This is a genomic window from Tenacibaculum sp. DPLXC6, from assembly GCF_056815515.1.
This window is the reverse complement of sequence record NZ_CP141806.1, coordinates 1,880,001-1,937,671: the sequence shown is the minus strand read 5'-3', so window position 1 is coordinate 1,937,671 and position 57,671 is coordinate 1,880,001. Positions and strand designations below refer to the sequence as shown.

At 33.3% G+C, this 57,671-nt stretch carries 51 protein-coding genes, 2 tRNA genes and 2 rRNA genes (2 of these 55 cut by a window edge); 34 read left to right on the top strand and 21 right to left on the bottom strand.

The window, feature by feature from the left end; all coding sequences use genetic code 11:
* Together VCM48_RS08710 and VCM48_RS08705 are read right to left on the bottom strand one after the other, a co-directional pair.
* Positions 1 to 1,102, bottom strand: partial view of a pyridoxal phosphate-dependent aminotransferase gene (locus VCM48_RS08710; RefSeq protein ID WP_028891394.1) — the 5' portion only. 86 nt of this gene lie to the left of the window's left edge; 1,102 of the gene's 1,188 nt are visible here — the first part of the coding sequence; the start codon lies at positions 1,100 to 1,102; its stop codon lies beyond the left edge, outside the window.
* A gap of 24 nt (positions 1,103 to 1,126) precedes the next feature.
* Complete coding sequence (locus tag VCM48_RS08705) at positions 1,127 to 2,218, bottom strand: fatty acid desaturase family protein (protein ID WP_482270257.1); 1,092 nt, start codon at positions 2,216 to 2,218, stop codon at positions 1,127 to 1,129.
* Positions 2,219 to 2,363: 145 nt separating this feature from the next.
* Here VCM48_RS08705 and rsmG point away from each other — a divergent pair, with 145 nt between their 5' ends.
* Positions 2,364 to 2,993 carry a 16S rRNA (guanine(527)-N(7))-methyltransferase RsmG gene (gene rsmG, locus VCM48_RS08700; RefSeq protein ID WP_482270256.1) on the top strand — a complete coding sequence of 210 codons (630 nt, stop codon included), beginning with the start codon at positions 2,364 to 2,366 and terminating at the stop codon, positions 2,991 to 2,993.
* Here the strand turns inward: rsmG and VCM48_RS08695 are convergent.
* The 5 genes from VCM48_RS08695 to chrA all read right to left on the bottom strand — a co-directional run bounded on the left by VCM48_RS08695 (position 2,990) and on the right by chrA (position 6,941).
* Entirely contained in the window at positions 2,990 to 3,613 is a 624-nt protein-coding gene (locus VCM48_RS08695) for an arsenate-mycothiol transferase ArsC (RefSeq protein WP_482272219.1), read from the bottom strand. The genes rsmG and VCM48_RS08695 overlap by 4 nt on opposite strands.
* 1 nt (position 3,614) lies before the next feature.
* Positions 3,615 to 4,082: a DUF6428 family protein gene (locus tag VCM48_RS08690; RefSeq protein ID WP_482270255.1), complete on the bottom strand. Its 468-nt coding sequence runs from the start codon at positions 4,080 to 4,082 to the stop codon at positions 3,615 to 3,617.
* 48 nt (positions 4,083 to 4,130) lie between these two features.
* Positions 4,131 to 4,460: an ArsR/SmtB family transcription factor gene (locus VCM48_RS08685; RefSeq protein WP_028891389.1), complete on the bottom strand. Its 330-nt coding sequence runs from the start codon at positions 4,458 to 4,460 to the stop codon at positions 4,131 to 4,133.
* A 78-nt stretch (positions 4,461 to 4,538) separates the two neighbouring features.
* Complete coding sequence (locus VCM48_RS08680) at positions 4,539 to 5,771, bottom strand: DEAD/DEAH box helicase (protein ID WP_482270254.1); 1,233 nt, start codon at positions 5,769 to 5,771, stop codon at positions 4,539 to 4,541.
* A 48-nt stretch (positions 5,772 to 5,819) separates the two neighbouring features.
* Positions 5,820 to 6,941: a chromate efflux transporter gene (gene chrA, locus VCM48_RS08675; protein ID WP_482270253.1), complete on the bottom strand. Its 1,122-nt coding sequence runs from the start codon at positions 6,939 to 6,941 to the stop codon at positions 5,820 to 5,822.
* Positions 6,942 to 7,096: 155 nt separating this feature from the next.
* Here chrA and VCM48_RS08670 point away from each other — a divergent pair, with 155 nt between their 5' ends.
* A complete protein-coding gene (locus tag VCM48_RS08670) occupies positions 7,097 to 7,732 on the top strand; it encodes a YceI family protein (RefSeq protein WP_482270252.1) in 636 nt (211 codons plus the stop codon).
* Between the two features lie 21 nt (positions 7,733 to 7,753).
* On the opposite strand, the gene VCM48_RS08665 is transcribed toward VCM48_RS08670, so the two are convergent.
* A complete protein-coding gene (locus tag VCM48_RS08665) occupies positions 7,754 to 8,323 on the bottom strand; it encodes a hypothetical protein (RefSeq protein ID WP_482270251.1) in 570 nt (189 codons plus the stop codon).
* A 58-nt stretch (positions 8,324 to 8,381) separates the two neighbouring features.
* Positions 8,382 to 9,293, bottom strand: a complete 912-nt coding sequence (locus tag VCM48_RS08660; protein ID WP_482270250.1) for a glutaminase — start codon at positions 9,291 to 9,293, stop codon at positions 8,382 to 8,384.
* A gap of 326 nt (positions 9,294 to 9,619) precedes the next feature.
* Between VCM48_RS08660 and VCM48_RS08655 the strand changes: the two genes are divergently transcribed.
* Positions 9,620 to 10,006: a hypothetical protein gene (locus VCM48_RS08655; protein WP_274638618.1), complete on the top strand. Its 387-nt coding sequence runs from the start codon at positions 9,620 to 9,622 to the stop codon at positions 10,004 to 10,006.
* A 91-nt stretch (positions 10,007 to 10,097) separates the two neighbouring features.
* On the opposite strand, the gene pruA is transcribed toward VCM48_RS08655, so the two are convergent.
* Positions 10,098 to 11,723: an L-glutamate gamma-semialdehyde dehydrogenase gene (gene pruA, locus VCM48_RS08650; RefSeq protein ID WP_099215180.1), complete on the bottom strand. Its 1,626-nt coding sequence runs from the start codon at positions 11,721 to 11,723 to the stop codon at positions 10,098 to 10,100.
* Between the two features lie 141 nt (positions 11,724 to 11,864).
* On the opposite strand from pruA, the gene VCM48_RS08645 reads away from it, so the two are divergent.
* The 4 genes from VCM48_RS08645 to VCM48_RS08630 are packed head-to-tail and all read left to right on the top strand — an operon-like array spanning position 11,865 to position 16,414.
* On the top strand, positions 11,865 to 12,581 hold the full coding sequence (locus VCM48_RS08645) for an NRDE family protein (protein ID WP_482270249.1): 717 nt from the start codon (positions 11,865 to 11,867) through the stop codon (positions 12,579 to 12,581).
* 35 nt (positions 12,582 to 12,616) lie between these two features.
* Positions 12,617 to 13,288 carry a hypothetical protein gene (locus tag VCM48_RS08640; RefSeq protein WP_274638615.1) on the top strand — a complete coding sequence of 224 codons (672 nt, stop codon included), beginning with the start codon at positions 12,617 to 12,619 and terminating at the stop codon, positions 13,286 to 13,288.
* Positions 13,289 to 13,295: 7 nt separating this feature from the next.
* Positions 13,296 to 15,077 (top strand): hypothetical protein, encoded by a 1,782-nt coding sequence (locus VCM48_RS08635; RefSeq protein ID WP_482270248.1) that lies wholly within the window; start codon positions 13,296 to 13,298, stop codon positions 15,075 to 15,077.
* A 5-nt stretch (positions 15,078 to 15,082) separates the two neighbouring features.
* On the top strand, positions 15,083 to 16,414 hold the full coding sequence (locus tag VCM48_RS08630) for a hypothetical protein (protein ID WP_482270247.1): 1,332 nt from the start codon (positions 15,083 to 15,085) through the stop codon (positions 16,412 to 16,414).
* Here VCM48_RS08630 and VCM48_RS08625 read toward each other — a convergent pair.
* Genes VCM48_RS08625 through VCM48_RS08615 form a run of 3 tightly spaced genes read right to left on the bottom strand, consistent with a single transcriptional unit; the run spans position 16,411 to position 19,193 of the window.
* Positions 16,411 to 17,523: a DUF3667 domain-containing protein gene (locus tag VCM48_RS08625; protein WP_482270246.1), complete on the bottom strand. Its 1,113-nt coding sequence runs from the start codon at positions 17,521 to 17,523 to the stop codon at positions 16,411 to 16,413. The genes VCM48_RS08630 and VCM48_RS08625 overlap by 4 nt on opposite strands.
* Positions 17,523 to 17,909 (bottom strand): Co2+/Mg2+ efflux protein ApaG, encoded by a 387-nt coding sequence (gene apaG / locus VCM48_RS08620; protein WP_274638611.1) that lies wholly within the window; start codon positions 17,907 to 17,909, stop codon positions 17,523 to 17,525. Before apaG ends, VCM48_RS08625 begins: the two co-directional genes overlap by 1 nt.
* A gap of 51 nt (positions 17,910 to 17,960) precedes the next feature.
* Complete coding sequence (locus VCM48_RS08615; protein ID WP_482270245.1) at positions 17,961 to 19,193, bottom strand: type IX secretion system plug protein; 1,233 nt, start codon at positions 19,191 to 19,193, stop codon at positions 17,961 to 17,963.
* A 162-nt stretch (positions 19,194 to 19,355) separates the two neighbouring features.
* Here VCM48_RS08615 and VCM48_RS08610 point away from each other — a divergent pair, with 162 nt between their 5' ends.
* From VCM48_RS08610 to nqrF, 6 genes are read left to right on the top strand one after another with little or no spacing between them, the layout of a single operon-like run.
* Entirely contained in the window at positions 19,356 to 20,708 is a 1,353-nt protein-coding gene (locus VCM48_RS08610) for a Na(+)-translocating NADH-quinone reductase subunit A (protein ID WP_482270244.1), read from the top strand.
* Positions 20,709 to 20,711: 3 nt separating this feature from the next.
* Positions 20,712 to 21,917, top strand: coding sequence for an NADH:ubiquinone reductase (Na(+)-transporting) subunit B (locus VCM48_RS08605; RefSeq protein ID WP_274638608.1), 1,206 nt, complete (start codon positions 20,712 to 20,714; stop codon positions 21,915 to 21,917).
* Positions 21,918 to 21,919: 2 nt separating this feature from the next.
* Positions 21,920 to 22,660, top strand: coding sequence for a Na(+)-translocating NADH-quinone reductase subunit C (locus VCM48_RS08600; RefSeq protein ID WP_440120117.1), 741 nt, complete (start codon positions 21,920 to 21,922; stop codon positions 22,658 to 22,660).
* Between the two features lie 2 nt (positions 22,661 to 22,662).
* The gene (locus VCM48_RS08595) at positions 22,663 to 23,307 is read left to right on the top strand and encodes an NADH:ubiquinone reductase (Na(+)-transporting) subunit D (RefSeq protein WP_099215191.1); all 645 of its coding nucleotides are present in this window, start codon (positions 22,663 to 22,665) and stop codon (positions 23,305 to 23,307) included.
* Positions 23,308 to 23,338: 31 nt separating this feature from the next.
* The gene (gene nqrE, locus VCM48_RS08590) at positions 23,339 to 24,097 is read left to right on the top strand and encodes an NADH:ubiquinone reductase (Na(+)-transporting) subunit E (RefSeq protein ID WP_099215192.1); all 759 of its coding nucleotides are present in this window, start codon (positions 23,339 to 23,341) and stop codon (positions 24,095 to 24,097) included.
* Complete coding sequence (nqrF, locus tag VCM48_RS08585) at positions 24,097 to 25,413, top strand: NADH:ubiquinone reductase (Na(+)-transporting) subunit F (RefSeq protein WP_274638606.1); 1,317 nt, start codon at positions 24,097 to 24,099, stop codon at positions 25,411 to 25,413. Before nqrE ends, nqrF begins: the two co-directional genes overlap by 1 nt.
* 122 nt (positions 25,414 to 25,535) lie before the next feature.
* On the opposite strand, the gene VCM48_RS08580 is transcribed toward nqrF, so the two are convergent.
* Positions 25,536 to 25,997 (bottom strand): Na(+)-translocating NADH-quinone reductase subunit F, encoded by a 462-nt coding sequence (locus VCM48_RS08580; protein WP_482270243.1) that lies wholly within the window; start codon positions 25,995 to 25,997, stop codon positions 25,536 to 25,538.
* 68 nt (positions 25,998 to 26,065) lie between these two features.
* Between VCM48_RS08580 and VCM48_RS08575 the strand changes: the two genes are divergently transcribed.
* The 7 genes from VCM48_RS08575 to VCM48_RS08545 all read left to right on the top strand — a co-directional run bounded on the left by VCM48_RS08575 (position 26,066) and on the right by VCM48_RS08545 (position 34,646).
* On the top strand, positions 26,066 to 27,424 hold the full coding sequence (locus tag VCM48_RS08575; protein WP_482270242.1) for a DEAD/DEAH box helicase: 1,359 nt from the start codon (positions 26,066 to 26,068) through the stop codon (positions 27,422 to 27,424).
* The gene (locus tag VCM48_RS08570) at positions 27,424 to 27,786 is read left to right on the top strand and encodes a Na(+)-translocating NADH-quinone reductase subunit F (protein ID WP_274638603.1); all 363 of its coding nucleotides are present in this window, start codon (positions 27,424 to 27,426) and stop codon (positions 27,784 to 27,786) included. The genes VCM48_RS08575 and VCM48_RS08570 overlap by 1 nt, the downstream gene beginning before the upstream one ends.
* A 346-nt stretch (positions 27,787 to 28,132) precedes the next feature.
* Positions 28,133 to 28,696 (top strand): uracil-DNA glycosylase family protein, encoded by a 564-nt coding sequence (locus tag VCM48_RS08565; protein ID WP_482270241.1) that lies wholly within the window; start codon positions 28,133 to 28,135, stop codon positions 28,694 to 28,696.
* Positions 28,697 to 28,757: 61 nt separating this feature from the next.
* Positions 28,758 to 29,957 carry a GTPase HflX gene (hflX, locus tag VCM48_RS08560; protein ID WP_482270240.1) on the top strand — a complete coding sequence of 400 codons (1,200 nt, stop codon included), beginning with the start codon at positions 28,758 to 28,760 and terminating at the stop codon, positions 29,955 to 29,957.
* A gap of 364 nt (positions 29,958 to 30,321) precedes the next feature.
* Complete coding sequence (locus tag VCM48_RS08555) at positions 30,322 to 31,029, top strand: energy transducer TonB (RefSeq protein WP_482270239.1); 708 nt, start codon at positions 30,322 to 30,324, stop codon at positions 31,027 to 31,029.
* Between the two features lie 111 nt (positions 31,030 to 31,140).
* Entirely contained in the window at positions 31,141 to 31,875 is a 735-nt protein-coding gene (locus VCM48_RS08550) for an energy transducer TonB (protein WP_440120111.1), read from the top strand.
* Positions 31,876 to 31,919: 44 nt separating this feature from the next.
* Entirely contained in the window at positions 31,920 to 34,646 is a 2,727-nt protein-coding gene (locus VCM48_RS08545) for a TonB-dependent receptor (RefSeq protein ID WP_482270238.1), read from the top strand.
* A 73-nt stretch (positions 34,647 to 34,719) separates the two neighbouring features.
* Here VCM48_RS08545 and VCM48_RS08540 read toward each other — a convergent pair whose 3' ends face one another.
* The 6 genes from VCM48_RS08540 to VCM48_RS08515 all read right to left on the bottom strand — a co-directional run bounded on the left by VCM48_RS08540 (position 34,720) and on the right by VCM48_RS08515 (position 39,112).
* Positions 34,720 to 35,793 (bottom strand): CNNM domain-containing protein, encoded by a 1,074-nt coding sequence (locus VCM48_RS08540; RefSeq protein WP_482270237.1) that lies wholly within the window; start codon positions 35,791 to 35,793, stop codon positions 34,720 to 34,722.
* An 84-nt stretch (positions 35,794 to 35,877) separates the two neighbouring features.
* Positions 35,878 to 36,717, bottom strand: coding sequence for a DUF3078 domain-containing protein (locus VCM48_RS08535; protein WP_482270236.1), 840 nt, complete (start codon positions 36,715 to 36,717; stop codon positions 35,878 to 35,880).
* Positions 36,718 to 36,796: 79 nt separating this feature from the next.
* Entirely contained in the window at positions 36,797 to 37,747 is a 951-nt protein-coding gene (locus VCM48_RS08530) for a DUF3078 domain-containing protein (protein WP_482270235.1), read from the bottom strand.
* 33 nt (positions 37,748 to 37,780) lie between these two features.
* Complete coding sequence (locus tag VCM48_RS08525; protein ID WP_482270234.1) at positions 37,781 to 38,290, bottom strand: DUF2480 family protein; 510 nt, start codon at positions 38,288 to 38,290, stop codon at positions 37,781 to 37,783.
* A gap of 60 nt (positions 38,291 to 38,350) precedes the next feature.
* The gene (locus tag VCM48_RS08520) at positions 38,351 to 38,671 is read right to left on the bottom strand and encodes a DUF59 domain-containing protein (protein ID WP_115899355.1); all 321 of its coding nucleotides are present in this window, start codon (positions 38,669 to 38,671) and stop codon (positions 38,351 to 38,353) included.
* A gap of 15 nt (positions 38,672 to 38,686) precedes the next feature.
* Complete coding sequence (locus tag VCM48_RS08515) at positions 38,687 to 39,112, bottom strand: SufE family protein (protein WP_274638593.1); 426 nt, start codon at positions 39,110 to 39,112, stop codon at positions 38,687 to 38,689.
* Between the two features lie 192 nt (positions 39,113 to 39,304).
* Between VCM48_RS08515 and VCM48_RS08510 the strand changes: the two genes are divergently transcribed.
* Both VCM48_RS08510 and VCM48_RS08505 read left to right on the top strand, forming a co-directional pair.
* A complete protein-coding gene (locus VCM48_RS08510) occupies positions 39,305 to 40,231 on the top strand; it encodes a PfkB family carbohydrate kinase (RefSeq protein WP_482270233.1) in 927 nt (308 codons plus the stop codon).
* A gap of 79 nt (positions 40,232 to 40,310) precedes the next feature.
* Positions 40,311 to 42,209 carry an amidophosphoribosyltransferase gene (locus VCM48_RS08505; protein WP_274638591.1) on the top strand — a complete coding sequence of 633 codons (1,899 nt, stop codon included), beginning with the start codon at positions 40,311 to 40,313 and terminating at the stop codon, positions 42,207 to 42,209.
* Between the two features lie 75 nt (positions 42,210 to 42,284).
* On the opposite strand, the gene VCM48_RS08500 is transcribed toward VCM48_RS08505, so the two are convergent.
* Complete coding sequence (locus VCM48_RS08500) at positions 42,285 to 42,647, bottom strand: SPOR domain-containing protein (protein WP_274638590.1); 363 nt, start codon at positions 42,645 to 42,647, stop codon at positions 42,285 to 42,287.
* A 214-nt stretch (positions 42,648 to 42,861) separates the two neighbouring features.
* Between VCM48_RS08500 and VCM48_RS08495 the strand changes: the two genes are divergently transcribed.
* From VCM48_RS08495 to VCM48_RS08440, 12 genes are all read left to right on the top strand, one after another.
* Positions 42,862 to 44,154: a c-type cytochrome gene (locus VCM48_RS08495; RefSeq protein ID WP_482270232.1), complete on the top strand. Its 1,293-nt coding sequence runs from the start codon at positions 42,862 to 42,864 to the stop codon at positions 44,152 to 44,154.
* 32 nt (positions 44,155 to 44,186) lie between these two features.
* Positions 44,187 to 47,333 (top strand): TAT-variant-translocated molybdopterin oxidoreductase, encoded by a 3,147-nt coding sequence (locus VCM48_RS08490; protein ID WP_482270231.1) that lies wholly within the window; start codon positions 44,187 to 44,189, stop codon positions 47,331 to 47,333.
* Between the two features lie 27 nt (positions 47,334 to 47,360).
* Positions 47,361 to 48,761 (top strand): NrfD/PsrC family molybdoenzyme membrane anchor subunit, encoded by a 1,401-nt coding sequence (nrfD, locus tag VCM48_RS08485; protein WP_028891351.1) that lies wholly within the window; start codon positions 47,361 to 47,363, stop codon positions 48,759 to 48,761.
* Positions 48,751 to 49,278 (top strand): DUF3341 domain-containing protein, encoded by a 528-nt coding sequence (locus VCM48_RS08480; RefSeq protein ID WP_274638587.1) that lies wholly within the window; start codon positions 48,751 to 48,753, stop codon positions 49,276 to 49,278. The genes nrfD and VCM48_RS08480 overlap by 11 nt, the downstream gene beginning before the upstream one ends.
* A 9-nt stretch (positions 49,279 to 49,287) precedes the next feature.
* Positions 49,288 to 49,836 carry a c-type cytochrome gene (locus tag VCM48_RS08475; protein ID WP_274638586.1) on the top strand — a complete coding sequence of 183 codons (549 nt, stop codon included), beginning with the start codon at positions 49,288 to 49,290 and terminating at the stop codon, positions 49,834 to 49,836.
* A 22-nt stretch (positions 49,837 to 49,858) separates the two neighbouring features.
* A complete protein-coding gene (locus tag VCM48_RS08470; RefSeq protein WP_274638585.1) occupies positions 49,859 to 51,487 on the top strand; it encodes a quinol:cytochrome C oxidoreductase in 1,629 nt (542 codons plus the stop codon).
* Positions 51,488 to 51,521: 34 nt separating this feature from the next.
* The gene (locus VCM48_RS08465; protein ID WP_274638584.1) at positions 51,522 to 52,529 is read left to right on the top strand and encodes a cytochrome c oxidase subunit II; all 1,008 of its coding nucleotides are present in this window, start codon (positions 51,522 to 51,524) and stop codon (positions 52,527 to 52,529) included.
* Positions 52,530 to 52,562: 33 nt separating this feature from the next.
* Positions 52,563 to 54,332, top strand: a complete 1,770-nt coding sequence (locus VCM48_RS08460) for a cytochrome c oxidase subunit I (RefSeq protein ID WP_099215214.1) — start codon at positions 52,563 to 52,565, stop codon at positions 54,330 to 54,332.
* A 1,156-nt stretch (positions 54,333 to 55,488) separates the two neighbouring features.
* Positions 55,489 to 57,012: ribosomal RNA gene (locus VCM48_RS08455) — 16S ribosomal RNA — on the top strand.
* Positions 57,013 to 57,093: 81 nt separating this feature from the next.
* A tRNA-Ile gene (locus VCM48_RS08450) sits at positions 57,094 to 57,167 on the top strand.
* A gap of 111 nt (positions 57,168 to 57,278) precedes the next feature.
* Positions 57,279 to 57,352: transfer RNA gene (locus VCM48_RS08445), tRNA-Ala, on the top strand.
* A gap of 190 nt (positions 57,353 to 57,542) precedes the next feature.
* Positions 57,543 to 57,671 (top strand): 23S ribosomal RNA (locus VCM48_RS08440); it runs 2,744 nt beyond the window's last position.
* The 16S and 23S rRNA genes sit together here with 2 tRNA genes alongside, the layout of an rRNA operon.

Below are 57,671 nucleotides of genomic sequence, written 5' to 3'. Positions count from 1 at the left end.
CACCAAAAGCTTCACCAGTTACTGTAGCTACGTTGGCTTCTTCTAATAAAAGCATAGAAAAGTCGTTGGCATCTTTAATTTCTTTTCCTTGGATTGTTTTTCCGAAGAAATCAGAAATATCTGGGAATACATAAAAAGCCCCTTCTGGTACGTTTAGTTTAAACCCATCGATTTCTCCTAATAACTGTAAAACTAAATCTCTACGTTTTTTAAACTCATCTACCATGTATTGTACTTTTTCTGGCGATGCTTTTACAGCTGTAATTGCAGCGCGTTGAGCAATACAGTTAGTTCCTGAAGTAATTTGACCCTGCATTTTAGTACAAGCCTTAGCAATCCATTCAGGAGCTCCAATATAACCAATTCTCCATCCTGTCATGGCAAAAGCTTTAGCCAATCCGTTTACAGTTATGGTACGGTCGTACATGCTTTCAATAGCAGCAAAACTAAATGGTTTTGTTCCGTAGTTAATGTGCTCATATATTTCGTCAGATAAAATATAAATATCTGGATGCTTTTCTAATACTTTAGCTAATGCTCTGTATTCTTCCTCGCTATAAATTGTTCCACTTGGGTTATTTGGCGAGTTAAAGAAAATCATTTTTGTTTTTGGCGAAATAGCAGCTTCTAATTGTTCTGGAGTGATTTTAAAATCATTTTCAATAGAAGAAGGAATTTCGGTAAATTTAGCTTCACACAAAGTTGCAATTGCAGAATAGCTTACCCAATAAGGAGCTGGCAATAACACTTCATCACCAGGGTTTAATAATACCTGAGCTACGTTAGCAATAGATTGTTTTGCTCCTGTAGAAACAACTACTTGGTTTGGAGCATATGTTAAGTTATTATCACGCTTAAACTTCTCGCAAATAGCTTCTTTTAATTCTACATATCCATCAACTGGAGTGTATGAGTTATAATCTTGATTAATAGCTTCAATTGCAGCATCTTTAATAAAATCAGGAGTGTTAAAATCTGGTTCTCCTAAACTTAAACTAATGATGTCTTTACCTTCAGCTTTTAATTCTCTTGCTTTAGCAGCCATTGCTAAAGTTTGCGATACTGGTAAACTGTTAATTCTGTTTGATAATGCGTTTGACATTGTGTTGTTATGTTGTATGTTGATTTATGCTAATTGCGGTTTTTTTCCTAATTCAGCTAAGTGTCTAAAGTGCTCAATAACTGCTCTACGTGTAGTATTGTATTCGTTATAAGGAAGGTTAAATTCCTTAGCAGTTTCTTTTACAATTTGAGCTAACTTCTTATAGTGAATATGAGAAATGTTAGGAAAAATATGGTGTTCTACTTGGTGATTTAATCCACCTGTGTAAAAGTTGATAAACCAATTTCTAGGAGCAAAATTTGCTGTAGTGTATAATTGGTGAATAGCCCATGTGTTTTTCATATTACCATCTTCATCTGGTAATGGGGTTTCTGTTTTAGGAACAATGTGTGCTAATTGGAAAACCACACTTAAAATGATTCCTGCAGTATAGTGCATCACAAAAAATCCGATTAATACTTTCCACCAAGCAACATTCATCACAGCAATTGGTAATACAATCCAAAGAGAATAATAAATAACTTTAGAAACTACTAATTTAGTCCACTCTTTAGCTGGATTTGGAAACTCACCATACGATAACTTACGCTTTAAATAGCTATGCATTTGTTTAAAATCGGTAGTAATAGCCCAGTTAATAGTTAACAATCCGTATAAAAAGATTGAATAATATTTTTGGAATTTATGAATCCATAACCATTGTGTGTGTTTTGAAAAACGAATAATCCTACCAGCATCCATATCTTCATCATGGTCTTGAATGTTTGTGTATGTATGGTGTAATACATTGTGTTGTACTTTCCAGTTATACACATTACCTGCTAAAATATAAATACTGCTTCCAAAAAGCTTATTTACCCATTTTTTACTAGAAAAAGATTCGTGGTTGGCATCGTGCATCACATTCATTCCAACTCCAGCCATTCCAATACCCATTACAATAGCAAGTGCTAATTTTATCCATTGCGACATATCAACAGTTAAAATTAATATGAACGGAACGATAAACATAGCTAACATAATAATAGCTTTTGAATATAGTTTCCAGTTACCTGTACGCTTAATATTGTTTTCTTTAAAGTAAGTGTTAACTCTTTTATTTAGAGTTCTAAAAAACTTAGCTTTGTCTATTCTTGAGAAGTTTACTGTCTTCATTTGTTGTTTGTTTGTACCGCAAAAATAAACGTTTTTGGTTCACGGTTATTGCTAAAGGTTAACTTTTTAACTAGATTAATATCTTTTACATAAAAATTAACAATACCAATTAGTTTTTTATTTTTGCAGCGGAAAAAATCACTTCATGGAACTTATAAAAAAATACTTTGACAATTTATCAGAAAAGCAATTAGAACAATTTTCTAAGTTGCAAGAACTGTATCAAGATTGGAACTTAAAAATTAATGTTGTTTCTCGAAAAGATATTGATGAATTGTATTTACGCCACGTATTACATTCGTTAGGAATAGCGAAGGTTATGGAGTTTAAAGCAGGAGCCAAAGTAATGGATGTAGGTACTGGTGGAGGTTTTCCAGGAATTCCGTTAGCTATTTTATTCCCAGAAACACAATTTCATTTGGTAGATTCTATTGGAAAAAAGATAAAAGTAGTGAATGAAGTTGCTGAAGGATTAGGTTTACAGAATGTGAAAACGACACATGGACGTGTTGAAGAAGTAGACGACACCTACGATTTTATTGTAAGTAGAGCTGTGGCACAAATGGAAACATTTCACCGTTGGGTGAAAAATAAAGTGCACAAAAAGCAAAATCACGCACTTAAAAACGGAATTTTATATTTAAAAGGTGGTGACCTTACGGAAGAACTTGCGAACTTCCCTAAAGCCACCATTTATGATTTACCAGATTTTTTTGAAGAGGATTTCTTCGAAACTAAAAAAGTGGTGCATTTACCTATGAAATATAAGGGTTAAGATTTTACAGTAGAAAACACATAGTGCATTTCAGCTGCAATTTGTAAACTACGCTCTAAGTATTTCTCTTTTTCAGAAGATGTACCGTCGTATAATTTAGGATCTTCATAAGTAATAGGAATCCTTTTATCAGCACCTGCTATAAAAGGACACCCTTCGTCGGCTTGTGAGCAGGTCATGATAGCACAAAATGCTGAAGTAGGGTTAAACGTATCATCATATTTTTTAGAAAAACCTATTATAGAAGGCGTGTTTTCTGCGTACTTTATTGCATAAATAGGGTTTGTACCTTCAGATAATTGCTGAATCTTAAATCCGTTACCTACTAAAGTATCTACAACTGTTGCATTCATAGCAGTAGCTTCTGTTCCTCCTGAATAAGAAAGGACATTCGGAATTTGATAATAAAAAGCCATTGTTTGTGCCCATACTTGCGACAAATGACTTCTTCTTGAGTTATGAGTACAAATAAAATTCAGATTTATGACTTCTTTATTGTTCAGTTTTTCCTGAATGTAACTTACAAGAGGTTGTAAAACTTGTTTTCGCTCTTCTGAAACAGTTAAACTTGAAAGAGTTTGTTGTATTTCAGTAAATAGAGATGAGGTTTGTGTATTCATATTAGCAGCACCCTGAATTTGGTTCACAAGCAGTTTGTTTTTGTAAATCTGATAGTTTCACTCTTGGTTTTTCTGTTGGAATTCCGCAGTTATCTTTAGCTAAACAATCCGTTTGTTTTGTAGTAAGTAAGAAATTGGTTCCGTCAAAATCCAATCCATACTTTCCAATCGTACTTCCTTGGTATTCTACCTCGATTTCTAAATCAGGAATATTTAATACTTTTTCTGATAACTCAATAATATGAATTAATTTTTCTGGGTGTAATCTGTGATCATAATCATTTGCATTCCATAATTGGAAGTTAACTACTTCTTCATTTCTAACTGTTCCACCACAGTCGATAAAGTTTTTAGTAACTTTTCCTACTTCAGTTACGTGAAAATGATTAGGAACTAGACTACCGTCAGGTAATTGAAAAGCAATTGTTTTTAATGCGCTTAAGTGTTGTTTAATTTCTGAGAGTTTCATGGTTATAGTATTTATTGTAATATTACGATTAATAATTCCAAATTTTTTTTAGCAACAATTTTTATTGTTTGTATCAAGGTCTAAAAAAGAAGAAAGTAAGGTTTTTATTTCTTTCCATGTTGATGGATTAATACAATAGCAAACGCTAGTTCCTTCTATAGTTCCTTTAATAATACCAACTTTTTTTAACTCTTTTAAATGTTGCGAAATGGTGGGTTGTGCCAAACCGATTTCATTTACCAAATCACCACACACACAAGAATTCAATTTGAATAAGTGTTGTATAATAGCAATACGAGCTGGGTGCCCTAACACTTTCGCAATCGTAGCTAATTGATTTTGCTCTTCAGTAAATATTTCTGATTTGGTTAATCCCATTGATTAATTATTATATTGCAATATTACGATTAATAAATAAAACATCAACTATTTTTAGTGTTATTTTTTATAAAAAGTTTAATACCAGCGCTTTTTCTTCTTTTTAGAAGCTTCTGATTTTCTTCCTTTTTTGTGTTTACTAACAGTGTTGGGTTGCTTTTTCTTCTTCGGTTTTGCTAGAGGAAATGGATGATCTTCTACAATTTTTATAGTTCTATCCATAAACTCTTGAATAGCTTTGATGTAAGAAGTTTCATCGGCACTACATAATGAAAAGGCGATTCCAGATTTACCAGCTCTACCTGTTCTACCAATTCGGTGTACGTACGTTTCAGGAATGTTAGGTAAGTCAACATTAATTACCGCATCTACTTTGCTAACGTCAATTCCACGAGCAGCAACATCGGTAGCAATTAAAATATTGGCTTTGTTGTTTTTAAAGTCTTCAATAGCTTGGTTTCGTAAGTTTTGCGACTTATCACCATGGACACTAGTAGCCTTATATCCATTTTTTTGAAGTGTTTTTTCTAACTTATCAACTCCAAATTTGGTACGACGAAATATAATGATGCGTCCTTTTATGGTGTTTCGTAGTAAGTGTAAACACAAGTCGACTTTGTGTTTTTTAGGGGTGTAGTATAGTAACTGACCAATGTTTTTAGAAGTAGTTTCTGTAGGAGAAATATCTACCTTTTCAGGATTGCGCAACATCGATTTTGCTAAATCATTTACCTTATCAGGCATCGTAGCAGAAAACAATAAGGTTTGTTTTTTACGCGGACATAACTCTTCTATTTTCTGTACATCGTCAATAAAGCCCATGTCTAGCATTAAATCGGCTTCGTCTAACACCAATGTTTTTAGTTGTCTAACATCAATACTACCTTGTTTGTGTAAATCGATAAAACGACCCGGTGTAGCAATTAAAATATCAACTCCTTTTGCTAATACATCTTTTTGAGGTTGCGTAGACATACCACCGTATATAACAGTGCTTCTTAAATTAGTATACTTACTATACGCTTTAAAGTTTTCTTCAATTTGAATTGCCAGTTCTCTGGTAGGACTTACAATTAGTGCTTTTATCTTCTTAGCTCTTTTTTCAACATCTTCTTCTTTAGAAAGCTCTTGAATAATAGGCAACGCAAAAGCAGCTGTTTTACCTGTACCTGTTTGTGCAGCTACAATCACATCTTTTTTGTTAAGTACTAACGGAATTACTTCTTGTTGTACTAGCGTTGGTTTGTGGTGTCTTTCTTCGGTAAGTGCTTTTAAGATAGACTTGGTAAGTTGTAGGTCTGAAAACTGCATCAAATATTTTTTTGCAAAGGTAGGCTAAAAGGAATGATATTATGAGGTTTACCAATAAGTTAAAATATATCCTAACATAGCGCCTCCTAAAACAATAAAAGCGCTGTTTACTTTTTTTAAATAAAAAACAGCAAGCAGACTTATGATGGCAATAACAATAGTGCGCCAATCTGTAATAGTATCTTTAGCCATTGTTATACAAACAGCAATAATTAACGCAACAGCAGCTACATTTACAGCATCTAAAATGGCACCAATAAGCTTCGATTTCCTCATTTTAGGAATCAACGGATTTAAAACTAAAACAAAAAAGAAGGATGGTAAAAATATTCCAATAGTTGCTACCAGTGCACCCGTTATTCCATTCATTTGCCAACCAATAAAAGTAGCAGTAGATAAAACAGGACCAGGGGTTATTTGTCCTACAGCAACTGCATCTATTAGTACCTGTCTAGAAAGCCATCCGTTAGCAACCAGTTCTGCATCTAAAAAAGCAAATAATACATAACCACTTCCATATAAAATTGCACCAACTTTTAAAAAGGTCAATAAAATTTTCAGGTTGTTGGCTTGAAGCGTTTCACTTGCTTGAAATAGAAAAAAAGGAAGTATGCTAGTTAAATTATTACGGTTTTGGTTGAAAAAATAGAGTAACGCACCGAGTAAACCACAGCCAAACAAAGCAGCTATTTCATTAATACCTAAAAGGCAAGCAACTAAAGTGATTAATCCTAAAATAGCTAAAGATGTATTTTTTACGGCTTTTTTACCTAATCGATAAGCAGCCATAACAATAATGGCAATTACTGCGGGTTTTATTCCGTAAATGAAGGGTTCAACTTTAGGAAGCTGACCATATTCTTGGTATAACCACGCAACTATTGATGTAATTACTACGGCAGGAAAAATAAAACAAAAGCCAGCTACAATTAACCCTTTCCAACCAGCTCTTTCATGCCCGCAGTGCATGGTCATTTCAGTAGAGTTAGGTCCTGGTATTAAATTAGTAGCTCCCATTAAATCTAGAAAATGTTGCTGAGTCATCCATTTTCTTTTTTTAACAACTTCATCTTCCATCATGGCAATATGCGCAGCAGGTCCGCCAAAAGCAATACAACCTAGTTTAAAAAATAGTTTGGCGACTTCTTTAAGTTGAGTTTTTTGTGACATTTTAAAGTGTTAGAAAAATAGACTTTAGTGGTTTTTGGAGGTAAATTTAAATAAAAGTACACTGGTTAAAGCTTTTTTACACTTTTTTGACAATTGATTTACACTTTTAACGTAAGGTTGCGATAGTTTTGATGAAAACTTTAAAAACGAATAGTATGAAAACCATTAAAAATAGAATTTTGTTAGTTGGGGCATTGTTAGTTATAGTACTTGTAAGCGGATTTGCTAAAAGTACTTCAACAGTTACACCAAAAGAAATAAAAGAGGTAAGAGAAACTGTGAAAAATCAAACAATTAATATGTTTGTAACACACGGACATTGTAGTACACCATTTGGAGGTATTGTAAACGATTTAAAAGTGGATATTCCTGTACGAATGGATGCTGGAAACCCGTTAGAAAACATGCGTATTTCGTTTGAGGTTAATCCAAGCTCATTTAGAGTATGCAGAGGCGATGAGGCTGATTTAACTGCAAGAATTAAAACCAAAGGAGTGTTTATTAATGATAAGAACGACAACATAACATTTAGAACTACGAATGTTTTTGTGATGGGGGTAGATTGGTATCAAATTAACGGAATGATGTCTATTAAAGGAGTTGAAAGAGAAGTGAAATTTTTTGCAACTGGAATTAGAAATTCATACGAAAGCATGTCTAGCGAACTGGTATTGCAAGGTCAAGTAAATTTATTAGACTGGGGGATTGATTATGATAAATTAGTAAACGGGCAATCATCAAACGTTCCAACAAAATGGATGTACTTAAATATGAAAATTGAGTTGAGTTAGTTTTTTAATTTATGTTTTAGGTTAAAGAGTTGCGTTCAAATTGTTGGTTGTAGCTCTTTCTCTTTTTAACTCTTCTATTTTCATATTGTTAACTAATTCTTCTATTTTTTCTTGTGTTAGACCCATTTTTTTCGTGTATTTTGAGTAATAAAAGTTTAATTCAGAGTCGATTTTTTGTGCTTCGTCTATGAAGTTTCCAAAATATTCTAACATTTCTTTTCTTCCTAAATCAGAATAACACTTTTGAATCTCTAATTTAAAATATTTGTGAACTAAGTAATTTCGTTTCTCAAGAATTGATTTTAAGTCTCTAGTTATATCTTCAGTTAAAGTATAAGTTTGTTTAACTTCATTTATGAAAACCCCCATAGTTTTTCTTGAGTTTTCAATGGTGTCTATAATATCATTTACTTCTTTGTTGGTTTTAGCTTTATCTTTGAAAATTCTATTAGTCCACAACATTATAGAAAATGTTTCTTCTAAAACTTGACTGAAATAAATAGCAAGTCCGAAATAAGTATAAATCAAACGATATTTTCCGTCATTATCTTCATTTCTGTACTCTTCTAAAGCGTCTTGATATGTACTCATTTAAGTTTATTTATATTTAATGGTAACCAAATTAGTTTAAATCGGATAAAAATCAAAACTAAAAAATAGACTGCTCAGAAAGGGTGGTAAACTCTTCTAAAAAGCGCATACCTCTGTAGGAATTTCCTTTTTTGTTCAATTTAGGGCTCCATACAGCAATTGCGTATTGATTGGGGTGTATGGCAATAATACCACCACCAACGCCACTTTTGCCTGCCAATCCAACTTTAAAAGCAAACTCACCAGATTCGTCATAAAAACCACAGGTTTGCATCAAGGCATTGATTCTTTTCGATTGACTTTTGGTTAATATTTGCTCACCTTGTCGTGTTTGTCCGTTATTGGCTAAGAAGAAAAACAATTCAGAAAGCTGTTCGCAAGTCAGTTCCAACGAACATAAATCGAAATAGAAGTCTAGCACAACTTCAGGGTCGTTGTATATGTTTCCATAGGATTTAATAAAATTACATAAGGCAACATTTCGATATCCTACCGATTTTTCAGAAGCTGCAATTTTTGCGGAGTAGTTAATGTCTTTATTTTTGGAAAGACTCTTGATAAAATTTAATAAATCTTCCTTTGGGTTTACCAAACTACTAATTAAAATATCAGCAATTACAATAGCACCTGCGTTGATAAACGGATTTCTAGGAATACCATTATCCGTTTCCAGTTGTATCAATGAATTAAAACTATTTCCAGATGGCTCAACACCTAATCTGTCCCAAATAGATTCACCAAGATGTTTATATGCCAAACAAAGTGATAATACTTTAGCAATACTTTGAATAGAGAATTTTTCTTGAAAGTTTCCCAAACCAAAGTTAGTATTAGCAACAGTTGAAATATGCACCCCAAATTTTTCAGAATCAATCGTAGCTAATTCAGGAATATAGGTAGCTAACTCCCCAATATTTTCAATAGGAGCTATTTTTTGATATACAGTTTCAAGTATTTCTTTGTAATTCATTGTTTTTAAACACTAAATATGTGTTAAACGAAATTAGTTGAATTCTATTTGAAAACAAAAAGGAAAGTAACTACTTCATTTATACTGTTTTAAAATGTATTCATGATTGATTATCAGTGTTTTATGGTGTTTTTTGTATGTCGAGTTTATTTATTTTTGAACTTAGCATTGTCGAAATGAAGTGCTATTAAAGCAAGAAATCTATGTATAGTGATTATAGAGGTATAAAATGAAAAAGGTTTGGTAGTACTATGAATTTTAAAAGGTGGAATCCGAAAAACCTATTATAAATAGAGTAGGAAATTAACTAACCAAATTTTTATATTATGTCAAGTATAGCATTAGAAGCTCTAGGAGCAGAGGTAGGTAAATTCCTTAGTCATGCAAATGATAAGGTGTGGCTTCAAAACGGAGTGCAAGGAAAAGGAGAAGTTTTTGAACTTAAAAAATTAAAAGATAATCGTGTAGCCTTAGCATGTAAAGGAGCTGAAAAAGGAAAGTATCTTAGCCATGCATTTGGTAAATTATGGTTACAAGATGGTGTGCAAGGAGAAGGAGAAGAATGGATAATGAAAGATCATGGAAAAGGAAATGTATCTTTTGATTGTTTAGGAGCAGAGACTGGAAAAACACTTAGTCATGCTTTTGATAAGATGTGGCTACAAGATGGCTATCAAGGAGAAGGTGAATTGTGGGCTAAAAAACACGAATAAAAACTTTTCTTTTTGAAAGATAATAAAAAAGCAACCTCAAATGAGGTTGCTTTTAATATATAGTAAGACTCCTTGTTAGGAAGTTCTTTTCTTATCCTAAGAAAGGGTAACGGTAATCTACAGGAGAAACAAATGTTTCTTTGATTAAACGAGGAGATACCCAACGTAATAAGTTTTGAGCAGATCCTGCTTTATCGTTTGTTCCTGAAGCTCTAGCTCCACCAAATGGTTGTTGTCCTACAACAGCACCTGTTGGTTTATCGTTTACATAGAAGTTACCAGCACAGTTTTCTAAAGCTTTAGTAGCTTCTGCAACTGCGTAACGATCTGTAGAGAATACAGCACCAGTTAAAGCGTATTCAGAAGTTCCGTCAACTAACTTTAAAGTATCAGCCCAATCTGCATCTTCGTATACATAAATAGTTACTACAGGACCGAATAATTCAGTTTCCATAGTAGTATATTTAGGGTTTGTAGTTAAGATAACAGTTGGCTCAATAAAGTATCCTTTTGATTTATCGTAGTTACCACCAGCAAAAATCTCAGCATCAGCATCCGCTTTAGCTTGGTCAATATATTTTGCTAACTTATCAAAAGAACCTTCGTGAATTACCGCAGTAATAAAGTTGCTCATATCTTCTGGAGAACCCATTTTAAAAGAAGCGATATCTTCTTTTACGTAGTTCAATGTTTCTTCAGCTAACGATTTTGGTAAGTATACTCTTGAAGCTGCAGAACATTTTTGACCTTGGAATTCAAAAGCACCACGAGAAATACCTGTAGCTACTTGTTTTGGATTAGCAGAAGGGTGTGCAATGATAAAGTCTTTACCACCAGTTTCTCCTACAATTCTTGGGTATGTTTTGTATGTATGAATGTTTTCTCCAATCTTTTTCCATAACTCCTTAAATACATAAGTAGAACCTGTAAAGTGGATTCCAGCAAAATCAGGTGAAGATAAAACTACATCAGTAATTTCAACAGGATCACCATAAATTACGTTGATAACACCGTCTGGTACACCAGCTTCTTTAAATACATCTACAATTACTTTTGCAGAGAAAATTTGGCTATCAGATGGTTTCCAAACTACAACGTTCCCCATCATTGCAGCTGATGCAGGTAAGTTTGCAGCAATTGCAGTAAAGTTAAATGGAGTAATTGCGTATACAAATCCTTCTAACGGACGGTACTCAACGCGGTTCCAAATTCCGTCGTCAGAGTTTGGTTGCTCGTTGTAAATTTCAGACATGTACTCTACGTTAAAACGTAAAAAGTCGATTAACTCACATGCAGCGTCAATCTCAGCTTGGTGAACTGTTTTAGATTGAGCAATCATAGTTGCAGCGTTAATCTTTGCACGGTAAGGTCCAGCAATTAACTCAGCAGCACGTAAAAAGATAGCAGCTCTTTGTTCCCATGGCATTTGTGCCCATTCAGTACGAGCTTCTAAAGCATTAGCAATCGCTTTTTCAGCATGAGATCTATCTCCAATATGATATTGTCCTACCACGTGTTGGTGATCGTGAGGAGGAGTCATATTACGAGTATTTCCAGTTCTAACTTCTTCGTTACCGATGTACATAGGTACATCAACAGATCCGTTAAAATATTCTTTGTATTGTTTTGAAACGGCTTCACGCTCTGAAGATCCAGGAGCGTATCCTTTTACCGGTTCGTTAATGGCAGTTGGTACGTGAAAAAATCCTTTTCCCATTTGTATGTTGTTTGTTGAATTAAATTTCTTTCTTTGTTATTGAAAAAGTCCAATAATGAACTTTCTTAAATGACAAAGTTACGGTTATTTTAGGAATATTTAAATGGACATAAGGCTGGAATTATATAAAACTAAAACAAAATGTGTACGGTAACTTATTTACCTTTAGGGAATAATGATTTTATATTAACTTCTAACAGAGATGAAGATCCGAAGCGAAAAACTATTTCTCCAAAAACGTATGTTGAAGAAGGAGTGAAGTTAACGTATCCTAAAGATGAGTTAGCAGGAGGAACTTGGATAGGTTTAAGTGAAAAAAATAGATTGATTTGTCTGTTGAATGGTGGATTTACAAAACATCAAAGAGCAGAGTCGTATAAAATGAGTAGAGGAGTTATTGTAAAACAATTATTAAAAGTTGATAATCCTGTTGAAATAATCAATCATTTTGATTTTGAGGGGATAGAGCCTTTTACTATAGTTCTGGTCGATTGGACTACAGAGTTAAAAGCATACGAGTTGGTTTGGGATGTAAAAGGAAAACATTTTCAAGAGCTAGATAAAACGCCTAAAATTTGGTCGTCATCTACACTCTATACTGATGAAATGAAGCAGTTGAGAAGAGATTGGTTTGCTGATTGGTTATCGGATAATAAAGATTTCGAACAATCAAAAGTCATTAACTTTCACCAAGATGAAACTAGAGGAAGTAAAGAAGTGTCATTAAAGATGAAGCGTCAAAATGTAGAAACAGTAAGTGTAACATCTGTAATGAAAAATGAAGAAGAACTTACCATGAGTTACTACGATTTACATTCAAATATTAACAAAATAGAGGAAGAAATCATTCGCTTGTAATAAAAGCTATTTAATATCTTTGCAAAAAAGTTTTTATGAATAAAAGATTATTACTCCTATTTTCCGTAATTTCTATTTTCTTATTTACAAGTTGTTTTGAGTTTGTTGAAGAGGTAACTTTTAATAAAGATGGTTCTGGAAGTGCTGTACTTACTATTAACTTAAGTAAAAGTAAAACAAAGCTAGCTTCTATAATGCTACTTGATAGTATAAATGGCTACAAAGTACCTTCAAAAGTAACCATAAGAAAAAAAGTACAAGAAATAGTTTCTAAAATTAAAGGAACAAAAGGAGTTCATAATGTAAAAAACACATTAGATTTTAATGAGTTTATTGTTACAGTTTCGTGTGATTTTGATAATGTGGAAGCTTTAAATGAAGTAATAGCTAATTTTAGCTCAAAGAAACACATAGAAGCTATCAAAAAGAATAAACATTTTACATTTAATGAAAAAAGTAAAACATTTACACGTAGTCATCATTTCGATTTAGGAAAAGAGTTTAGAAAAACAAAAAACCAAGACCGTAAGGTGTTTGAAACAGCAACTTATACAAGTGTTTATAGGTTTGAAACACCAATAAAAACTACAGAGAATAATCAAGCAAGAATATCAAAAAGCAAAAAAGCTATTATGTTGCATTTACAAGCACAAGACATTATAGCAAACAAGCAAACAATCAAAAATAAAATACAATTAGAGAATTAAATTTAGAATGAAAAAAATTATTGCTACACTACTGTTATTAAACACATATACAGCTATACAGGCTCAGCGATTAGAGTCTAAAATACCTAACAATGTAGATGTGTTAGTTTCTGCAAACGCAGAAAACTTATTTAAGTTAATAAAAGTATCAGATATAGATAAAAGCGCTATTGGAAAAGAGATTTTAAAAGACTTAAATAGAAGTAATAAAACTTACAGAGTAGAATCTGTAGTTGAGTCAGAGTCTGATGAAAAGAAAGAAGATTCAAAAGAAATAGAAGAAAGAAAAAAAGTGTCTTCAGTAGCTAACGCAGGTATAGACATTAAATCAAACGCTTATTATTTTTTCAGTAAAACTGATAGTATTTCATATCATAACTTTTACGTTGAGTTGAAAGATAGAGAATTGTTTGAGTCAATGTTAAGTAAACGAAATAAAAAGAAGATAAGAAGAATGGAAGGCTACAACATTATTGAAGGACGTAGCGATATTAGAATTTGGAATGATGATTATCTTTTGTTAGTGAATGGAGATGTTTCTAGAGGTTATTTCTCAACTCATAAAGAGCGTTTAGATAAACTAAGAGAAGAGAAGGAGTTCACTTATTCATTTAGAAAAAGAATAGGTAAGGGTTGGACAAAAAAGTATGTACTGGACTTATTTAATAAGAATGTTATCAGTTCTATTGCTTCTAATACTAAGTTTCAAAAGAGTAAAAAGAAAAATGCATCAGCAACACTTTGGGTTCGTAACTATGGTATGTTAATGACAGATTTATTTAAATCTTTTGGTAGTTCTTTGTACCCTTTATATGCAGATGTAGGAGATCAAAATATTTATGGAGTTGAAGAAGTAACTGCTAATTTATTTTTTGATAAAAGCGATGCAAGAATTTTACTAGATATGTCAGTTAGTCCTGATATGAAGAAATCTTTTAAAAAGATTTATAATAAAAGAATGAGTCGCGATCTAGTAAATAGCTTTGATCATGATAAAGCATTAGCATTTTGGAGTATTTCTATTGATACTGAAGAAACATTAAAACAATATCCAGAATTATTGAACAAGATGTACGGAGGTATTTTACCTAAGTTTCAAGAAGAAATGGAAATTGTAGGAGATTTATTTTCTTTAGTTATAGATGAAGAAGCTATTGGAAGACTAATTACAGGTGATGCTCTTTTAGTGTTAAACGATTTTTCTAAAAAAGAAGTAGAGTATACTACTTACAAGTATGATGAAGACTATAAGCGTAAAGAAGTAACAAAAACTAAAGAGGAATTTGTTCCTGATTTTACGTTAATGATTGGCTCAAAAGAAGAAGATTTATTGAATAAGTTTTTCAAATTAGGAGAAAAACATAAAGCTGTTGAAATTGAAAACAACGTTGTAAAGTTTAAAACTAAAAAATCTGACATACCATTCAATTTATATTCAGTAGTTAAAAACGATGTACTGTATTTAACAACCTCAGAAGCTAATGCGTTAAGTATTGCAAGAGGAAATAACAATTTCAATACAAAAAAACATAGTAAATTAGTTAGAGATAATTCAACAGTGTTTTTTGTTGATGTTAATGCGGTTTTAAATAAGATTCCTAATAAGTGGATGAGTAAATCAGAAAAAGAAGCAATGCGTTTTTCAACAGATAACTTAAATGACGGAGTGTTTAGAGTGTCTAGAATGAGAGGGAATACAATTTCTTCAGAGTTAAAAATTTCTACTCAAGGAACTGAAGAAAACACATTAAAGTTATTGTTAGAGTTTATCAATGCAGTAGCGAAGTAAGCTAAATGATAAAAAGAATAGCATATATACTCATAATAGTATGCTGTATTATAGTTACGGTTGGGTTTTTTAGATATAATCCAACCGTAACTTATACAAAAAAAGTTCCAGAATCAGCTGAAACAGTAGTCTATATTAATCTTCGAGAAATAGAATACAACATAGTTCTTAGCTTTTTAAAGCATCCACTTTCTCAGTTAGACTTTAAGGAATCTTCAGCTTCAAAAGAAGAGGAAAAGAAAGCAACATTATTAGATGAAATAGAAGTGCCTAATAGTTTATTTTTCTATACCAATAAACAAGAGTTTAAAGACTTTTTTATTAGTAGCCCAATAGTTGTTAAGGAGAAAATTATAGAAGCTTTAAAAGAAGAGAATTTTACTGCAAAAAATGTTAGTAATACTACAGTTTATAGCAAAGGAATAATAAGTTGTGTACTGCAAAATAACTCTTTGCAAGTGTTATTGAAAAAACATAAAAAAGCACAAATATCACCTGAGTTATTATCTAAATTAAATCAAGAAAATTACTTTTCTGAAAACGATTTAATTTTTAAACAAATAAAGAATAGTAAACAGCCAGTGGCTATTGGTACTTTGCAAGGAGACTTTTTTGAGTTTGTTATAGATGGAAGTAGTTTAAGAGTCAAAGGTGAGTTGAGTGAAGAAAATAACTTTTTTGAGCCATTTAAAGCGACATCAGTAGCTGGTTCAATACTGAGTGTGTCAGGAAAGCTAAATACTGAACTAATAGCTGATAAATTAGACGAAAACCTAAAGAAAAAGTTTAAAAAACTCACAACATTGTCATTAGACTCAGTTACTAATAAATGGGACGGAGTAGTAGAGGGTAATCTTACTTCTTTTATAGAAAAATCAGATACCATCGTAACTTATGAATATGATGATGATTTTAATAAGGTAGAAAAAAAGGATATTCAAAAAACGATAACACCTAAGGTTACTTTTGAGTTGCAAGGAAACGATCTTTGTGATTACTTGAAAGAAAAAGAAGTGATTAAGAGAGTTGAGAATGAGGATCTATTAACATTGATGCCTTTGTTTACTACTTACAGTTTTTGTAAAGGAAATGGCTTGAAATTTACATCTGAAAAAAATCAAAAGCCTACCAAAAATATCGATGGAAACAATAAGTTTTACTTCTTGTTTAATGTGGCTAATTATCAAGAAAAAGACAGAGGTATTTACTCTTTAAAAAATAAATACCTAGATAAGGTAAAAACAATACAGTTGTCAGTAACTAATAACAATCAATTAGATGCAACTGTAGAGTTAAAAAACACTTCTAAAAACGTCTTCTTGCAAATGCTAGATTAATAAAAGGCAAAAGCAGCAAACGATATAGCAATAGAGCCAAACATAGCTAATATAAAAAACATAGTATTGGCTAGTATGTATTTCATAAATGTTTTAAAATACCCTTGACTGTAAAACCTTTTCATGGCTATGAATAAATAAATCATAAAGAGTAGTAAGAAAACAAGTAGAAAACTGTCTGAATGCTTGAAGAAATCTATTATATAAAAAATAGAAAACAGCAGAAAGAGTACGGTTTGTACATGAAATACAAAAACAAGATGTTCTACATATGTATACTTTCTTCTAATGTAAATAAACTTTAAGAACAAAGTAAATAAAGGTAATAGTATAAATAGTGCGATAGAAGCATAGGATAGTACTTGGCGGAAAAACTTTTTTGCTTCATCTTTATCTAAAAAAACTGAGTTAAAAACTTTTGCACGTGAGTACCAAAAACGGTTGCTAAAGTTTTTTTCTGCTTTTAAGCTGTCTAAAGCAGCTTCAATAGGAACTTTAGGGTGTGCTTTTTGAAATTTCATAAATTTTACGATTCTGAAAGAATCGTTAGAGTCAGCTTTGGCTAGTTCTTGTTCAGAATTATATGAAACTGATGTGGAATCAGGTTTAGGCTGTGTCTTTTTTGCTTCAAGGGAGTCTTGGTTTTCAAGTTGCTTGAAAACTACATCTTGAATCGAGTCAAGATCTACTTCAATAGCATCGCTATTATCATTGTTTAATTTAATTTGAGAATTACTACTTGAAGATTTACCGATTCTTAATTCCTCAAATTTTTTATAGCTATCGGTTATACTTATAATTAAAAAGAAAATAATAGAAGTAGCTAAATAAAACCGAAATGGATTGGTGTATTTAGTTCTTTTTCCTTCTATATAATCTTTAGAAACTTTCCCTGGACTTATTAATAATGGAATTAGCGTTCTCCAAAACTTAGTGTCTAAAGAGAAAAAACCAGCAAAAAGTTCGCGAAGAAAAATGCCTAAGGTAATTTTTTTGCCTCTATTTTTTTGTCCACATTCAGGACAAAACTTTTCATTGTTAGTAAAAGGGTGTCCGCAGTTTAAACAGTTAGCATCTCTTACAACTGGAACTTTGTTTTTTTTAATCATTAGTTTAAAATAGCAGTAGTGGTTAATTGAAAAGTTGGAATAGTTACTAAAAACTCTTCTAGTGTTTTTACATTAATCATTTTGTAATTGCCTCCCATAGCACCAGTGGTAGAAAGTAAAAAACAATTAGATCTATAATTGTAAATATCGTTAGGTTTTAAGGTTGGAGTTTCGCCAACAACTCCTTCGCCTTCTACATATTCAGTGCCATTAAGAGCGTCAAAAATAACCCAAAAACGTTCCAAGAGTTTTACAGTGTCTTTTGATTTGTTTTCTATAGAAATATAGTAACTGAAAGCATAGTATTGTCGATGCCCTCTGTAAACAGAGCCTCTAAAAGATGTTTTTACAGAGATCTTGATGCCTTTTGTTACTTGTTGAAACATATGATAAAGATAGTTCTTTTTCAGTTTTTAGTCAATGTTTCTAAAGATACCTTACCTATTTTGGTTAAAAAATCCATAACCTACACCAATTACCCTGTCATAAATTTCACCAAAAGGTTTGTAGTAAACAATCACAGTGTACTCGTTTTCGGTTTGGTAAAAAGAACCGTCAACTTCATGTAGGTCAATATTTTTGTTATTGTCTAAAGTAGCGTAGCTATAGTTATAGAAGCCTTGTTTAAAGGGTAATGTAGCTTTGTAGATTTTCTGAGAAGAGTCGTAAGTCATTTTATTCTCTTCAGATAACTCGTAATTATTAAAAGCTCCATAAATAAAAACCTCTTTGTTTTCGTAAGGCTCAAAAGCTTCTAAAGAAAAATGAACTAAAGAGTAATCGGCTTCGGTATTATCTCTATTGTCAACGACATCACGTTCTGTGGTTCTTACAACAAACTGTCCATTGATATCGGGGTTATATGTATATATTTTGTCATTACGAGGTTCGTCTGTGTAAAGGTAGCTATGATATAGGTTTTTACGTTCTACTCTAGCAACATTTAAACTGGAGTTTCTTATGAATTTTGTATCAAAATTTAAAAATTCGTTTCCTCCCCAAAAATTAGTTCTTACAGTATGATTATAAAGCAGTTGCTGAGGTTTTATAAAAATAGGTTGAAGATTAGTAATAGCTGTATTCCAATTATGGTTTTGAAACAATGTTACATTGATTTCTTGAGATGGAGTGTTTATCTGTAAACCAGGGTGGTTAACAGAAAATTGAACTGTTTGTTGCTCGTTGGTTGTTGCTGCATTTCTACTTCTAAAAGCGGCAACACCAACAGTGGTAATTTCTTCATAGAATACGCAACGCCTAGTAAAAACGACCTCGTAGTTTTCATCAATAATAGAAATTAAATAATTGCCACTTTTAGTAATAATGGTATTTTGATTTGGAACTTCGACAGAGTAGTGTGTGTAAGGTTGAAGTGTGTTAAAAGAATTAGTGAAATTGATAATTTCATTTTGTTCAAACCCCTCAATATATTGATTGCTCGTCATTGAGCTAGGTTTCCAGTCATGGGTCATGTGTTCTATTTTATATTGATACTGTTTGCTGTCAGCATCTAAATCGTCAAAAGACAATTTTAAAACATCACCTAAACGTACAATTGGAGCATAAAAATTTGGGTTATTCTTAGGTCGCAATTGTACAGTTTTTATGTTTTGAGCAAAGCTCGAAATAACTAATAAAAAGGCAATTAAGGATAGTTCTTTTTTCATCATGATGTAACAAAAGTATCAAAATATAAGCCAAAGACAAGGTTTTTATTTAGAATAAATATAAATAATAAGGTTTCGTAAAGATAAAAATGTTTTTGTTCTGCAAAGGGATTCAAAATTTTTAAATTTGCGTGTTTTTTAAGAAAATCAAATTAATCAGTTCCTATGTCAAAAGACATCCGTATTAAGAAAGGCTTGGATATCAAGCTAATTGGCGAGGCAGAACAGGTAACTACCGAACTTCAATCAGGTAGTGTGTTTGCAGTAAAGCCAGATGATTTTCACGGCGTTATTCCTAAAATTTTAGCAAAAGAAGGTACAGAAGTAAAAGCAGGTGAAGCACTTTTTTATTCAAAAAGTGATGAACGTATTTTATTTTCTAGCCCTGTTAGTGGTAAAGTTACAGAAATCGTTCGTGGAGCACGAAGAAAAGTTTTAGCAATTAAAATCACTGCTGATGCACAGCAGGAATACAAAGATTTTGGTAAAAAAGATGTAGACGCAATGTCTGGAGAAGAGGTGAAAAACCACTTGTTTGCTTCAGGTTGTTGGCCGTTTGTAAAACAACGTCCGTATGACGTGGTTGCAAATCCTAATCAAGCACCAAAAGCAATTTTTGTATCAGCCTATGCAAGTGCACCTTTAGCAGCTGATTATGATTATGCGTTAAAAGGCAAAGAAGCAGAATTACAAACAGCTTTAACTGCGTTAACAAAATTAACAGCTGGTAAAGTACATGTTTCTGTAGCTAAAAACTCAACACTATCACCATTTAAAGATGTAAAAGGAGTTGAGTTGCATAAAGTTTCAGGACCACACCCAGTAGGAAATGTAAGTACTCAAATAGCACAAATTGACCCAATTAATAAAGGAGAAGTTGTGTGGGTAGTTACACCTCAAGACTTAGTAGTAATAGGAGAGTTATTATTAACTGGAAGGTTTAATATTACTCGTACGATTGCATTAGCAGGATCTAAATTTAACAAACCACAGTACGTAACTGCAAAAGCAGGAGCGCAAATTGCTGATGTTGTTAAAGGAAATTTAGATGCCAATAATGCTCGTATAATTAGTGGAAATGTTTTAAGTGGTTTAGAAGTTAAAGAAGATGGTTTCTTAGGATACTACGATAACTTAATTACAGCTATTCCAGAAGGAGATGACTATGAGTTATTTGGTTGGAATAAGCCAGTTTTTAATAAAATATCTACTTCTAGAGCATTAACTTTTTCTTGGTTAAACCCAAAGAAAAAATATGACTTAGATACGAATACTAACGGAGAGCATAGAGCATTTGTAGTAACAGGTTCTTATGAAGAAATTTTCCCGTTAGATATCTATCCGATGCAATTATTAAAAGCTTGTATGTATAAAGATCTTGACGAAATGGAAGGATTAGGAGCTTACGAAATTGCACCAGAAGATTTTGCGTTAACAGAATTTATTTGTGTGTCGAAACAACCTCACCAAAAAATAATTCGTGAAGGATTAGATTTAATGAGAGAAGAATTAGGATAAGATATGGGCTTAAAACAAAACTTACATAATTTAAAAAAGAAGTATGAAGGAACTAAAATAGCTCCGCTATTTAATGGTTTTCATACATTCTTATATATGCCGAATGAGACTACTCATGGAGGAACTCACATTAAGTCGGCAGATGATCTTAAACGTACAATGAATACAGTAATCATGGCATTAGTTCCATGTTTAATATTCGGTATGTTTAATGCAGGATATCAGCATAATCTTCAAATAGAAGCCGTTTCAAACGCAACTGGTTTCTTTTCTGGAGAATTTTGGAATATGGATAACTTACTAATCGGTTTAGTTAAAATATTACCATTAGTAATTGTATCGTATGTTGTTGGTTTAGCAATAGAATTTATTTTCTGTATAATCAAAGGGCATGAGATAGAAGAAGGGTACTTAGTAACAGGAATGTTAGTTCCGTTAATTGTACCTGTAGATTTACCATTATGGATGCTAGCAGTAGCAGTAGCTTTCGGTGTTGTAATTGGTAAAGAAGTATTTGGAGGAACTGGGATGAATATCTTAAACCCAGCCTTAACAATTCGTGCATTCTTATTCTTCGCATATCCAACATGGATGTCTGGAGATAAAGTATGGGTTCAAGGAGCTGTTGAAGCTGCAGGAACAGCTGATGCTATATCAGGAGAAACTATCTTAGGAAGTTTAGCACAGTCGCAACCATTAAACTATTCAGTTTCTGATATGTTCTTTGGATTTATTCCAGGTTCTGTAGGAGAAACTTCAACATTATTAATTTTATTAGGAGCTTTATTCCTAATCTTTACAAAGATTGGAAGCTGGAGAATTATGTTATCTGCAGTTATCGGAGCTTTAGTAATGGGATTCATCTTTAACCAAGTAGTTGATATGGGATGGATTGGTGAAACAAGTAAGTTTTACGGATTAATGAGTTTAGATTTTTGGAAACATTTATTAATTGGAGGTTTTGCATTTGGTGCGGTATACATGGCAACTGACCCAGTAACAGCATCACAAACTAACAAAGGGAAGTGGATTTATGGATTCTTAATTGGATTTATTTCAATTATGATTCGTGTATTCAACCCAGCATACCCAGAAGGAGTAATGTTAGCAATTTTATTAATGAACGTATTTGCTCCAACAATTGATCATTACGTAGTTCAAGGTAATGTTAAGAGAAGATTAAAACGTTTAAAAGCTAAAACTGCCTAATTATGAGTAAGAAGACAGATAGTAATTTATATACGGTACTTTTCGCCATAGGAATGGTGTTAGTAGTAGGTGCGTTGTTAGCTTTTACAGCGTCATCACTTCGCCCAACAATCGATGCTAATAAACGTATCGAGAAGCAGCAAAATATTTTGTATGCAATGGGTGTTAACGAGAATGATGAAACAAGTGTAGAGTTTGTTTCAAAAGATAAAGTAGCAGAAGAGTTTGCTAAATACATTAAAAAACAATTAGTAATTGAAGGGGATAACGTTTCTGAAGATGCTAAAGCGTATTTAATTGATGTTAAAAAGCAACAAACAGCAGCTAAAGAAGGTAAAACAAGAAAACTACCATTATTTGTAGGTGAAAAAGAAGGTAAAACTTTTTATATCGCTCCAATTAGAGGTAAAGGTCTTTGGGATGCTATTTGGGGATATGTTGCAATGGATAAAAATATGGTAGTTCAAGGAGTTTTCTTCGATCATAAAGGAGAAACACCAGGTTTAGGAGCTAACATTAAGCAACGTTACTTTATGGACGATTTTATTGGAGAAGATTTAATGAACAACGGTTCTTTTAAAGGAATTGCAGTTTCTAAATCTAATAACGATCCAAAGAATGAAGATAAAAATGATAACGAGGTAGATGCAATTGCAGGAGCAACTATAACTGGTGACGGAGTAGCTGCAATGATTAAATCTGAATTAGGTTTATACGTACCTTACTTTAAAACATTAAAATAAATATGGGACTTTTATCAAAAAAAGACGCAGCATTAATTACTGATCCATTAGCAGATAATAACCCAATTACAATTCAGGTATTAGGTATTTGTTCTGCATTAGCAATTACAGCAGAGTTAAAAGCTTCTATTGTAATGTCTATATCGGTATTATTTGTATTAGGAGTAGGGAATGTAGTAATCTCGTTAATGAGAAATATTATTCCATCAAAAATTAGAATTATTGTACAGTTAATCGTAGTAGCTACATTAGTAATTATTGTAGACCAAGTGCTAAAAGCATTTGCGTACGATTTAAGTAAAACCTTATCGGTATTTATTGGGTTAATTATTACCAACTGTATTATTATGGGACGTTTTGAAGCATTTGCTTTAGGTAATGGACCATGGAGATCGTTTTTAGATGGAATAGGAAATGCTTTAGGATATGCAGTAATCTTAATTATTGTAGGTTTCTTTAGAGAGTTATTCGGTTCAGGTACTTTATTAGGATTTAAAGTATTAGGAGATCCTATCGAAAAAACAGGATTGTATGCTTTAGGATATGAAAACAACGGGTTTATGTTATTATCACCAATGGCATTAATCGTTGTAGGTATTATTATTTGGGTACAACGTACAAGAAATAAAGCATTAGTAGAAGACTAACCTAAGTTAGTGTTCATTAAAAATATAGAAAATGGAACATATAGAATTATTTTTCAAATCGATATTTATAGATAACATGGTATTTGCTACCTTCTTAGGAATGTGTTCTTACCTTGCTGTATCTAAAAAAGTATCAACAGCCGTAGGTTTAGGAGCTGCAGTAATCTTTGTATTAGCAGTTACAGTACCAGTAAACTGGTTGTTAGATCAATACTTATTACAACCTGGAGCTTTAAAGTGGTTAGGAGAAGAGTATGTAGATTATGACCTAAGTTTCTTATCATTTATCATGTTTATTGCAACAATTGCAACCATGGTACAATTAGTAGAAATTATTGTTGAAAAATTCGCACCAGCATTATATAACTCTTTAGGTATTTTCTTACCGTTAATTGCAGTAAACTGTGCAATTTTAGGAGGATCTTTATTTATGCAATCTCGTGAAATTCCAACATTAGGTTTATCATTTACGTACGGTATTGGTTCAGGAATCGGGTGGTTTTTAGCAATTTTAGCAATTGCAGCTATTCGTGAAAAAATCAGATACTCATCTGTGCCACCAGCATTAAGAGGTTTGGGTATTACATTCATTATTACAGGTTTAATGGCTATCGGATTTATGAGTTTCGGTGGAATGTTAACTGGAGGTGATGATGCAGGTAAAAAAGAAGAAACTGCTGAAGTTAAGGTTGAAAAGAAAGAAGTTGAAGAAAAGGTAGTAGAGGAAACTGAAAAGACTGAAGAGAAAGCAGAAGAATTAGCTAATAACACTAAAGAAATTACAGAATAATGGTATTTTTAGAAGTAAGCACAGGAGGAACAGTTGCTATTACAGTATTAGCGTTTTTAGCGGTAATCTTGGTTTTAGTAGCTTTATTATTATTTGTTAAGCAAAAATTGGCACCATCTGGACCTGTAAAGATTACAATCAATGGTGAAAAAACAATAGAAGTAGCATCAGGAGGAACTTTATTATCTACCTTAGGTAATGAAAAAATCTTCTTACCATCAGCTTGTGGTGGTGGTGGTTCTTGTGTACAATGTGAGTGTCACGTTAACTCTGGTGGAGGAGAAGCTTTACCTACAGAAACACCACACTTTACACGTAAAGAATTACAACACGGTATCCGTTTAGCATGTCAGGTAAAAGTAAAGCAAGATATGGATATCTCTATTCCAGAAGAAATTTTCGGAATTAAGAAATGGGAAGCAACTGTTGTAAGAAACTATAACGTAGCAACATTTATTAAGGAGTTTGTAGTTGAGATTCCAGAAGAAATGGATTATAAAGCAGGTGGGTATATTCAAATTGAAATACCACCATGTGAAGTAAAATATGCTGATATGGATATTTCTGCACATCCGCAAGATCATCCAGGTGAACCTGATAAATTTGAGGCTGATTGGGATAAATTTAACCTAAGGCCATTAGTAATGAAGAATGAAGAAACTGTAGAGAGAGCATACTCTATGGCTTCTTACCCTGCAGAAGGAAGGGAAATCATGTTAAATGTTCGTGTAGCAACACCTCCTTTTGACCGTGCTAAAGGCGGATGGATGGATGTAAATCCAGGGGTGGCATCTTCGTATATTTTTAATCAAAAGCCAGGAGATAAAGTAACTATTTCTGGACCTTATGGTGAATTCTTCATCAATGATTCTGAAGCTGAAATGTTATATGTAGGTGGTGGAGCTGGTATGGCACCAATGCGTTCACATATTTATCATTTATTTAGAACTTTAAAGACTGGTAGAAAAGTAACATACTGGTACGGAGGTCGTTCTAAAGCAGAATTATTCTACATTCACTACTTTAGAGCGTTAGAAAAAGACTTTCCAAACTTTAAATTCTACTTGGCATTATCTGAGCCATTAGAAGAAGATAACTGGAAGGTTAAAAAGGACATTAATGATGAAAGCGGAGATGGTTTTGTTGGGTTTATTCACCAAGTTGTAATAGATCAATATTTATCCAAACATGAAAGTCCTGAGGATTTAGAATTATATTTCTGTGGACCACCATTAATGAACAAAGCAGTACAAAAAATGGGTGAAGATTTTGGTTTAGATGACGAAAACATTCGTTTTGATGACTTTGGAGGATAGACACTTAGTGTTTAATACATTATATTATAAAACCGATACAAGCTTGTATCGGTTTTTTTTATACTTAAAAAGATAAGGTTTAGATGTAATAAAAGCAAGACAACGTTTTTAGCAAAAAAGAGTTACTCATAAATTACATCAAATTTATATACAGGACTATCTTGTTCATATTCAAAAACCCTAGCATAGTCCATAACATTGGGTATGTCTTCGAGTTTGCATAAATGTGCAACTACAGCGTATAAACCGTTAAATAACCTTTCTTTATCAGTAGGGTTTTGAGGTTTAGAATTGTAATGACATAATGGAACAACAAAACCACATGCTTCTAAAAATATTTTTTCAATGTGTAATAGCTCAAGTGGAGTATAACCATTAAACTTTCTGCCTAAATTTTGATGTACCCTACCCACATAGCTTAATCTCAAAGAACCATGACCATTTGTTAGGTGTTTCCAGCTATCTCGATTATCTAATATATTCCCAACCGCACATGCTGAACAACATTCAGGATTCAATTCATCGTTATGAAAAGCATTATAAAGCTTAATAAGCGCTTGTTCTAATCGTTTAGGTATTTCCATAATCAAAAAGGATTTACTCCTTTAAATATACAAAATATTGGTTGTACCTTTGCAGCAAATTATTGTTAATGACGACTTTTCAAGATTTAGACTTATCAAATCCACTTAGAAACTCAATTGAAGAATTAGGTTTTGTAAATCCAACACCTATTCAAGAACAAGCCTTTCCTGTAATTCGTTCAGGAAAAGATGTAGTGGGGATAGCACAAACAGGTACAGGTAAAACTTTTGGGTACTTATTGCCTATATTACGTGATTTAAAGTTTTCGAAACAACAACACCCAAGAGTGATGATATTGGTGCCTACACGAGAATTAGTAGTGCAGGTGGTAGAAGAGATTGAAAAGTTAGCAAAATACATTACATTACGTACTGTTGGTGTTTATGGAGGAGTCAACTTAAATCGTCATAAAGAAGCAGTAATGCAAGGAACAGATATTATTGTAGCTACTCCAGGGCGTTTGTACGATTTGGCGTTGAGTAATGTTTTAAAGTTAAAATCTATTCAGAAATTAGTAATCGATGAAGTAGATGTAATGCTCGATTTAGGCTTTCGCTTTCAGTTGTTAAACATTTTTGATTTATTACCTCAAAGACGTCAAAACATCATGTTTTCAGCAACCATGACGGAGGATGTGGAAGCTTTAATTGACAATTTCTTTATCGCTCCACATAAAATAGCGATTGCAGTTAGTGGAACACCACTAGACAATATTCAGCAAACGAGTTATGATGTTCCTAATTTTTACACAAAAGTCAATTTATTAAACTATTTATTATTTGATAAATCAGAGTTTAGTAAAGTGTTAGTGTTTGCGCCTAATAAGCGAAATGCAGACAGGTTGTTTGATTGTGTTGCAGAAGAGTATCCATCACAAGCTTGCGTAATTCATTCAAATAAAACGCAAAATTATCGTTTACGTTCTATAGAGCAATTCAACCAAGGAGAAAAACGAATTTTAATAGCTACCGATGTAATTGCACGTGGATTAGATTTAGAAGAAGTAACACATGTAATAAATTTTAACGTACCTCACTTCCCTGAAAACTATATGCATAGAATAGGTCGTACAGGTCGTGCAGAACGAGAAGGAAAAGCAATTTTATTTGCTACAGAAAAAGAGCAGGAAGCTAAACAAAGAATTGAGGAATTGATGGATTATGAAGTTCCTAAGTTAGAAATTCCAGAGCAGGTTGAGATTTCTAAGGAATTAACAGAAGAAGAGCGACCAAAAGAAGATAGAGAGGTCAATAAGAATAGAACGTCACAAGAATATATTCCAGGACCTGCTTTTCATGAGAAAAAGGAAAAGAATAAAAAAACAAACCAAGGAGGTTCATACCGAAGAGAAATTGCTAAGAAGTATAAAAAACCTAAAACAAGAGGAGATAAAAACTATAACAAACGCAATAAGAAACGAAAATAATGCAAGCACTTACAGAACAAGAACTTCATAATTTAGGGATGAACATTGTAGGTAAAAAGTTACAAGAAATGGGCTATGAGTTTATTGCAATAAACAGTGAGTTAAAAAGATATCCGCAGTTCGTGTTGTATAAAAAAGAAGAACCTACCATATTTGTTTTAGTAAAGACTACTAATAATATTCAGTCACCACAAGAGTATGATGTATTGTGGATGGAAACATTTAAAAAGCACGCAGAAAAACAAAATGCTAAGGTTTGGTATGCAGGTATAGGGATTGCAAATGCTGAAAGTGTAGATTTACCAGTTTTTAAAAACAAACCCTATTATGTTGCTTTCGATGATTTTATAAAGATTTTATAGATACGATATTACTAATATATATAATTTTCTGGTGTTAATTCTCCTTTTTCACTGATAGAAAAAGAGTGGTTTAGTAGATTGAAAAGGGCAAAAACCCTATTAGTTTTCAGATAGTTGTATGTTAATTTTACCTCAGGGAAATTAATAAAATATCTAAAAAAATGAAAAGACAACTACTAACCAAAAAAGGAAAAAAATTAATGAAAACTATTATGGCATTTTTATCAGATTTAGGTAATGGTGCTAGTTATGCAATTAACAATTAAGACTTAAATAGTTAAAGTTAAAAACACTCGATTACATTGTAATCGAGTGTTTTTTTATGCATAAATATTAACTTTACAGTGTGGAGAATCTTCTAAGGAAAATAAAAGAATGTAAAATATGTGAGGAACATATAGAGCCTAACCCTGTGATTTTAGCTAATAGAAAGTCAAAAATTATTATTGTAGGTCAAGCACCAGGAACCAAAGTACACAAATCTGGAGTTCCTTGGGATGATGCTAGCGGAAAACAATTAAGAAAATGGTTAGATGTTACCGATGAACAATTTTACAACACCAACAATTTTGGAATAATTCCAATGGGTTTTTGTTATCCAGGAAAAGGAAAATCAGGAGATCTGCCACCTAGAAAAGAATGTGCCCCGAAATGGCATCAACCATTACTAAAAGAAATGTCTAATGTAAAGCTGGTTATTTTAATTGGAATGTATGCTCAAAACTACTACTTAAAAGAGCAAGCAAAAAGAACACTTACTGAGACAGTGAATAACTTTGAAGAATATCTACCCAATTATTTTGTGTTACCTCACCCATCACCAAGAAATAGGTTTTGGTTAACTAAAAATCCGTGGTTTGAAAAAGACGTTTTACCCATATTGAAAACTACTATAAAAAAGCTGTTGTAGTGATTTTAATACCAAAAGAAAGTTAAAAACATGCGTTGATAAATTTGTACTTTTGCAATGTATGATAGAAACAAGAGAAGCCATATCAGAAAAAGCGGTTTTAATAGGTATTATAACCCAACATCAAGATGAAAAGAAATCAGAAGAATATCTTGATGAACTAGAGTTTTTAACGCTTACAGCTGGAGGAGTAGCTGTTAAACGTTTTGTTCAAAAACTAGACAAACCACACCCAAAAACTTTTATAGGAACAGGAAAGTTAGAAGATGTAAAAGCGTATATAGAGTCAAATGATATTGGAACAGCCATTTTTGATGATGAGCTATCACCAGCTCAACTTAGAAATGTTGAGCGTTTTTTAGATTGTAAAATTTTAGATAGAACCAATTTAATACTAGATATTTTTGCCAGCAGAGCACAAACGAGTTCGGCAAAAGCACAGGTAGAGCTAGCGCAATATCAATATTTATTACCTCGATTAACAAGAATGTGGACACACCTTGATAAACAAAAAGGAGGAATTGGTATGCGTGGACCTGGGGAAACAGAAATAGAAACAGACCGTCGTATTATTCGTGATAAAATCTCGTTACTAAAAAAGAAGTTAGTAACTATTGATAAACAAATGTCTGTGCAACGTAAAAACCGTGGAAAAATGGTTCGTGTTGCTTTGGTAGGATATACCAATGTTGGTAAATCTACTTTAATGAATGTAGTGAGTAAAAGTGAGGTGTTTGCAGAAAATAAGTTGTTCGCAACGCTTGATACTACAGTAAGAAAAGTAGTAATAAAGAATATCCCCTTTTTAATGACAGATACTGTTGGGTTTATAAGAAAGTTACCAACTCAATTAGTAGAGTCGTTCAAATCTACCTTAGACGAAGTTCGTGAAGCTGATTTATTATTACATGTAGTAGATATATCACACCCCAATTTTGAAGATCATATTGATTCTGTAAATAAAATTTTAGATGAGATTGATAGTAAGGATAAGCCTACGGTTATGGTATTTAATAAAATAGATGCTTATACTCATGAAACTATTGATGAAGATGACTTAGTTACAGAAAAAACAAAAGAACATTATACGTTAGAAGATTGGAAAAGAACATGGATGAATGATTTAGAAACAGAGAGTATTTTTATTTCAGCTTTAAATAAAGATAACCTAGAGAATTTTAAAGATAAAGTGTATGAAGAAGTGAAAAAAATACACATTCAGCGCTTTCCATATAATGATTTCTTATACCAAGAATATTAGTTTTTTACAGTAAAAAAACACAGCCATAACTTAAAAAGAACTTAAAGAATTGCAACTTTAAGTTCTTTTTTATTATATTTATATTCGCTAACATAGTTTTCTCTGTGTTTTATAAAGCATTGTAAATTAATATTTTTAACCATTTTATCCCCCTGAAAATGAAAAATAATAAAACTTCACAAACAAAATCTAGACGATTTTCATTAGATCAATTAGTTAATAAGAAATCCTAAAACTTACGTAAGTAATTAATCTTATTTAACCAGCTAACTTACCAAGTATTCATAAAGTTTTAAATAATGAATTTAAGACCAGGTGAAATGTCCGCTCTTTTTGAGTTACCATGTGTTAATCTGAATAGATCATGATGAAAAATATAATTACCCTCTTGTTACTATGTTGTGGTTTACAATTTACTATAGCACAAGAGAAATGTACATCTGAAACTTCCCATTCAGTAGATGTAAACGTTGTAGACAAGTGTTTAGTAGAAAAAAAAGTAGAAAAAAGTAGTGAGGTAACTCCTACTGTTGTAACTACAATTTCTAGTAGAAGGCATTTTAGAAAACGTGTTTACTTTGAAAAAGTTGTTAGTTTAGCTAATGATATAGAAGCTAACAAAATTAAATTGATTAAAACAACTAGTGACTTAGCTTCATGTCGCTTGTATAATATATTTCCAATTACAAGAAAATTAATCAAAAAAGCTACTTCTTTTGATGTAGTAGATGAAATTCCTATGTTTTTATCTTGTGCTGATCCTTTAATGGATAAGGTAGACTGTTTTAATTATGAAATGCAAAACCATATAATTAATACACTAAAATACCCTGAAGAAGCCTTAGATAAAGGAATTGAAGGAGAAGTACTAGTAAGTTTTGTAATTGATGAAACTGGAAAAGTGACAGATATTAAAACGGAAGGAGCAAATGCACATGAAATCTTAAAAAAAGAGGCTAAAAGAATTGTGTTATTACTTCCAAATTTTACACCAGGGAAACAACAAGGAAAAAATACAAGAGTAGCATACAGCTTTCCTATGAACTTTAGCTTAAATAGCTCTGAATATTAGTGTGTTAAAATAATTTATTTTATGTAAAAAAAAGAATACCTTTGCACGCCATGTTTTTCACAAATAATGAACTATAATTAGTTGATTGAAAAAATGTTAAACCCCTTAGGTATGAGAAAAATTATTTTAGTTATTACATTAGTTTGTTTTTATGCTACTAATGTTGTGTCACAACGTGAAGTATGTGAAACCCCTGAAGAGTCTTTAGTAGATTTAAATAGTATAACAAAATGTACTATTGCTCCAAAAGACAAGAAAAATAAAGGTACACGACAAATCTCTGTAAAAGTATCTGCTAATAGAAGGTATTTAAAAAAGAGAGAAATATCAAAAAAGAAAGTGGTTTCAAGTGCTACGGAATTATCGGGAGCAGGAACTGCGGCATTAGAGAGTACAACTCCTCAAGAAGAATTAAATCAACCTTTAACTTTTAAAAATAATCTTGAAAACATAACAAGTAAACTATCAGCAGAAGAAGTAAGAAAAGCTGAAAAATTTACTACAGTTGATAGAATCCCTTTGTTTACTGCATGTAAAAAGGCAAAGAAAAATGAAAGGTTAGATTGTTTTAATGTTGAAATGGTAAAGCATATTCAAAAACACTTCAGATACCCTAGTCAAGCGGTAAAAGAATCTATTCAAGGAGAAGTTTGGGTGCGTTTTATTATTGATAAAAATGGTCAGGTTAAGAATATTAAAACTTTAGGACCAAAAAATGGAGAGCTACTAAACAACGAAGCTATTCGTGTGGTATCTCAATTACCACAGTTTGTACCTGCTAAAAAGTCAGGAGATGAAACCTCTGTAAAATACGGATTCCCTATTATGTTTGCTCTAGATGAGTAAATAAACCAATAATAACTTAATACAAATCAATTAAAATAAACATTATGTTTAAAAAACTACTATCCATAGTTTTGGTAGTGTGTAGTATGGCTATTTATGCACAAACTACAGTAAATGGAAAAATTTACGACGAATACTTGGAGCCTTTTCCAAATGCAGTAATTCTTTCAGGAGAAGCAAGAGCAACTTCTGATTTTGAAGGAAAATTTACGTTACAAGTTAAGTCAACCTACCCTATAACTATACAAGTTTCTGCTTTTGGATATAAAACAGAAATCATAGAAGTTACTTCACAAGACCAAGAAGTAAATGTAATATTAAAAGAAAGTGTAGCATTAGATGAAGTTGTAATTTCAGCATCTAGATCTCCTGAACGAGTTATCGAATCTCCAGTAACTATTGAAAGAATGGGTATTGTTGATGTTAAGAGAAATACTTCTGTTTCATTTTATGACGGATTAGCAAACTTAAAAGGAATTGAGTCACGTGAGGCGAATTATGGATTTAAATCTGTAAACTCTCGTGGTTTTTCTACTTTTGATAATACTAGATTTGTACAGTTAGTTGATGGAGTAGAAACATCAATACCAGCACTGAACTTCTCAGCAGGAAACATTCTAGGATTGTCTGATTTAGATGTTAAGAATGTTGAAATTCTACCTGGAGCTTCTTCTGCTTTATATGGGGCAAACGCCTTTAACGGTATTTTGTTAATGAGAAGTAGAAATCCTTTTGATGATGCGGGTATTAGTACTTATATTAAAACAGGTACTATGTCACAAGAAGCAGCAGGTAATAATCCTTTTTATGACGCAGGAATTCGTATGGCATATAAGTTTAATGATTATGTTGCTGCTAAAGCAAACTTAACTTATTTCTCTGCTGAAGAATGGCATGCTGTTGATACTAGAAATACAACAGGAATTGGTGGAGTAGCTATTGATGGAGATAGAAATACAAATACTGATTATGATGGTGTAAATGTATATGGTGATGATTTTAATTTTAACTTAAATGATTTAAATTCAGCATTACCTTCTTTGGATGTAAGTAGAACAGGGTACAATGAAGCTGACTTAACTAATTATAATGGTTATAACTTAAAATTTGATGGATCTATACACATCAGACCATGGGCAAATGATGCATTAGAGATTGTATTAAATTCTCGTTTTTCTCGTGGAGATAACACATATCAAGGAACAAATAGATTCTCTCAAAAAGGATACTTTATTGAGCAGTATAAATTAGAACTTATAGGGAAAAACTTCTTTGTAAGAGGATATTATACAGGAAATGATTCAGGAAAAAGTCACGATTTACGATTTGCAGCGATTGCTTTAAATGAAAAGTACAACCCAACGCAAAACTGGTATCAAGAATATGCAGGCATATATAGTGGAGCAATAACGGTTCCTGGGTATACACCTCTTAATGATGCTGATGCAAGAAGGTTTGCTAATAGAAACAGATATGTTCCTGGGTCACCTGAGTTTAAAACAGCTTTAGAAGAAGTAATCAATACTCCAATAAACAAAGGAGGAGCAGGGATAAAAGACGAAACTTCTTTTTATCACTTTGATGCTAATTATAACTTCAAGGATTTAATTCGTTGGGGAGAGATTCAAGTAGGAGGTTCTTACCGTAAATTTGATATTAACTCAAACGGAACTTTATTTACAGATGAAAATAGTAGTATAGAGTTTGATATGGTTGGGGTTTACTCTCAAATTCAAAAGAAATTTTTAGAAGATAGGTTAAAGTTTACAGGATCTGTTCGTTATGATAAATCTAAAAACTTTGAAGGTAACTTTTCTCCAAGGGTAGCGTTAAACTATTCTTTAGGTGAATCAAAGAATCATATTTTAAGAGCTTCTTATCAAACAGGGTTTAGAAACCCTAGTACTTTAGAACAATACTTTGGGTTACGTTCAGGACCAAGTAAATATATTTTAGGTACTTCTCAAGAAAATTTAGATCGTTTCTCTACTATAGTAGCTAATCAAGATGGTTCTACTAGTGTAATTACAGGTAGACAAGCTTTTGGAAATGCATTAGTTGGAGCTGACAATAGAATTAAACTTGATGTTAACCCAATTAAGCCAGAAAAAGTTACTTCATATGAAGTTGGATATAGAAGTATCATCGACTTAAATAGTAGAAATATATTAGAGTTAGATATTAATGGTTATTATAACCAGTATAACGACTTTGTAGCATTCAAAGATGTTATTGTAGCTAATTATGGAGGTTTAGAAGCAGATGGAACACCAGATGCACAAGCTGATGCAGCAATAGATAATGGAGATTATACATCATTTGTACTTAATACAAATACATCAGCTAATGTTGATTCGTATGGTGTAGGTGTAGGGTTAAATACAAAAGTATTTAAGACGTTTAACTTAGGAGCTAACTATACATATTCAAAATTAGTTTTTGATCAAAGTGATGACCCAACTTTTAAAGCAGGATTTAATACTCCAGAACATCAGGTAAAAGTAATGTTTGGAAATCCTAACTTATTTAAAAACTTTGGATTTAATGTGAATTTAAGATGGCAAGATGAGTTCTATTGGCAGTCGAGCTTCTTAGATGATACAGTAGATGCAAGAACTGTATTAGATGCACAAATAAACTATAGAGTGCCTGCAATTAAATCAAGATTTAAATTAGGAGGAACGAACTTAACTGGTAACGAATATATGGTTGCACCAGGATCAGGATTAATTGGTTCTATGTATTATGTTTCTTGGACAATTAATGACTAGAAATAGTTTACTATAAAATAAAAAAGGCGTGAATTAATTCACGCCTTTTTTATTTTATAAACTTGTAAGTTTACTATTCGTTTTCAGAATCATTAATTATCCCTAATCGTTTAGCACGCTGTTCCCAGCTTTTTCTAGCCAAACTTTGTAGGTTTGCTACATTGTCACTCTCATCCATTATTTCATAGCCTAAAAGGGTTTCTATAACGTCTTCTTGAGTTACTAAACCGCTAACTGCTCCATATTCATCTACAACTAAAGCTAAATGCTCTCTTTGCTCAATTAACTTTTCAAATAAATTAGGAATAGAAAGCTCTCTGCTAGCAATAATAATTTCTCTTTTAATTGTTTTTAAAGGTTCGTTTCCTTTGTTATCAACCAAAGAAAGCAACAACTGATCCTTTAAAACATATCCAGTTATGTTGTCTGGATTTTCAGCATACACTGGTATTCTAGAAAAGCGTAAAGGTCTATTTTCATTAAAAAACGATTCAATGCTTTGGTTTTCGTCAGCAGTAGTAAGTACCGTGCGAGGTGTCATAATATGTTTAGCTTGAACTTCTTTAAAGTTTAGCATGTTTCTAATTACTTTACCTTCACTTTCATGAAAAACACCTTCTTGCTCAGCAATATCGGTCATAGCGGAAAAATCTTCTCTACTTAAAACACTTTCACCATGTGCTCCTTTACCAAATAGTTTAGTAAATAATTGAAGTACCCATATAACACCAGTGTATTTACAGAAGAAAATTAGCACATTTAAGGCTTTGGTTGTAAAACCAGCTAGAGATTTCCAATAAGTTGCTCCGATAGTTTTTGGAATAATTTCAGATGCTACTAAAATTAAAATAGTCATTATAGCAGAAACGATAAAAACACCGTTTCCTTCGTCGTTAAATATTTTCTTTGCTTGAGCACCAACTAAGATCGCTCCTACTGTATGGGCTATGGTGTTTACTGTTAAGATAGCAATAAGAGGCTTGTCAACGTCTTTTTTTAAAGCTTCAAGATCGTTTGCGTAAGCTTTTTCTTCTTTCTTTTTAACATTAACAAAAGTAGGGGTAACACTTAGTAGTACAGCTTCTAATATAGAGCATAAAAAAGAGAAAAATATAGATAAGGTGGCGTAAACAATTAATAATGTCATTCGTTAAAATTTTTAGGCTAAAATACGTAAAAAAGAAAACCTCAAGAATATATTCTTGAGGCTTTACTATTATGTTTTGTTTTTCTAGAAACCGTAATTTATTCCTAGACCAAACACTTCTCTCGTTTGGAATCCTCTAAAGGCGTTGTCGTCATAAATAGCTTGCATAGAAAGATTCGCAGATAAGTATTTGTTAACTTTCATTACTACGTTAACAGTGTAATCAATATCTACATTTTGAAAATCTTCCAAGTAGTTACTGTATAGGTTTAATATATTTTCTACGGACACATTTTTCATTACATCTAATTTGTAATAGGCGTTAACTGCGGCACCTAGTTCATAACGAGTAGTTTCGTTTTGCTCTACTCCAAAAGCAGGTCCAAAATCAGTTAAGTGTTTGTGTACATATATTAACTTAGAAGTTGCAGGAGCGATGTTTACTTTTAAATTGTCATGTTTTTTCCAAAGCATACCAGGTCCAAATTGGAAGTATGCAGGAGAAAAGAAATGAGATGTTTGCTCGCCAGAAACATAGGTTGAAGACATTTGAGTCTTAAAATTGAAAAAAGCTGAGTAATACCAATATCCGCCGGCTTTTTTTCCTAATAAAGAGTTTAACTCTAAACGGTCATCTGTTTTTTGTACTTCTTCTCCTTTTAACTTTGTTAAACCGTAAGAAGCAATTAATTTATTATCCCAAGTCCAATCACCTTTGGTGTAATTAAAATCATAGTTTAATCCAATAGTACCAGAAATGTTATTTGTACCACCAGCTAACCAATTATTAAAAGCAGATTGGTTGAATAAAAAAGAAATGTTACCGCTTCTTTTCCATCCTTCTTTAGGTTCTTCTTTTTTTTCTTCTTGAGCGTTAACTGTTAATGCTCCAAACAAAACAGCAATAGCTAATAATTTTTTCATTTTAATAGTTTTAAATTAATTTTTGAGGGCGCGAATGTACGCTTAACCTAGGGGTTAGACAATAACATTACGCTAAAAGTCACGTCTTATGAAAAATATAATTTAAACCAAGACCAAACACTTCTTTAAATTGTACTTTGCTTGAAGCGTCGTCATCAATAATGGCGTGTAAGCCAAGGTTTGTAGACAGGTTTTTATTAATTTTAACAAAGATATTTAATTGATAATCGATATCAATGTTTTGTGGTTTGTTCAAATAATCAGAATATACTGCTACAATGCTTTCCATGGTAACATCTTTCATTATTTCGCTTTTAAAATAAGCTGAAAGGTTGAAACCTAAACTGAAATTTATATTCTTACCTTCATCTACACCATACTTTCCTGAAAACTCATCTGAAACAAATGTGTAACGAGCTGAAGCAGGAGCAACGTTTATTCTTGCATCATCATTTTTTTTCCATAACATACCAGGGCCAAAACTCCAATATGCAGGAGAAAAGAAATCTGAAACAGCTACCTTTGGTTCTTGTTTATAATCATAACCTCTGGTGTATTGCGTTTTAAAATTACTAAAAAATGAGAAAAACCATAGTTTTGAAGTTCTTAAACCAAGTAAAGAGTTATATTCAAATTGATCTTCTGTTTTTCTTACTCCTTGACCATCTACATAACTAATTCCATAAGCAGAAATAACTTTATTATCCCAGTTCCACTTTTTTCTTTTGTAGTTAAAATCATAACCAAGTGTCATATTTCCAGCAACGGTGTTATTTCCACCTGCTGCCCAATTAGAAAAAGATGATTGATTGAAAAGAAAAGTATACTTTCCTACAACAGTCCATTTTTTTGGAGGATTCTTTTTAATCAGAGGTTCTGCAAATACTCGTCTATTAAATATATAGAAAGCAAAACTAGTGTCTAAAGGTGAGTTTTGTAAACCTACAGTAGAAATACTATCTTTTTTAGTTTCTTGTGAAACTATAGAAAAAGAGTAACAAGAAAACAGGATTAAGAACAGTTTTTTCATTTGTTATTAAATTGAGGAGTTCTATGAGTTTAATTATCTTTTTCTCTTATAAAGCGGTACTGTTGAACAAGCTTCACCAAACATGATGGTTTTAGCTACAGGTTTGATTTTTTCAATTAATAAGGTATATGCTGATGGTGGTATAGGCTTATTTGCACACCCTTTAATTATTACAGGCTTGTCCTTATATTCAGAAGTGTCTAGCTTATGAATAATCTCTTGATATATTACAGTTTCTAATAATATTAAGTCACCAACAACAACTTTTTTAGCAAAAGGAGTAAGTTCAGTGGTCAATAAAAGATACGCCCAAGAAGGAATAATGGCATCAGTGGAACATGTTAATGAAACATAACTATCTTGGTATTGAGTCCAGTCATGATTTTTTACAGATTCTCTAAAATCCTTTTCACGAAGAATCAATTCTTCAAACAACCAAATTTTAATATCAAACACTACACGTTTACCTTTAGGGTAAAAATCTTCTAAATCTATCGTAGTAAGCTTACTGTTAGCAACTCTATTTATAATTTCTTCTGCCATATTTAGTTGAAAAGTTTAAAAGTTGTACGCTTTGTGTTTTTAATAGTTACATCAAAAGCCTTATAGCATTCCTAATTCTAATTTTGCTTCTTCACTCATCATGTCTTGAGTCCAAGTTGGATCAAAAGTGATTTCAACCTCACAGTTGTTGATTTCTTTCAAAGTTTTTACTTTTTCCTCTACTTCAACAGGTAATGTTTCAGCAACAGGACAGTTAGGAGAAGTTAATGTCATTAATATTTTGGCATCATTCTCTTCTGATATAAAAACATCATAAATTAAACCTAGTTCATATATGTCAACAGGTATTTCAGGGTCGAAAATGGTTTTTAATACACGAACTATTTTATCTCCTAATTCTTCTAATTTATCTTCAGTCATAATTCTAAACTTCTTTTAATTCGCTAACTTGCTTTGTTGCGCAATTGCGTACATTTTAATTTGTTTTACCATTGATACTAATCCGTTAGCACGCGTAGGGCTCAAATGTTCCTTTAAGCCAATTTCGTCTATAAATTCAGTATCGGCGTCTAAAATGGCCTTAGGTGTTTGGTCAGAAAATACCCTCAATAATAAAGCCACAATTCCTTTTGTTAAAATAGCATCACTATCGGCAGTAAACTCAATGGTGTCACCTTTTAACTCAGAATGCAACCATACTTTCGATTGACATCCTTTAATTAGGTTTTCATCTAATTTGTATGCTTCGTCTATTAATGGTAGCGATTTACCTAGCTCTATAATGTACTCATAACGCTCCATCCAGTCTTCAAACATAGAAAACTCGTCAATAATTTCTTCTTGTATTTCTTTGATAGTCATTTTTTAAAACTATTTTTGCAAAGTCAAAAAGACCGTTTTTAATTAAAGACGCAAAATTACGACAAAAAAGGCAGTTGACATGAGAGTTTAAGCCTTAATGAGTAGAATTAGTAAAATTTTAAGTCTTAGTAATTTATAGAGACTTAAAGAAACAAATAGATTTCCTTAGGTAAAGGAATATTAAGTAGAGTTATGAGTAAATTATTAGCAGTAGGAACAGTAGCACTTGACGCTATAGAAACACCATTTGGAAAAACTGATAAAATCTTAGGAGGGTCAGGAACTTTTGTAGGATTAGCAGCTTCACAGTTTGGAGTGCAAACAGGAGTTGTTTCTGTAGTTGGAGGAGATTTTCCACAATCATACATAGATATGATGAACGATAAAGGAATTAATACTGATGGAGTGGAAATAGTAAAAGAAGGAAAAACTTTCTTTTGGAGTGGAAAGTATCATAACGATATGAACTCTCGCGATACTTTAGTAACTGAACTGAATGTGTTAGAGCATTTTCAACCTGTAGTTCCAGAGTCTTTTAAAGATGCACCAATTGTAATGTTAGGTAATTTGCACCCATTAACACAAGCATCGGTATTAGATCAAATGAATGAAAGACCAAAGTTAGTAGTATTAGACACTATGAACTTTTGGATGGATATAGCATTAAACGATTTACATGAGGTTTTAAAACGTGTAGATGTTATTACAATTAACGATGAGGAAGCACGCCAGTTAAGCGGGGAGTACTCTTTGGTAAATGCAGCAAAGAAAATTCATGAAATGGGACCAAAATATGTGGTAATTAAAAAGGGAGAACACGGAGCTTTGTTATTTAATGAAGGAAACATGTTCTTTGCACCAGCATTACCACTAGCAGAAGTATTTGATCCAACAGGAGCTGGAGATACATTTGCAGGAGGTTTCTGCGGGTATTTAGCCAAAACAGAAGATATCTCATTCGAAAATATGAAGAGTGCAATTATTTACGGATCTAATTTAGCATCGTTCTGTGTTGAAAAATTCGGAACACAGCGTATGGAGGCGTTAACTAGTGAAGAGGTACAAGCGCGCTTAAAAGCGTTTAAAGAATTAACACAGTTTGATATAGCACTATCATAAACTATAAATCCGCGCTTTTTGCTGCGGATTTTTTTATACAACACACAAAACTACAACACAACTAAATACTTGAAATTAAATGAGTGACGCTATTAAACACGAATGCGGAATTGCAATGGTTCGTTTAAAAAAACCATTACAGTACTATAAAGATAAATATGGTACCGCGTTTTATGGTGTAAATAAAATGTACCTGTTAATGGAAAAACAGCACAATAGAGGACAAGACGGTGCTGGATTAGCAAGTATAAAATTTAATGTAGAGCCTGGAACAAGATACATAAGTAGAATCCGCTCCAACCAATCACAACCAATCCAAGATATTTTTGGAAAAATCAACCATAGAATCAATGGAGTTTTTGAAGAGAACCCAGATAAGGTTGATGATGTAAAATGGCAAGAAGAAAATGTGCCTTACATTGGAAACCTATTTTTAGGACATGTTCGTTACGGTACATTTGGCAAAAACTCTATAGAGAGTGTTCATCCATTTTTACGTCAAAGTAATTGGAGGCATCAAAGTTTAATTGTTGCAGGAAACTTTAATATGACGAACTCTAAACAATTATTAAATGATTTAATTGATTTAGGGCAGCACCCAAAAGAGTTTACTGATACAGTAACTGTGATGGAGAAGATTGGTCATTTTTTAGAGTCAGAAGTTTCTGATTTGTACTTAAAGGCTAAAGAGGAAGGGTTTAATAAAAAAGATGCTTCACCTTATATAGAAGAAAACTTAGATATTCAACGAATTTTACAGCGTTCAGCTAAAAACTGGGATGGTGGTTACGCAATGGCAGGATTGTTAGGTCATGGAGATGCTTTTGTATTGCGTGACCCTTCAGCAATTCGTCCAGCATTTTTTTATGAAGATGATGAAGTAGTAGTGGTTGCTTCAGAACGACCAGTGATTCAAACAGTATTCAATGTTCCAATTGATACTATTAAAGAAATTGATAGAGGTCATGCATTAATCATCAAGAAGAATGGTCAAACAACAATGGCTCCGGTTTTGGAAGAAAGACCTAAAAAAGCATGTTCTTTTGAGCGTATTTACTTTTCAAGAGGAAGTGATGCTTCAATTTATGAAGAACGTAAAAACTTAGGAAAATATGTGTTCCCAGAAGTTTTAAAGTCTATTGATAGTGATATAGAAAATTCAGTTTTTTCTTACATACCAAATACGGCAGAAACATCGTTTTTCGGAATGATGGAAGCAGCAGAAGATGTATTGAATCAACAGAAGACAGATGCAATTTTAGCTGGTGAAGGAAAGCTTTCAAAAGAAAGAGTAATTGAAATTCTTTCTAAAAGACCACGTTTTGAAAAAATAGCAATTAAAGATGCAAAATTACGCACCTTTATTACTGATGATAGTAGTCGCGATGATTTAGTTGCTCACGTTTATGACGTTACTTATGGTGTTGTGAAGCCAACAGATAACTTAGTTATCATAGATGACAGTATTGTAAGAGGTACTACTTTGAAGAAGAGTATTATTAAGATTTTAGATAGACTAAACCCTAAGAAAATAGTAGTAGTTTCTTCTGCGCCTCAAATCCGTTACCCTGATTGTTATGGTATTGATATGGCTAAGATTAACGATTTCATTGCGTTTAAAGCTGCTTTAGAATTGTTGAAAGAGACAAATCAATATAATATTGTTGATGAAGTATACCAAAAGTGTAAACAGCAAGAAGGTAGTGAGGATAAAGATGTAGTAAACTATGTAAAAGAAATTTATGCGCCGTTTACCGATGAAGAAGTTTCAGCAAAGATTGCACAGATGCTAAAAACAGCTGAAATTAAGGCAGATGTAGAGGTTATATTCCAGCCAGTAAGTGGATTACATAAAGCGTGTCCAGATAATTTAGGAGATTGGTATTTTACTGGAGATTATCCTACAGATGGAGGTCATAGAGTAGTAAACCAAGCATTCATCAATTTTTATGAAGGAAGTGATAAAAGAGCTTATTAATAAGTAGATTTAATAAATAAAAAAGAGTAATCGAACAAACGATTACTCTTTTTTTATGCTGTAAAATATGTTTAATTACATAGGGACTACAATTGCACCAGAGAACTTTTCACGAATCTCATTTAAAGCTCTGTCCGCATGTAAACGTGTTTTGTAATTTCCTACTTGTATTTTCCATTCTGGAGCTTTGTAAGTTAGTTTAGTGTAAACATCAGGGTATTCAATTTTAAATCTATTACGTAAGCTTCTTGCACGTCTTTCAAGTCCGTTATATAATTGTATTCTATACCCGCTTCCGTTATGTTTATTGTAAGCTCGTTTTTTTTCTATTAACGAAATAATGTCTTTGTTTTCAGTAAGTTTATCTTGAGCTTTTACATTAAAAACACTACCTCCAATAATAAATAAGAAGGTGATTAATATGCTGTATTTTTTCATTTTGTTGAATCTTTTTACAAAAGTAATGACTTGTCAGTTAATACATTGTTAACGTTGTTTATTTAGAATTATTATAAATTATAGATTAGGATTCTCTTAACATTTCACAATTTAGACAGAAGTAGTACTTTTGTGCAACTTTCTGTGTACTATTTTTTAATAGTGTAACAGAAAAAATTGTACCAAAATAGATACAAAACTTATATTTTATAGTATGAAAAGTGTGAATCATCACAGTAGATTAACCAAAACTCTAGTAAGGAGTTTAGCTTTCTTTTTAGTTTTCTTAGTAAGTTCTTCCGCGTTTTCACAAGATATTGACGAAGCGCGTCAAAAAGAAGGAAAGAAATTATTTAAATCTCTTTGTGCTTCTTGTCACAAGTTAGATAAAAAACTTGTAGGTCCTGCGTTAGCTGGAGTAGAAGAAAAAAGAACTAACGAATGGTTAAAGGCATGGATTAAGAACAATGCTGAGCTTAGAGCATCTGGAGACAAAGATGCGATTGCTATTTTTGAAGAATATAACGGTTCTAACATGACTGCTTTTCCGCAGTTAACAGATCAAAACATCGATGATATTCTTTATTATACAACTGTAGGTGAGGTTAAAAAGGCTGCTGTTGGAGGAGCTGAAGTTGCTGGTCAGCCTCAGGGAGATCAGGCGCCTAAGTGGTTGATTTATATATTAGCTGCGGCAATTGTTGTAGCGTTTTTAATTATTGGTAGTTTACTAAAAACTATTAGTGAATTAAAAGGAGCTCCAAAAACTCCAGGTTTAATGGGGCAAACAGCTGAATTATGGCAAGGAATTAAACAGAATACATTCTTAAAAGTATTAACCGTGATTTTCGGAGCTTTAGTAGCTGCTTACTTCTTGTTTGGTACGTTGTTTAAAGTAGGTGTTGATGAAGGGTATCAACCAATTCAACCAATTGCTTTTTCACACAAGATTCATGCAGGAGATAACAAGATCGATTGTCAATACTGTCACTCGTCTGCTAAGCACAGTAAAACATCTGGAATTCCTTCAGTAAATGTTTGTATGAACTGTCATAAAAATATTTCAGAGGTTGCTGATGATACTAAAGTAGTAATGGATGACCATACATTAGTAAAAGCAGATTTAGATAAGGAAATCGCTAAGATTTATGAAGCAGCAGGTTGGGATGCAGATAAATTAGAGTATACAGGAAATACTAAACCAGTTAAATGGGTTAGAGTTCATAACTTACCAGATTTTGCATATTTTAACCACTCACAACACGTAACAGTTGGAGGTATAGCTTGTCAAAAATGTCACGGACCTGTAGAAGAAATGGAAGAGGTGTATCAACATTCTCCATTAACAATGGGTTGGTGTATAGATTGTCATAAGGCGACTAAGGTTGACTTAAAAGGTAATGAGTACTATGCTAAAATTCATGAAGATTTAGCTAAAAAGTACGGTGTTGAGCAAGTAACTATTGCGCAATTAGGAGGAAAAGAGTGTGGTAAGTGCCACTATTAATCAATTTAGAAAGTAGAAAAACACATATATAAATGGCTTCAAACAAAAAATACTGGCAAAGTGTTGAAGAACTAAAAGGTAGTTCTGTTGTTGAAACGCTACGTAATAATGAGTTTGTACAAGATATTCCTACAGATGAATTTTTAGGCGACAAAGAAACCTTAGAGACATCATCAACTTCACGTAGAGATTTCTTGAAATATGTTGGATTTACCACAGCAGCAGCTTCTTTAGCAGCTTGTGAAGGTCCAGTAAGAAAATCAATTCCTTATGTAGTGCAACCAAATGATATCGTAGTAGGTGTTGCTGATTGGTACGCAACTACAATTGCAGATGGTTTTGATTTCGCAAACGTATTAGTAAAAACACGCGAAGGGCGTCCAATTCAAATCATGCCAAACAAAGAGGCAGGAGGTGTAACTAGCGCACGTACTCAAGCATCAGTTTTATCATTATACGATGAGAAATTACGTTTAAAAGAACCTAGAAAAGGTGAAACTCAAATTTCTTGGGCAGATGCAGATAAAGAAATTATTGCTAAGTTAAACGAGTTAAAAGACGCTAACGAACCAGTTGTGTTTTTAACAGGTACTTTAGCGAGTCCTTCTACTGAAAAAGTAATCGCTGACTTTATTACTGCTTATCCAAATGTGAAGCATGTGGTGTATGATGCAATTTCTGATAGTGCAGCTGCGGATGCTTTTGAAGCTATGTATGGTAAAAGAGCATTACCAGATTACGATTTTAGCAAGGCAGAAGTAATCGCATCTATTGGAGCAGATTTCTTGGGAGATTGGCAAGGTGGATATGAAAAATCTTATGCTGATGGTCGTAGAGTTAAAACTGGTAAAATGTCTTACCATGTTCAAATAGAAAGTAACATGTCTTTAGCAGGAGCAAATGCTGATAAAAGAATAGTTGCTAAACCATCTGAACAGGTTTTTGCTTTAATAAACTTATACAACCAAGTAACAGGAGGTAGTCTTCCTTCAAAAGCAACAGCTTTTGATACAGAGGTAAAGCAATTAGCTAAAGACCTTAAAAAAGCAGGTTCAAAAGGAGTTGTTGTTACAGGTTTAAATGATAAAAATGCTCAATTAATTGCTTTAGCAATTAACAAAGCATTAAATAGTGAAGTAATCGATACTAAGGCAGTGAACTTAAAACGCCAAGGTAACGATACTCAAGTTGCTCAATTAGTAGCAGACATTAAAGGAGGTAAAGTAAAAGGATTAATTACTTATAATGTAAATCCTTTATACTCATTGTCAAATGCAGCTGATTTAGCAGAAGGAATTAAGAGCTTAAAATTATCTGTTGCCTTATCTACTCAAGATGACGCTACAGCTAATGCTACACAATATACATTGCCAGCACCTCACAACTTAGAAAGTTGGGGAGATGTTATGGCTAAACAAGGTGTTTATGGTTTAATGCAACCAACTATTCAACCATTGTTTAATACACGTCAAGTACAAGATGTATTATTAAAGTGGTCAGGAAGTACAGTAAACTATTATGACACTTTAAAAGAATTTTGGAGCACTAATGTATTAGGAGGGGCTTCATGGAATCAAGCATTACATGATGGATTCTTCAAAACTGAAAATGTTATTGTAGAAGAAGAAATAGCTTTTGAATCTACAGCAGATGTAAATGCAGCAGCAGTACAATTAGTAAGAAATGCTAATAATGCTTCAGGATTCGAATTAAACTTATATTCATCAACAGCTTTAGGAGACGGTAAACAAGCAAATAACCCATGGTTACAAGAATTACCAGATCCAATTACACGTGCTTCTTGGGATAACTACTTAACCGTTTCTATGGCAGATGCTAAAGAATTAGGTTTTGAAAATCCAGTAAAAGATAATGGCGCTATTGATGGTAACTATGCTAACGTAACAGTTAATGGAGTTACAATAAACAAAATTCCAGTTATTATCCAACCAGGTCAAGCAAAAGGATCAGTTGGTTTAGCGTTAGGTTACGGTAGAACTCAAGGATTAAAGTCAGAAATGCAAGTAGGTATTAATGCATATCCTTTCTACCAAAACGGAAACAATGTACAATACAATGTTTCTATAGAAAAAGCTTCAGGGTGGCACAAGTTTGCTTGTATGCAAGTACAAAGTACTTTAGCTGGTCGTCACGATATCTTAAGAGAAGCTTCATTAAAAGAAGTAAACGATAAAAAATTAGATCCTAAGCATACTTGGAATAAACCATTTATGGTTTCTTATGATCATCAAGAAGTTGAAGGAAGTAAAATCGACTTATGGGATGAGCATGATAGAAGTTTAGGACACCACTTTAACTTATCTATCGATTTAACATCTTGTACAGGTTGTGGAGCATGTGTTATTGCATGTCACGCAGAAAACAACGTTCCGGTTGTTGGTAAAGATGAAATGAGAGTTGGTAGAGATATGGCTTGGTTACGTATTGATCGTTACTATTCTTCTACTGTAGAAGATAAGCAACACGATGCTAAAATGACGTTGGAAGAGTTTAAAGCTCAAAATCCAAACATAGCAAACCAAGAAGTTGAAAGACGTTATACTGAAAAAGTATTAGAGTTAAGCAAAGGAGATTTATTTGATGCTTTAGAAAATCCAGCAGAAAACCCACAGGTTGCTTTCCAACCTATGATGTGTCAGCACTGTAATCACGCACCATGTGAAACAGTATGTCCGGTAGCAGCAACATCACACGGTCGTCAGGGTCAAAACCAAATGGCATATAACCGTTGTGTAGGTACTCGTTACTGTGCAAACAACTGTCCATATAGAGTTCGTCGTTTCAACTGGTTTAACTATGCTGAAAACAATGAGTTTGACTTCAACATGAACAATGAGTACGGAAAAATGGTGTTAAACCCAGACGTAGTAGTTCGTTCTCGTGGAGTTATGGAAAAATGTTCTATGTGTATCCAAATGACGCAAGCTACTATCTTAAAAGCTAAGAAAGAAGGTAGAGCTGTTAACAAAGATGAGTTTGAAACAGCATGTTCATCTGCTTGTTCAACTGGAGCTATGGTATTTGGAGATATAAACAACTCAGAAGATACAGTTACAGCGTTAAAAGAAGATAAAAGAGCTTTCCACGTGTTAGATTATATTGGTACAAAACCAAACGTAGTGTATCAAGTGAAAGTAAGAAATACAAACGAAGCTTAATAGTAAAATTAATAAGTATATAGATTTATGTCGTCTCATTACGAATCATCTTATAGAGAACCTTTAATACTTGGTGACAAGAGTTACCATGATATTACTGAAGATATTGCTAGACCTATTGAAGGGAAAGCAAACAAAAATTGGTATATAGCATTCTATATCTCCTTAGCAGCAATGTTATGGGGATTTGGATGTATCTTCTACACCGTAGGAACAGGTATTGGTGTTTGGGGATTAAGTAAAAACATCGGTTGGGCATGGGATATTACCAACTTCGTATGGTGGGTAGGTATTGGTCACGCCGGTACACTTATCTCTGCTGTATTATTATTATTCCGTCAAAAATGGAGAATGGCAATTAACCGTTCTGCAGAAGCGATGACAATTTTTGCGGTATTCCAAGCAGGATTGTTCCCAATTATCCACATGGGACGTCCATGGAACGGATACTGGGTATTACCAATTCCTAACCAATTCGGATCATTATGGGTTAACTTTAACTCACCATTATTATGGGATGTATTCGCAATTTCTACGTATTTATCGGTATCATTAGTTTTCTGGTGGACTGGTTTATTACCTGATTTTGCAACGATTCGTGATAGAGCTGTAAAACCTTTCCAAAAGAAAATTTATGCATTATTATCTTTCGGATGGTCAGGTAGAGCAAAAGACTGGCAACGTTTTGAAGAAGTGTCATTAGTGTTAGCAGGTTTAGCAACGCCATTAGTACTTTCAGTACACACAATTGTATCGATGGACTTCGCAACTTCTATCAACCCAGGATGGCACTCAACAATTTTCCCTCCTTATTTCGTAGCAGGGGCAATTTTCTCAGGATTTGCAATGGTACAAACCTTATTAGGTATTATGCGTAAGGTTACAAATATGGAAGCATATATTACACGTTTACACGTTGAGTATATGAACATCGTAATCATTTTAACAGGAGGTATCGTAGCAGTAGCTTATGCAACAGAATTCTTCATTGCATGGTATACAGGATCTCCTTATGAAAACTACACATACTTATCGTTTGGTGCAGAAGCAGGGGCTTATGGATGGGCATTCTGGTCGTTATTAATTTGTAACATTTTCACACCACAGTTATTATGGATTAAAAAAATCAGAAGAAGTTTTATCTGGTCTTTTATTATCTCGATTGTAATTAATATCGGTATGTGGTTTGAGCGTTTTGATATTATCGCAATTGTATTAAGTAAAGGACAATTACCATCTACTTGGTGGCGTTTTGAGCCAACGTTTGTAGACGTAGGTATCTTCATAGGAACTATTGGGTTCTTCTTTGTATTATTCTTATTATATGCAAGAACTTTCCCAGTAATACCTACAGCAGAGATTAAGACTATTTTGAAATCATCAGGTGAGAATTTTAAAAAATCAAGAGAAGAGAACAATGAGCACTAATAAAGTAATTCACGCATTATATAATGATGATGATATCTTAATGGATGCCGTTAAGAAGGTAAAAGCAGAGAATCATCACATTGAAGAAGTATTTTGTCCATTCCCAGTTCACGGATTAGACAAAGCAATGGGCTTAGCACCAACACGTTTAGCAATTACTGCTTTTTTATATGGTATTACAGGTTTATCGGTAGCAGTTTGGTTAACATGGTATACTATGATTGCTGATTGGCCTCAAGATATTGGAGGAAAGCCAAACTTTTCTTGGGCAACAAACATGCCAGCTTTCGTTCCAATTTTATTTGAATTAACAGTGTTTTTTGCAGCACACTTAATGGTAATTACTTTTTATATGAGAAGTAAAATTTGGCCATTTAAAGAAGCTGAAAATCCTGATCCAAGAACTACAGATGATCACTTTTTAATGGAGATTCCTGTTGAAGGAAGTGAAGAAGAGTTAGTGTCATTGTTAGAAACAACAGGAGCTGTAGAAATCAACGTAGTAGAAACGCACTAATAAAGAGATATGAAGAGTTTAAAAATAATTATCGCTTTAGCTGTAGTAGCAACAAGCTTAAGTTCTTGTAACGATAAACGTAAACCACAAGTACAATATATGCCAGATATGTATGTATCTGTACCTTATGATGCCAATGGAGCAGAAGGATTAAATAAGGAGATGGTAAATAAATTACCTGTGGCAGGTACTGTAAGTAGAAACGGAGTTGTAGCTTATGATATTCCTGATACAAATGAAGGATATGAAAAAGCAAAAGCTGAATTAAAAAACCCATTACCAACAACTGAGGCTAACTTAGAAAAAGGTAAAGAGTTATACGGTATATACTGTGCTTCTTGTCACGGAACAAAAGGTGATGGTAACGGAGTATTATCTCAAAGAGATAAATTTAACGGTATTCCAAATTATGCAGATAGAGAATTAAACCCTGGTAATATTTATCATGTAATTATGTATGGTAAAAACTTAATGGGATCTCATGCATCACAGTTAAGATACAATGAGCGTTGGCAAGTTGTACAATACGTAGAAAAATTAAGAAGCGAATTAAAATAAGTCTATAATAGATAGTTAAGATATGTACCAGTTTTCAGGAAAATTAAAAATGCTTGCTATTGTTTTAATGGCTGTAGGACTTTTAGGAACAGGTTATAGTTTCTTTTCAGCACCTAAAACATTAGAAGAAGCAAAAGAAATTTTAGCAAAACAAGATGCACACCATGGAGGTGGTCATGAAGCAGCTACTACTCATAATGAGGAGGAGCATGCAGATGAAGCTAAAGTTGAAAAGCATGTTGAAGTTGAAAATCACGAAGAAGATACAACAACTGAAACGCATGTTGCAGATAGTACTGCTACACATACTGAAGAAGTAGCACATAATGCTGAGCAAGAAGACTCAGGAGAAGCTACAGAAAACACACAAGCGCAAGATAGTTCTGCTGTACACGTAGCGGATGATGCTCATACAGAAACTGCAACAGATGAAGCGCATGAAACAACAACTGAAGCTCACGCTGAAGTAGCTGCCCATGGTGAAGATCATGGAGATGCTCATGCAGAACACGCTTTACACCAAATGCAAAATAGACCTTGGTCTGCATTGTACGTTGCTTTATTATTCTCATTAGGTATCACATTATTAGTATTAGCTTTTTATGGATCACAAATAGTTGCACAAGCAGGATGGTCGGTAGTATTACATAGAGTAATGGAAGCTATTTCTTCAAACTTACACTATGTGAGTTTAGTAATGTTAGTATTCTTAATAGTAACGGCAATGCACATGAACCACTTATTTACTTGGATGGGAGAGGGAGTAACTGATCCAACAAGTCCAAACTACGATGCTATTGTAGATGGTAAGAAATGGTGGTTAAATACTCCAGGCTGGTTAATTAGAAGTATTATATATTTAACAGGTTGGAATGTTTATCGTTTCCTTATTAGAAAGTGGTCTTTAGCACAAGATAATGGAGACTTAAAACAACATAAGAAAAACTATAATGCAACAGTTATCTTTTTAGTATTCTTTATGCTTACTGAAAGTATGGCTTCTTGGGACTGGATTATGGCAATAGACCCACACTGGTTCTCTACATTATTTGGATGGTACGTATTAGCTACCTTCTTAGTATCTGCATTAACAGTAATAGCAATGGTAACAATTTACCTACGTTCTAAGGGAGTATTACCATTAGTAAATGATAGTCATATTCATGATTTAGCTAAGTTTATGTTTGGTTTTTCTGTATTCTGGACATACTTATGGTTCGCACAGTTCATGTTAATATGGTATGCAGATATGCCAGAAGAAACCACTTATTTCTTATTACGTTTTAACGAATATAAAGTACCATTCTTAGCAATGGTTGTAATGAATTTTATTTTCCCAGTATTATTATTAATCAACAGTGATTTTAAGAGCAGACCTTGGTTTGTAATCTTAGGTGGTGTTGTAATCTTAGCAGGTCATTATATCGATTTATTTGTTATGATTATGCCAGGAACCGTTGGTGGTCAATGGGGATTCGGAATTGGTGAAATTAGTGGATTATTATTCTTTACAGGATTATTTATCTTCGCTACTTTTAGTGCATTTGCAAAAGCAAATCCAGTACCAAAAGGTAACCCATATTTACACGAGAGTGAAACATATCATTACTATAATATCGAACACACAGGAGAAGATAGTAATCATCATTAATAAAAAGAATTAATAAACAAATAGTTTAGATAATATGCTCGCTTTATTTTATATTTTCATAGCAGTTGCAATTGGAGTAAGTTTTTGGCAAATTACTCGTATAATGAATTTCCGTTCTGTAATTGCTACAGATAAAGACAACGAAAAACAAGGTAAATACGCTTTAGGTTTCTTAGCATTCCTTTATGCAATGATGATTTACTGCTTAATTGCCATGAACGTAATCATGTTACCAGAAGCTGCTTCTTTTGAAGGAGAGCATGATGATAACCTTTTCAATATTACTTTTTGGTTAATAGGAATCGTTCAATTCGGAATGCAGTTTTTAATTTTCTTCTTTACTTACAAGTATAGAGGAAATAAGAACAACAAAGCATTATTTTATGCTGATAGCCATAAATTAGAATTAATTTGGACAACTATTCCAGCTGTAACAATAGTATTGTTAATTGGATATGGTTTATGGGCATGGAACAACATTATGTATGTTGGAGATGACGAAAACCCAATCGTAATTGAAGTATACTCTCAACAGTTCCGTTGGGATGCACGTTATGCAGGTGAAGACAACCAATTAGGTTTAGGAAATGTAAACTTTATTAAGGGAATTAACACTATGGGTGTTGATATGTCTGATCCAAGTGCACAAGATGATAAGCAAGTAACTGAATTATATTTACCAAAAGGTAAAAAAGTATTATTCAAGTTCCGTTCACAAGATGTATTACACTCTGCATACATGCCTCACTTTAGAGCACAAATGAACTGTGTTCCAGGTATGGTTACTCAATTCGCATTTACGCCAAAGTATACTACAGCAGAAATGCGTCAGAACTCTGAGGTAATTGCAAAAACAGAAGGAATTAACAAAATTAGAAGAGCTAAAGGAGAAGATCCATATGAGTTTGATTACTTACTTTTATGTAATAAAATTTGTGGAGCATCTCACTACAATATGCAAATGAAAATTACTGTTGTTGAAGAAGAAGAATACAACAAGTGGTTATCAGAACAAAAAACATTAGCTCAAGCAATTAAATAAGATATTTTTAAAAAGTATATAAAGATATAGATTATGTCAGATCATCATCACAAAGAAACATTTGTAACTAAATACATTTTTAGTCAAGATCATAAAATGATCTCGAAACAGTTCCTTGTTACAGGTATATTTATGGGTATCATAGGAGGTTTCATGTCTATGTTATTTCGTTTACAAATTGCATGGCCAGATACATCGTTTTCAATTGTTGAAGCATTCTTAGGAAACCACCAAACTGATGGAATTATGAATCCAGATATGTACTTAGCGTTAGTAACAATACACGGTACAATTATGGTATTCTTTGTACTAACGGCAGGTTTAAGTGGTACATTCTCTAACCTATTAATTCCGTTACAAATTGGAGCTCGTGATATGGCTTCTGGATTCTTAAACATGGTATCTTACTGGTTATTCTTCTTATCATCAGTAATAATGATTATTTCATTATTCGTAGAGGCAGGACCAGCATCAGCAGGATGGACAATTTACCCTCCATTATCTGCATTACCACAAGCAATTCCAGGTTCAGGTACAGGTATGACATTATGGTTAGTGTCTATGGCAATTTTTATTGCTTCTTCATTAATCGGGTCGTTAAACTATATCGTAACAGTTTTAAACTTACGTACAAAAGGATTAAAGATGACAAGATTGCCATTAACAATGTGGGCATTCTTTATTACAGCAATTATTGGTGTAATTTCATTCCCAGTATTATTATCGGCAGCATTATTATTAATCTTCGATAGAAGCTTTGGTACTTCTTTCTACTTATCAGATATCTTTATTTCTGGTGAAGTATTACATTACCAAGGAGGATCACCAGTATTATTCGAACACTTATTCTGGTTCTTAGGACACCCAGAGGTATATATAATCTTATTACCAGCATTAGGTATTAGTTCAGAAGTAATTTCAACAAATGCACGTAAACCAATCTTTGGTTATCGCGCAATGGTTGGATCTATTATGGCAATTGCATTCTTATCTACGATTGTATGGGGTCACCACATGTTCGTGTCAGGAATGAATCCATTCTTAGGTTCAGTATTTACTTTTACAACAGTATTAATTGCTATCCCATCAGCTGTAAAAGCATTTAACTACGTAACCACCTTATGGAAAGGTAACTTACAGTTAAACCCTGCAATGATGTTTTCTATCGGATTAGTTTCTACGTTCGTAACTGGAGGTTTAACTGGATTAGTATTAGGAGATTCTGCATTAGATATCAATGTTCACGATACATATTTCGTAGTAGCTCACTTCCACTTAGTAATGGGTGTGTCTGCCTTATTAGGAATGTTTGCAGGTGTTTATCACTGGTTCCCTAAGATGTATGGTAGAATGATGAATAAGACATTAGGATACTGGCACTTCTGGTTAACAATAATCAGTGCTTACGGAGTATTTTTCCCAATGCACTTTATAGGGTTAGCTGGTTTACCACGTCGTTATTATACAAACACTAACTTCCCAATGTTTGATGACTTAGCAGATATTAATGTATTCATGACTATCATGGCTATTATTGGTGGAGCAGCTCAGTTAATCTTTATTGCAAACTTCTTTATCTCTATGTACAGAGGTCAAAAAGCTACGCAAAACCCATGGAATGCAAATACATTAGAGTGGACTACTCCAGTTGAACATATACATGGAAACTGGCCAGGAGCAATTCCTGAAGTTCATAGATGGGCTTATGATTACAGTAAAACAGATGAAAATGGTGAGTATGTTCACGGAAAAGATTTCGTACCTCAAAACGTACCACTTTTAGATGGTGAAGAACCATCTTAAGAAAAAAATATAAAATAAAAAAGCCTCCCAAATTGGGAGGCTTTTTTATTAAGGTATTCCTTCGGTCAGAAATATGTTGAATTATTTTAAGTTCAGAAAAAAAAAGAAAAATTGACTTATTGGATTCTTTAGAAGAAGAAACGAGTAAGTTCATTATGTTGTTATTTATTATTTAAAAGCTCATGTTAGGAGAATTGACATATATAGTTACTAGTAAATAATTAACTTGAACTAAACTTAGTTAGTAAAGTACTAATGAGGATTATTTAGTAGAAGATATAATACAGCGAGCATATATAGAAGATAAGTTAGAGTACCAAGAGCCTAAATTACGCAAGAATTATTTAGTTATTGTATCGAAAAGTAGGGGATATGTTGACGTATCCGAGTATAAGGAGATGTTTGCAAAGATGCGAAAGAAGCGAGAGCGAAAGAAAAAGTAAACAAATAGAGGGGGGCAGACTCATTACTAGAGTTTATAACTAAGTGCTATATCAGCTATATGTACTTCCATTTTAGAAGTACTAAAATATTAATAAGTATAATAAAGGAAGGTAGGATAGGGGTGTGTTGTAAAAAACTTTTGCGTGTAACTAATTAGGTTTTAAAGTATTAAAAAATAGTTTCAAAAAAAGGTAAAAAAGATGCTTGTTGAATGGAAAAAGGTATCTATATTTGCACCCGCAAACGGAAAAGCGGTAAGCTAAGAAGTTAGCGAGAGTTCATTAAAATAGGGTTTAAGATATTTAAAGAAAAGGTTAAAAAATAGTTTAAATTTTTCTTGTTTAATAAGAAATAAAGTGAGTATCTTTGCAGTCCGATTTTTAGGGAAACAGTTCATTAAAATAGTGTAGCAAGCAAACGAAAAAAAACTTCAAAAAAAGTTTTGTCAGATTAAAAAGAGTTTGTAGTTTTGCATCCGCTTTCACAGAGCGACACGATCACAGAAATTTTGGAAGACAGTAAGTCACTAGTTCGAGTCTAGTATTTCTACAAAAGGTTGGATTGAAAAGATGAGTTAACGCTTATCGTTAGAGATCTACCAAGTTCATTGAAAATATTGAAATTGACAGCGTAAAACAAAGAGTAGAATAACCATAACTTTACGAAGTTAGAAATTCTTTTGGAACTTAACATTTATAATATTAAAGATTATACAATGAAGAGTTTGATCCTGGCTCAGGATGAACGCTAGCGGCAGGCTTAACACATGCAAGTCGAGGGGTAACAGGGAAAAGCTTGCTTTTTTGCTGACGACCGGCGAACGGGTGCGTAACGCGTATAGAATCTGCCTTGTACAGGAGGATAGCCTTTAGAAATGAAGATTAATACTCCATAATGTTGAGAAATGGCATCATTTTTTAATTAAAGATTTATCGGTACAAGATGACTATGCGTCCTATTAGCTAGATGGTAAGGTAACGGCTTACCATGGCGACGATAGGTAGGGGGTCTGAGAGGATTATCCCCCACACTGGTACTGAGACACGGACCAGACTCCTACGGGAGGCAGCAGTGAGGAATATTGGTCAATGGAGGCAACTCTGAACCAGCCATGCCGCGTGCAGGAAGACTGCCCTATGGGTTGTAAACTGCTTTTATACAGGAAGAAACTTAGTTACGTGTAACTAACTGACGGTACTGTAAGAATAAGCACCGGCTAACTCCGTGCCAGCAGCCGCGGTAATACGGAGGGTGCAAGCGTTATCCGGAATCATTGGGTTTAAAGGGTCCGCAGGCGGTCAATTAAGTCAGAGGTGAAATCCCATAGCTTAACTATGGAACTGCCTTTGATACTGGTTGACTTGAGTTATACGGAAGTAGATAGAATAAGTAGTGTAGCGGTGAAATGCATAGATATTACTTAGAATACCGATTGCGAAGGCAGTCTACTACGTATATACTGACGCTCATGGACGAAAGCGTGGGGAGCGAACAGGATTAGATACCCTGGTAGTCCACGCCGTAAACGATGGACACTAGTTGTTGGGATTTATCTCAGTGACTAAGCGAAAGTGATAAGTGTCCCACCTGGGGAGTACGATCGCAAGATTGAAACTCAAAGGAATTGACGGGGGCCCGCACAAGCGGTGGAGCATGTGGTTTAATTCGATGATACGCGAGGAACCTTACCAGGGCTTAAATGTAGAGTGACAGGGGTAGAGATACCTTTTTCTTCGGACACTTTACAAGGTGCTGCATGGTTGTCGTCAGCTCGTGCCGTGAGGTGTCAGGTTAAGTCCTATAACGAGCGCAACCCCTATCGTTAGTTGCTAGCAGGTAATGCTGAGGACTCTAGCGAGACTGCCGGTGCAAACCGTGAGGAAGGTGGGGATGACGTCAAATCATCACGGCCCTTACGTCCTGGGCTACACACGTGCTACAATGGTATGGACAATGAGCAGCCACAACGCGAGTTGGAGCGAATCTATAAACCATATCACAGTTCGGATCGGAGTCTGCAACTCGACTCCGTGAAGCTGGAATCGCTAGTAATCGGATATCAGCCATGATCCGGTGAATACGTTCCCGGGCCTTGTACACACCGCCCGTCAAGCCATGGAAGCTGGGGGTGCCTGAAGTCGGTTACCGCAAGGAGCTGCCTAGGGTAAAACTGGTAACTAGGGCTAAGTCGTAACAAGGTAGCCGTACCGGAAGGTGCGGCTGGAACACCTCCTTTCTAGAGAAAGATGGTGAGTTACAATAGAGGTATATTTTACTCTTTGCTGTTAATTTTAAAGAAATTAGACTAAGATCTTATAGTCTCGTAGCTCAGCTGGTTAGAGCGCTACACTGATAATGTAGAGGTCGGCAGTTCGAGTCTGCCCGAGACTACAATTTTAAGACTTAGTTAAAGGAAATTTTAGAAGTTGGGTATCCCAAGTTGACGTATAGGTCATCAATTAACTGATAACTGTTAACTGATAGCTGACTACTGAAGAAAATGGGGGATTAGCTCAGCTGGCTAGAGCGCTTGCCTTGCACGCAAGAGGTCATCGGTTCGACTCCGATATTCTCCACAACGGCATTAAGTTGTCCACGAAGTTTAAATACTTGTCAGTGGCGACTCGCCACAAGTTCATTGACATATTGGTAAAATGATATCGTAAAGAATCAAGATAGAGAGTTAGATAATATCTAACAAAATATTTTTATAAGAACAAGAATTATAAAGAGCTCGTTGTAGTAGAGATACTACAGCAAAAAGTACAATAAGCTAAATAAGGGCGTATGGAGGATGCCTAGGCTTTCAGAGGCGAAGAAGGACGCGATAAGCTGCGATAAGCTACGGGGAGAAGCACATATTTTATGATCCGTAGATTTCCGAATGGGGCAACC

What these genes read in the sequence shown, in the direction of transcription:
- VCM48_RS08510 (WP_482270233.1), top strand. Translation starts at nt 39,305, where the DNA reads ATGAGTAAATTATTAGCAGTAGGAACAGTAGCACTTGACGCTATAGAA.
- VCM48_RS08660 (WP_482270250.1), bottom strand. Translation starts at nt 9,293, where the DNA reads ATGAATTACAAAGAAATACTTGAAACTGTATATCAAAAAATAGCTCCT.
- VCM48_RS08500 (WP_274638590.1), bottom strand. Translation starts at nt 42,647, where the DNA reads ATGAAAAAATACAGCATATTAATCACCTTCTTATTTATTATTGGAGGT.
- VCM48_RS08530 (WP_482270235.1), bottom strand. Translation starts at nt 37,747, where the DNA reads ATGAAAAAACTGTTCTTAATCCTGTTTTCTTGTTACTCTTTTTCTATA.
- VCM48_RS08465 (WP_274638584.1), top strand. Translation starts at nt 51,522, where the DNA reads ATGCTCGCTTTATTTTATATTTTCATAGCAGTTGCAATTGGAGTAAGT.
- VCM48_RS08605 (WP_274638608.1), top strand. Translation starts at nt 20,712, where the DNA reads ATGGGCTTAAAACAAAACTTACATAATTTAAAAAAGAAGTATGAAGGA.
- VCM48_RS08540 (WP_482270237.1), bottom strand. Translation starts at nt 35,793, where the DNA reads ATGACATTATTAATTGTTTACGCCACCTTATCTATATTTTTCTCTTTT.
- VCM48_RS08490 (WP_482270231.1), top strand. Translation starts at nt 44,187, where the DNA reads ATGGCTTCAAACAAAAAATACTGGCAAAGTGTTGAAGAACTAAAAGGT.
- VCM48_RS08460 (WP_099215214.1), top strand. Translation starts at nt 52,563, where the DNA reads ATGTCAGATCATCATCACAAAGAAACATTTGTAACTAAATACATTTTT.
- VCM48_RS08515 (WP_274638593.1), bottom strand. Translation starts at nt 39,112, where the DNA reads ATGACTATCAAAGAAATACAAGAAGAAATTATTGACGAGTTTTCTATG.
- VCM48_RS08550 (WP_440120111.1), top strand. Translation starts at nt 31,141, where the DNA reads ATGAGAAAAATTATTTTAGTTATTACATTAGTTTGTTTTTATGCTACT.
- VCM48_RS08665 (WP_482270251.1), bottom strand. Translation starts at nt 8,323, where the DNA reads ATGAGTACATATCAAGACGCTTTAGAAGAGTACAGAAATGAAGATAAT.
- VCM48_RS08640 (WP_274638615.1), top strand. Translation starts at nt 12,617, where the DNA reads ATGAATAAAAGATTATTACTCCTATTTTCCGTAATTTCTATTTTCTTA.
- VCM48_RS08505 (WP_274638591.1), top strand. Translation starts at nt 40,311, where the DNA reads ATGAGTGACGCTATTAAACACGAATGCGGAATTGCAATGGTTCGTTTA.
- chrA (WP_482270253.1), bottom strand. Translation starts at nt 6,941, where the DNA reads ATGTCACAAAAAACTCAACTTAAAGAAGTCGCCAAACTATTTTTTAAA.
- VCM48_RS08480 (WP_274638587.1), top strand. Translation starts at nt 48,751, where the DNA reads ATGAGCACTAATAAAGTAATTCACGCATTATATAATGATGATGATATC.
- VCM48_RS08475 (WP_274638586.1), top strand. Translation starts at nt 49,288, where the DNA reads ATGAAGAGTTTAAAAATAATTATCGCTTTAGCTGTAGTAGCAACAAGC.
- pruA (WP_099215180.1), bottom strand. Translation starts at nt 11,723, where the DNA reads ATGGGAAAAGGATTTTTTCACGTACCAACTGCCATTAACGAACCGGTA.
- VCM48_RS08655 (WP_274638618.1), top strand. Translation starts at nt 9,620, where the DNA reads ATGTCAAGTATAGCATTAGAAGCTCTAGGAGCAGAGGTAGGTAAATTC.
- VCM48_RS08645 (WP_482270249.1), top strand. Translation starts at nt 11,865, where the DNA reads ATGTGTACGGTAACTTATTTACCTTTAGGGAATAATGATTTTATATTA.
- VCM48_RS08630 (WP_482270247.1), top strand. Translation starts at nt 15,083, where the DNA reads ATGATAAAAAGAATAGCATATATACTCATAATAGTATGCTGTATTATA.
- VCM48_RS08705 (WP_482270257.1), bottom strand. Translation starts at nt 2,218, where the DNA reads ATGAAGACAGTAAACTTCTCAAGAATAGACAAAGCTAAGTTTTTTAGA.
- VCM48_RS08600 (WP_440120117.1), top strand. Translation starts at nt 21,920, where the DNA reads ATGAGTAAGAAGACAGATAGTAATTTATATACGGTACTTTTCGCCATA.
- VCM48_RS08690 (WP_482270255.1), bottom strand. Translation starts at nt 4,082, where the DNA reads ATGAAACTCTCAGAAATTAAACAACACTTAAGCGCATTAAAAACAATT.
- VCM48_RS08680 (WP_482270254.1), bottom strand. Translation starts at nt 5,771, where the DNA reads ATGCAGTTTTCAGACCTACAACTTACCAAGTCTATCTTAAAAGCACTT.
- hflX (WP_482270240.1), top strand. Translation starts at nt 28,758, where the DNA reads ATGATAGAAACAAGAGAAGCCATATCAGAAAAAGCGGTTTTAATAGGT.
- VCM48_RS08670 (WP_482270252.1), top strand. Translation starts at nt 7,097, where the DNA reads ATGAAAACCATTAAAAATAGAATTTTGTTAGTTGGGGCATTGTTAGTT.
- VCM48_RS08555 (WP_482270239.1), top strand. Translation starts at nt 30,322, where the DNA reads ATGATGAAAAATATAATTACCCTCTTGTTACTATGTTGTGGTTTACAA.
- VCM48_RS08615 (WP_482270245.1), bottom strand. Translation starts at nt 19,193, where the DNA reads ATGATGAAAAAAGAACTATCCTTAATTGCCTTTTTATTAGTTATTTCG.
- VCM48_RS08470 (WP_274638585.1), top strand. Translation starts at nt 49,859, where the DNA reads ATGTACCAGTTTTCAGGAAAATTAAAAATGCTTGCTATTGTTTTAATG.
- VCM48_RS08495 (WP_482270232.1), top strand. Translation starts at nt 42,862, where the DNA reads ATGAAAAGTGTGAATCATCACAGTAGATTAACCAAAACTCTAGTAAGG.
- VCM48_RS08575 (WP_482270242.1), top strand. Translation starts at nt 26,066, where the DNA reads ATGACGACTTTTCAAGATTTAGACTTATCAAATCCACTTAGAAACTCA.
- VCM48_RS08525 (WP_482270234.1), bottom strand. Translation starts at nt 38,290, where the DNA reads ATGGCAGAAGAAATTATAAATAGAGTTGCTAACAGTAAGCTTACTACG.
- VCM48_RS08695 (WP_482272219.1), bottom strand. Translation starts at nt 3,613, where the DNA reads ATGAATACACAAACCTCATCTCTATTTACTGAAATACAACAAACTCTT.
- VCM48_RS08580 (WP_482270243.1), bottom strand. Translation starts at nt 25,997, where the DNA reads ATGGAAATACCTAAACGATTAGAACAAGCGCTTATTAAGCTTTATAAT.
- VCM48_RS08685 (WP_028891389.1), bottom strand. Translation starts at nt 4,460, where the DNA reads ATGGGATTAACCAAATCAGAAATATTTACTGAAGAGCAAAATCAATTA.
- VCM48_RS08635 (WP_482270248.1), top strand. Translation starts at nt 13,296, where the DNA reads ATGAAAAAAATTATTGCTACACTACTGTTATTAAACACATATACAGCT.
- VCM48_RS08545 (WP_482270238.1), top strand. Translation starts at nt 31,920, where the DNA reads ATGTTTAAAAAACTACTATCCATAGTTTTGGTAGTGTGTAGTATGGCT.
- apaG (WP_274638611.1), bottom strand. Translation starts at nt 17,909, where the DNA reads ATGTTTCAACAAGTAACAAAAGGCATCAAGATCTCTGTAAAAACATCT.
- nqrE (WP_099215192.1), top strand. Translation starts at nt 23,339, where the DNA reads ATGGAACATATAGAATTATTTTTCAAATCGATATTTATAGATAACATG.
- VCM48_RS08625 (WP_482270246.1), bottom strand. Translation starts at nt 17,523, where the DNA reads ATGATTAAAAAAAACAAAGTTCCAGTTGTAAGAGATGCTAACTGTTTA.
- VCM48_RS08595 (WP_099215191.1), top strand. Translation starts at nt 22,663, where the DNA reads ATGGGACTTTTATCAAAAAAAGACGCAGCATTAATTACTGATCCATTA.
- rsmG (WP_482270256.1), top strand. Translation starts at nt 2,364, where the DNA reads ATGGAACTTATAAAAAAATACTTTGACAATTTATCAGAAAAGCAATTA.
- VCM48_RS08610 (WP_482270244.1), top strand. Translation starts at nt 19,356, where the DNA reads ATGTCAAAAGACATCCGTATTAAGAAAGGCTTGGATATCAAGCTAATT.
- nqrF (WP_274638606.1), top strand. Translation starts at nt 24,097, where the DNA reads ATGGTATTTTTAGAAGTAAGCACAGGAGGAACAGTTGCTATTACAGTA.
- nrfD (WP_028891351.1), top strand. Translation starts at nt 47,361, where the DNA reads ATGTCGTCTCATTACGAATCATCTTATAGAGAACCTTTAATACTTGGT.
- VCM48_RS08535 (WP_482270236.1), bottom strand. Translation starts at nt 36,717, where the DNA reads ATGAAAAAATTATTAGCTATTGCTGTTTTGTTTGGAGCATTAACAGTT.
- VCM48_RS08520 (WP_115899355.1), bottom strand. Translation starts at nt 38,671, where the DNA reads ATGACTGAAGATAAATTAGAAGAATTAGGAGATAAAATAGTTCGTGTA.
- VCM48_RS08570 (WP_274638603.1), top strand. Translation starts at nt 27,424, where the DNA reads ATGCAAGCACTTACAGAACAAGAACTTCATAATTTAGGGATGAACATT.